54 protein-coding genes are annotated in these 45,885 nt (G+C 33.6%); 37 read left to right on the top strand and 17 right to left on the bottom strand.

Translation table 11 applies throughout. The features are described 5' to 3' along the window. Window positions 1-107 precede the first annotated feature (107 nt). The 5 genes from Q0039_RS05060 to Q0039_RS05040 form a co-directional block, all read right to left on the bottom strand. Complete coding sequence (locus tag Q0039_RS05060; protein WP_297510066.1) at window positions 108-3,647, bottom strand: RHS repeat domain-containing protein; 3,540 nt, start codon at window positions 3,645-3,647, stop codon at window positions 108-110. A 4-nt stretch (window positions 3,648-3,651) separates the two neighbouring features. Continuing rightward, complete coding sequence (locus Q0039_RS05055) at window positions 3,652-5,340, bottom strand: T9SS type A sorting domain-containing protein (protein ID WP_297510061.1); 1,689 nt, start codon at window positions 5,338-5,340, stop codon at window positions 3,652-3,654. A gap of 579 nt (window positions 5,341-5,919) precedes the next feature. Beyond that, the gene (locus tag Q0039_RS05050; RefSeq protein ID WP_297510058.1) at window positions 5,920-6,579 is read right to left on the bottom strand and encodes a response regulator transcription factor; all 660 of its coding nucleotides are present in this window, start codon (window positions 6,577-6,579) and stop codon (window positions 5,920-5,922) included. A gap of 2 nt (window positions 6,580-6,581) precedes the next feature. After that, a complete protein-coding gene (locus Q0039_RS05045) occupies window positions 6,582-7,343 on the bottom strand; it encodes a histidine kinase (RefSeq protein ID WP_297510054.1) in 762 nt (253 codons plus the stop codon). Between the two features lie 677 nt (window positions 7,344-8,020). Next, window positions 8,021-8,332 (bottom strand): hypothetical protein, encoded by a 312-nt coding sequence (locus Q0039_RS05040; protein WP_297510051.1) that lies wholly within the window; start codon window positions 8,330-8,332, stop codon window positions 8,021-8,023. 207 nt (window positions 8,333-8,539) lie between these two features. Here Q0039_RS05040 and Q0039_RS05035 point away from each other — a divergent pair, with 207 nt between their 5' ends. From Q0039_RS05035 to Q0039_RS04875, 33 genes are all read left to right on the top strand, one after another. Continuing rightward, complete coding sequence (locus Q0039_RS05035; protein WP_297510048.1) at window positions 8,540-9,247, top strand: DUF4339 domain-containing protein; 708 nt, start codon at window positions 8,540-8,542, stop codon at window positions 9,245-9,247. Window positions 9,248-9,455: 208 nt separating this feature from the next. Beyond that, complete coding sequence (locus Q0039_RS05030) at window positions 9,456-9,755, top strand: HNH endonuclease signature motif containing protein (protein ID WP_297510044.1); 300 nt, start codon at window positions 9,456-9,458, stop codon at window positions 9,753-9,755. 4 nt (window positions 9,756-9,759) lie between these two features. Next, entirely contained in the window at window positions 9,760-10,089 is a 330-nt protein-coding gene (locus tag Q0039_RS05025) for a hypothetical protein (RefSeq protein WP_297510041.1), read from the top strand. A 6-nt stretch (window positions 10,090-10,095) separates the two neighbouring features. Next, window positions 10,096-10,671 carry an anti-phage protein KwaA gene (kwaA, locus tag Q0039_RS05020; protein ID WP_297510038.1) on the top strand — a complete coding sequence of 192 codons (576 nt, stop codon included), beginning with the start codon at window positions 10,096-10,098 and terminating at the stop codon, window positions 10,669-10,671. After that, window positions 10,671-11,639, top strand: coding sequence for an anti-phage protein KwaB (kwaB, locus tag Q0039_RS05015; protein ID WP_297510035.1), 969 nt, complete (start codon window positions 10,671-10,673; stop codon window positions 11,637-11,639). Before kwaA ends, kwaB begins: the two co-directional genes overlap by 1 nt. Before the next feature lie 132 nt (window positions 11,640-11,771). Continuing rightward, window positions 11,772-12,620, top strand: a complete 849-nt coding sequence (locus Q0039_RS05010) for an RteC domain-containing protein (RefSeq protein ID WP_297510032.1) — start codon at window positions 11,772-11,774, stop codon at window positions 12,618-12,620. 89 nt (window positions 12,621-12,709) lie between these two features. After that, window positions 12,710-12,997: a helix-turn-helix domain-containing protein gene (locus Q0039_RS05005; RefSeq protein WP_297509996.1), complete on the top strand. Its 288-nt coding sequence runs from the start codon at window positions 12,710-12,712 to the stop codon at window positions 12,995-12,997. A 7-nt stretch (window positions 12,998-13,004) separates the two neighbouring features. Continuing rightward, window positions 13,005-13,784 carry a transcriptional regulator gene (locus Q0039_RS05000; RefSeq protein ID WP_297509993.1) on the top strand — a complete coding sequence of 260 codons (780 nt, stop codon included), beginning with the start codon at window positions 13,005-13,007 and terminating at the stop codon, window positions 13,782-13,784. 11 nt (window positions 13,785-13,795) lie between these two features. Beyond that, window positions 13,796-14,407: an AAA family ATPase gene (locus Q0039_RS04995; RefSeq protein ID WP_297509990.1), complete on the top strand. Its 612-nt coding sequence runs from the start codon at window positions 13,796-13,798 to the stop codon at window positions 14,405-14,407. Window positions 14,408-14,980: 573 nt separating this feature from the next. Next, entirely contained in the window at window positions 14,981-15,208 is a 228-nt protein-coding gene (locus tag Q0039_RS04990) for a hypothetical protein (protein ID WP_297509987.1), read from the top strand. A 132-nt stretch (window positions 15,209-15,340) separates the two neighbouring features. Next, window positions 15,341-16,201: a transglutaminase-like domain-containing protein gene (locus Q0039_RS04985; RefSeq protein WP_297509984.1), complete on the top strand. Its 861-nt coding sequence runs from the start codon at window positions 15,341-15,343 to the stop codon at window positions 16,199-16,201. A 10-nt stretch (window positions 16,202-16,211) separates the two neighbouring features. Continuing rightward, window positions 16,212-16,886 carry a hypothetical protein gene (locus tag Q0039_RS04980; RefSeq protein WP_297509982.1) on the top strand — a complete coding sequence of 225 codons (675 nt, stop codon included), beginning with the start codon at window positions 16,212-16,214 and terminating at the stop codon, window positions 16,884-16,886. 87 nt (window positions 16,887-16,973) lie between these two features. Then, the gene (locus Q0039_RS04975; RefSeq protein WP_297509979.1) at window positions 16,974-17,510 is read left to right on the top strand and encodes a hypothetical protein; all 537 of its coding nucleotides are present in this window, start codon (window positions 16,974-16,976) and stop codon (window positions 17,508-17,510) included. A gap of 27 nt (window positions 17,511-17,537) precedes the next feature. Next, entirely contained in the window at window positions 17,538-18,095 is a 558-nt protein-coding gene (locus tag Q0039_RS04970) for a hypothetical protein (protein WP_297509976.1), read from the top strand. A gap of 21 nt (window positions 18,096-18,116) precedes the next feature. Then, window positions 18,117-18,491 (top strand): hypothetical protein, encoded by a 375-nt coding sequence (locus Q0039_RS04965; RefSeq protein WP_297509973.1) that lies wholly within the window; start codon window positions 18,117-18,119, stop codon window positions 18,489-18,491. A 1-nt stretch (window position 18,492) separates the two neighbouring features. Then, entirely contained in the window at window positions 18,493-18,765 is a 273-nt protein-coding gene (locus Q0039_RS04960; RefSeq protein ID WP_297509970.1) for a hypothetical protein, read from the top strand. 3 nt (window positions 18,766-18,768) lie between these two features. Further along, the gene (locus Q0039_RS04955) at window positions 18,769-19,569 is read left to right on the top strand and encodes a hypothetical protein (RefSeq protein WP_297509967.1); all 801 of its coding nucleotides are present in this window, start codon (window positions 18,769-18,771) and stop codon (window positions 19,567-19,569) included. After that, on the top strand, window positions 19,566-19,760 hold the full coding sequence (locus tag Q0039_RS04950) for a hypothetical protein (RefSeq protein WP_297509964.1): 195 nt from the start codon (window positions 19,566-19,568) through the stop codon (window positions 19,758-19,760). The genes Q0039_RS04955 and Q0039_RS04950 overlap by 4 nt, the downstream gene beginning before the upstream one ends. Window positions 19,761-19,913: 153 nt before the next feature. After that, complete coding sequence (locus Q0039_RS04945; RefSeq protein ID WP_297509961.1) at window positions 19,914-20,408, top strand: hypothetical protein; 495 nt, start codon at window positions 19,914-19,916, stop codon at window positions 20,406-20,408. A gap of 2 nt (window positions 20,409-20,410) precedes the next feature. Beyond that, window positions 20,411-20,833 carry a hypothetical protein gene (locus Q0039_RS04940; protein ID WP_297509958.1) on the top strand — a complete coding sequence of 141 codons (423 nt, stop codon included), beginning with the start codon at window positions 20,411-20,413 and terminating at the stop codon, window positions 20,831-20,833. A 2-nt stretch (window positions 20,834-20,835) separates the two neighbouring features. Further along, window positions 20,836-21,546 carry a hypothetical protein gene (locus Q0039_RS04935; RefSeq protein ID WP_297509955.1) on the top strand — a complete coding sequence of 237 codons (711 nt, stop codon included), beginning with the start codon at window positions 20,836-20,838 and terminating at the stop codon, window positions 21,544-21,546. Next, window positions 21,546-21,689: a hypothetical protein gene (locus Q0039_RS04930; protein WP_297509952.1), complete on the top strand. Its 144-nt coding sequence runs from the start codon at window positions 21,546-21,548 to the stop codon at window positions 21,687-21,689. Before Q0039_RS04935 ends, Q0039_RS04930 begins: the two co-directional genes overlap by 1 nt. Then, complete coding sequence (locus Q0039_RS04925) at window positions 21,689-22,393, top strand: glycoside hydrolase family 19 protein (RefSeq protein WP_297509950.1); 705 nt, start codon at window positions 21,689-21,691, stop codon at window positions 22,391-22,393. The genes Q0039_RS04930 and Q0039_RS04925 overlap by 1 nt, the downstream gene beginning before the upstream one ends. Before the next feature lie 20 nt (window positions 22,394-22,413). After that, on the top strand, window positions 22,414-22,713 hold the full coding sequence (locus Q0039_RS04920) for a hypothetical protein (protein ID WP_297509948.1): 300 nt from the start codon (window positions 22,414-22,416) through the stop codon (window positions 22,711-22,713). A 111-nt stretch (window positions 22,714-22,824) separates the two neighbouring features. Further along, complete coding sequence (locus Q0039_RS04915; RefSeq protein WP_297509946.1) at window positions 22,825-23,367, top strand: hypothetical protein; 543 nt, start codon at window positions 22,825-22,827, stop codon at window positions 23,365-23,367. Then, window positions 23,358-23,828, top strand: a complete 471-nt coding sequence (locus Q0039_RS04910) for a hypothetical protein (protein WP_297509944.1) — start codon at window positions 23,358-23,360, stop codon at window positions 23,826-23,828. Before Q0039_RS04915 ends, Q0039_RS04910 begins: the two co-directional genes overlap by 10 nt. A gap of 2 nt (window positions 23,829-23,830) precedes the next feature. After that, complete coding sequence (locus Q0039_RS04905; protein WP_297509942.1) at window positions 23,831-26,011, top strand: zincin-like metallopeptidase domain-containing protein; 2,181 nt, start codon at window positions 23,831-23,833, stop codon at window positions 26,009-26,011. Between the two features lie 16 nt (window positions 26,012-26,027). Next, the gene (locus Q0039_RS04900; protein WP_297509940.1) at window positions 26,028-26,192 is read left to right on the top strand and encodes a hypothetical protein; all 165 of its coding nucleotides are present in this window, start codon (window positions 26,028-26,030) and stop codon (window positions 26,190-26,192) included. A gap of 307 nt (window positions 26,193-26,499) precedes the next feature. Further along, window positions 26,500-27,075 (top strand): DUF6088 family protein, encoded by a 576-nt coding sequence (locus Q0039_RS04895; RefSeq protein ID WP_297509938.1) that lies wholly within the window; start codon window positions 26,500-26,502, stop codon window positions 27,073-27,075. A gap of 1 nt (window position 27,076) precedes the next feature. Next, on the top strand, window positions 27,077-28,027 hold the full coding sequence (locus tag Q0039_RS04890; protein WP_297509936.1) for a nucleotidyl transferase AbiEii/AbiGii toxin family protein: 951 nt from the start codon (window positions 27,077-27,079) through the stop codon (window positions 28,025-28,027). Between the two features lie 383 nt (window positions 28,028-28,410). Then, window positions 28,411-29,226, top strand: a complete 816-nt coding sequence (locus Q0039_RS04885) for an endonuclease/exonuclease/phosphatase family protein (RefSeq protein ID WP_297509933.1) — start codon at window positions 28,411-28,413, stop codon at window positions 29,224-29,226. Window positions 29,227-29,256: 30 nt separating this feature from the next. Further along, on the top strand, window positions 29,257-29,910 hold the full coding sequence (locus Q0039_RS04880; protein ID WP_297509931.1) for a hypothetical protein: 654 nt from the start codon (window positions 29,257-29,259) through the stop codon (window positions 29,908-29,910). Window positions 29,911-29,961: 51 nt separating this feature from the next. Next, window positions 29,962-30,606 carry a hypothetical protein gene (locus Q0039_RS04875; protein WP_297509929.1) on the top strand — a complete coding sequence of 215 codons (645 nt, stop codon included), beginning with the start codon at window positions 29,962-29,964 and terminating at the stop codon, window positions 30,604-30,606. A gap of 104 nt (window positions 30,607-30,710) precedes the next feature. On the opposite strand, the gene ribB is transcribed toward Q0039_RS04875, so the two are convergent. From ribB to Q0039_RS04830, 9 genes are all read right to left on the bottom strand, one after another. Next, complete coding sequence (ribB, locus tag Q0039_RS04870; RefSeq protein WP_297509927.1) at window positions 30,711-31,841, bottom strand: 3,4-dihydroxy-2-butanone-4-phosphate synthase; 1,131 nt, start codon at window positions 31,839-31,841, stop codon at window positions 30,711-30,713. Further along, complete coding sequence (locus Q0039_RS04865) at window positions 31,834-33,648, bottom strand: LptF/LptG family permease (protein ID WP_366520877.1); 1,815 nt, start codon at window positions 33,646-33,648, stop codon at window positions 31,834-31,836. The genes ribB and Q0039_RS04865 overlap by 8 nt, the downstream gene beginning before the upstream one ends. Before the next feature lie 5 nt (window positions 33,649-33,653). Beyond that, window positions 33,654-34,295: an outer membrane lipoprotein carrier protein LolA gene (locus tag Q0039_RS04860; RefSeq protein WP_297509925.1), complete on the bottom strand. Its 642-nt coding sequence runs from the start codon at window positions 34,293-34,295 to the stop codon at window positions 33,654-33,656. A 1-nt stretch (window position 34,296) separates the two neighbouring features. After that, window positions 34,297-36,816 (bottom strand): DNA translocase FtsK, encoded by a 2,520-nt coding sequence (locus tag Q0039_RS04855; RefSeq protein WP_297509922.1) that lies wholly within the window; start codon window positions 36,814-36,816, stop codon window positions 34,297-34,299. Window positions 36,817-36,852: 36 nt separating this feature from the next. Further along, window positions 36,853-37,227 (bottom strand): diacylglycerol kinase family protein, encoded by a 375-nt coding sequence (locus Q0039_RS04850; protein WP_297509920.1) that lies wholly within the window; start codon window positions 37,225-37,227, stop codon window positions 36,853-36,855. 4 nt (window positions 37,228-37,231) lie between these two features. Continuing rightward, window positions 37,232-37,732: a thiol peroxidase gene (gene tpx, locus Q0039_RS04845; protein ID WP_297509918.1), complete on the bottom strand. Its 501-nt coding sequence runs from the start codon at window positions 37,730-37,732 to the stop codon at window positions 37,232-37,234. Window positions 37,733-37,859: 127 nt separating this feature from the next. Continuing rightward, the gene (locus tag Q0039_RS04840) at window positions 37,860-38,117 is read right to left on the bottom strand and encodes a hypothetical protein (protein WP_297509915.1); all 258 of its coding nucleotides are present in this window, start codon (window positions 38,115-38,117) and stop codon (window positions 37,860-37,862) included. A gap of 1 nt (window position 38,118) precedes the next feature. Then, window positions 38,119-38,427 carry a thioredoxin family protein gene (locus Q0039_RS04835; protein WP_297509912.1) on the bottom strand — a complete coding sequence of 103 codons (309 nt, stop codon included), beginning with the start codon at window positions 38,425-38,427 and terminating at the stop codon, window positions 38,119-38,121. A 63-nt stretch (window positions 38,428-38,490) separates the two neighbouring features. Next, a complete protein-coding gene (locus Q0039_RS04830; protein ID WP_297509909.1) occupies window positions 38,491-39,129 on the bottom strand; it encodes a peroxiredoxin in 639 nt (212 codons plus the stop codon). 190 nt (window positions 39,130-39,319) lie between these two features. On the opposite strand from Q0039_RS04830, the gene Q0039_RS04825 reads away from it, so the two are divergent. Then, complete coding sequence (locus Q0039_RS04825; protein ID WP_297509907.1) at window positions 39,320-41,245, top strand: amino acid permease; 1,926 nt, start codon at window positions 39,320-39,322, stop codon at window positions 41,243-41,245. Window positions 41,246-41,304: 59 nt separating this feature from the next. Here Q0039_RS04825 and Q0039_RS04820 read toward each other — a convergent pair whose 3' ends face one another. After that, window positions 41,305-42,522: an aminotransferase class I/II-fold pyridoxal phosphate-dependent enzyme gene (locus tag Q0039_RS04820; RefSeq protein ID WP_297509904.1), complete on the bottom strand. Its 1,218-nt coding sequence runs from the start codon at window positions 42,520-42,522 to the stop codon at window positions 41,305-41,307. Between the two features lie 158 nt (window positions 42,523-42,680). Here Q0039_RS04820 and Q0039_RS04815 point away from each other — a divergent pair, with 158 nt between their 5' ends. Beyond that, on the top strand, window positions 42,681-43,142 hold the full coding sequence (locus Q0039_RS04815; protein WP_297509901.1) for an Lrp/AsnC family transcriptional regulator: 462 nt from the start codon (window positions 42,681-42,683) through the stop codon (window positions 43,140-43,142). Window positions 43,143-43,270: 128 nt separating this feature from the next. Continuing rightward, the gene (gene kdsB / locus Q0039_RS04810) at window positions 43,271-44,008 is read left to right on the top strand and encodes a 3-deoxy-manno-octulosonate cytidylyltransferase (RefSeq protein ID WP_297509898.1); all 738 of its coding nucleotides are present in this window, start codon (window positions 43,271-43,273) and stop codon (window positions 44,006-44,008) included. A 78-nt stretch (window positions 44,009-44,086) separates the two neighbouring features. Here kdsB and Q0039_RS04805 read toward each other — a convergent pair whose 3' ends face one another. Both Q0039_RS04805 and Q0039_RS04800 read right to left on the bottom strand, forming a co-directional pair. Continuing rightward, window positions 44,087-44,794 (bottom strand): potassium channel family protein, encoded by a 708-nt coding sequence (locus Q0039_RS04805; RefSeq protein ID WP_297509896.1) that lies wholly within the window; start codon window positions 44,792-44,794, stop codon window positions 44,087-44,089. Then, window positions 44,794-45,456 carry a fused MFS/spermidine synthase gene (locus Q0039_RS04800; protein ID WP_297509893.1) on the bottom strand — a complete coding sequence of 221 codons (663 nt, stop codon included), beginning with the start codon at window positions 45,454-45,456 and terminating at the stop codon, window positions 44,794-44,796. The genes Q0039_RS04805 and Q0039_RS04800 overlap by 1 nt, the downstream gene beginning before the upstream one ends. Window positions 45,457-45,507: 51 nt before the next feature. Here Q0039_RS04800 and Q0039_RS04795 point away from each other — a divergent pair. Next, window positions 45,508-45,885 (top strand): 1-acyl-sn-glycerol-3-phosphate acyltransferase (locus Q0039_RS04795; RefSeq protein WP_297509889.1); only part of this gene is annotated, 378 nt, incomplete at its 3' end.

Below are 45,885 nucleotides of genomic sequence, written 5' to 3'. Positions count from 1 at the left end.
AGTTGGTTTCTTATAAGTTGTGGTTTTAATGTAATTTTCGGTTGTTGTTTGCCCAAAGATTATCATTGGAAACAAAACTAAGATGTAGAATATTTTTTTCATGGCTGTTAGTTTTTATAATGATATTCGTTTTCTTTGAGGATATTATTATCCTTATCCTTAACCTGAACCAGCCTACCGAGACTATCATAATTATAAGTCGTTTTGTCGCCTTTTGGGTCTGTTATAGTACTCACACCAACTAATGGGATGTATGTGTAAGTAGTTATCATTGCATTGGCTAGTAAATTATCATTTCGCAGTGCTGTCAATGCACTAATAAGACTGGCTTCTGTACCTGTATCTGATGCTATTTGGACTGATGTTATTAGATTACTTGGAATACTAGAGTAGTTTATGTTCTCTAATTTTGCTACAAGTTGAGTTTTATGATACCCCCAGATATAACAAATCTTAGTTCCGTTTTGTTGTTGTAGTTCAAGAGGATTACCAAATTCATCATATTGATTAAAAGAAACTCTTGTTTCAAGAGAGTTATTACCTTTTGAGGTTTGAATGAACTGTGGCAAGAGTACTGTATTTCCCCAATTGTTATAAATTATTTTCTGTTCGGAGATTTTATTTCCAGCTTTAAATGTTTCTATTTTTAGTGGTGTATCGACCATATTATTATTTCTCAACGTTGTTATTTCTGGTTCATAATCAAGTTCAGAATTAATGGCGTAATAGTATTTGTTTTCAATAATTAATCCAGTTGAAGTGGTTGATTTTTGGCTCGCCAACTGCATATTACCGGGGTTATAGGTATACAAAATGCTGTTGCGAAGTTGAGATTGATTCCCACTACTATCATAAAAATAGTCTTTAGATAAGGTATTGATAAGTTTGGCCCAGCCAAATGCTTCTTTCATTGGGTAATAGCTAACAAAGTCAGTGACATATTCTCCGCAGTTTCTGGCATTCCAATTTAATTGACTACCAGCAATTATTTGTAGGCCATTAGATAGATATTGTCCAGTTGGATATGTATTAGGGTCTAAAACACCTACTCTATAATTATTATAATTAGGAAACATTCCGGCATAAGGACAATCTAGGTTTGAGTAGAAGATAGTAAAACCTGTTGTTAGGCTATAATCTTCAAACTCATATTGGTTCTCAGTTTCCTTTAAAACTCTACTGTTTTCATCATATTTTTTTGTTTTTAATAGAAGTCCACGTCTATAGTCGAAATTTGCTGTTGGCGCAAAAGGATAAACAATATTTCTTGAATTCATCTCCTCGGAGTAATCAATAGGAGTGAGATATTCAAACTCTGTTCTTCCATTTCCGTTTTCTCTGACAGTTACATTTTTATACCCGACATCAGAACCCTTTGTAGAGATAAAAGAAAGATTATTATAACTTGAATAAACTTCATAGTTAATTTCACCATTAGATTCATTTGTGTCATAAATATGACAAACAGGTCCGCCTCCGAGTTGGTTAAATACTCGCATCATCTGATATTGCATTACAGGCTTTTGAAAAACTAATGAGCCACTACTTTTTGAAGAGTCATTAAAAAAATTATAACTGTAACTTATTTTTCTTGAATAATTGTTAGGAAAACTTTGTGTGTTTAGTTCTGCAGGATCGTTATCGGTATAATAAATGTTTTTAATACGAATGCCACCTCCATATAACCATTTATTAATTTCTGAATTCTGAATCTTTTCATCTATATTAATTATTGCAACTAAACTATGCGGAGTACTTATCCCCCAATCAAATTTAATTTCGTAATGATATCCTGCCTCAAGTTTTAGTTCAAGGGGACATCCACCAGTATATAATCCTTGCGGGACTATTGTTTCACTAGAGTTTGAAGGATTTGTCTTTTTCAAATATAAAAAACCAAGATTTGTTTCATCAGCACCAGAAAAACTAGTATTAAAAACATATGTTTTATTTTCTGTAAATGTCCCTAAATTGTATGTAATACTTCCGATACTATCATTTGGATTATTACTTAAAACAATAGGGGGGAGGTTAATTGTTGATGTATTGTCGGGATTATCCAAAAAGTTTTCTGAATAATCAACCTGATTATCATTATCAGGAATAGGAGTATCGCCAATATAGGAATATGTATTTGGTTCAAATTCAAAAATGGCAGACCCTTTAGTAGGATAAATAATTTGCTTAAGAACGTCTTTTTTACAAAACACCTTATCAGTATCTCTGTTTCGATTAGTATAGTTTACACAGTCATTTTCGTAAATTCCCAGTTTATAATACCCCCAGTAATCCGAAATGAAATCAGTATAATTTACGTCAAGTTTTTCATATTTGAATTGATACTTTGAATATTGATTAGCAATATCTCCTTCCTTTATATTGTCCAAAAACAATTTATGAGTAAACAAATAATTAAATTTATATTCTTTTACAATAGAGTTGGTATACCAGTTTTTAATAGTTATTTTATCTAAATAAGGACAAGCATTTGGGTTTCTCATATTCACATCAATTCTTTGCCCTTGTTGTGTATCAAATATAATTTTGGCTCTACCAATTACTCTTATCTGACTAATTTTTTTTGTGATTATGTTTACTTCTTTTGTAGTATAAGTGTCTAATGGTAATACCCCATTAGGAATGTAACTTGTTGGGCCCCCTACACAAATTACCTCTTGCTGTTGAGAAAAAACTATAGATTGCAATTCAGGTATTACAGGCACATTGTGTGTTTCACTTCTTATAGTTTGTTCTTCAGTATAAGTATTGTCATAATCGAATGCAACCACTAAGTCTTGATTATAAAAAATCTTTGACAAGTGAAAAGCACTTATAAAATTAGAGTAATCACCTAAAAAATTCTCGCTTACAGAATTGTCTATTTTATAACTAATACTTATAGAATGACTTGTGCTAAGTTCTTTTATATCAAAAACATATCTAAATCCTTTAGTATCTTTAATTTCAAAAGTTTTGTCCGCATGATTATAGTTGATAATTAAATTATTTTTATCCAGTTTTACTACTTCAAAAGTTCCATTTGATTTCTTTTCTATAATGAACCTTCCGGTAAACCCCATAAAATTAAATTGATACAAATCGTGTTTAGTATCAAATTTTTGTTTCTCATTTGCTTCAAACAAAAACCTATTTATAGCTTCATCTTCTCTATCAAAAGAGTAGGTTGACGTTAATAAAGGCAACATATCATAATAATTATTATTATCTCCAGCCAGATTACTGTCATTGTGATAAATGCCTATTTTTTTTGAGGTAAAATTACTTGATTGTACATAGGCATCGTCTGGAATATCTCGTACTGTCCTTGAAATAGTTCCACCAGCAATTAAACTCCATCCTAGCCCTGTATATCCAGCATTTTCTTCCTTTTTAATACTAGAGGGACTATAACTCAAAGCTATATTAATATCCAACCCATGGTTAGTCGTTGTGCTGAATAATGGAATAGAAATATCTGGAATTCCTGTATAATTACTAACAGGTACTTCTTCAAATTTCATCAATGCTGCCACAGTTGGAGAGGGTGGAATTATTGTAGGTAAATCAGCTTTTATTTCGGGCGTATTTTGCCCTGAAACCACAATACTCTGCAAAACCACTATTATAAGCAAACTATAATTTTTCATAATCTTAATTTCTATATCTTGTTTTAATAATTTTTACCCCACTATTCTGAACGTCCGTTTTAATATTCACGATATAAACTCCTTCAGGCAGTCCTTGCAGGTCTATCGGAATAGTTCGTTCAGTAATTTCAAACTGCTGTAAAACATGCCCAGCAATATCAACGAGTGTGGCAGTCCCTTTCGTGAAATCGTAACCAACTATCACATTGGTGTAATCAGACGCGGGGTTAGGTATAGCCTCCACTGGTTTTTTATCATCTTTAGGCTTTTGCTTGTCTTTTAGCTTCACTACCCAAAAATCATTATTGCCGTTACCGCTGCTCTTATTGCCTGTAGCTTTAATGCCTCCGTCAGCATTCAGGATAGTTTTACTTGTTCCTACCATCAAATATCCTCCATCTCTAGTCTCAATTACTTTCTTTAAAATATCTTGCCCATCACTACCGACACTTTTGCGCCATAATTCTTCGCCCTTGTAATTAATCTTTATGGCAACATAATCATCTGTTCCGTTTTTCATTTTAGATTCTTCGTTCATATTATTTGATTTCCTTTTCAATGGCTTTGCCTGTTTTAAAGGCAATTTTCTCTTTTCAATTTCTCCCTGTGCATAGCCACCAAGTAAAATGGTTTTGTCATTATTTTCAATCAAAGAGGTCAAAATATCTATTTTGCCAATGTTATAGCTTTCCTGCCATAGGATTTCCTTGCTGTCTTTTTCAATTTTGATCACCCAAAAATCGGTGCCACTTTTATTATTACTTCGTTTATCATTATCAATCTCCGAATTAGAGTTACCTCCCAAAATAATATTTCCGTCATTTGTTTCAGAGACTACAGCCAATTGATCATCCCCATTTCCACCAATGGTCTTTTGCCATTGTTCTTTTCCCTTTTCATCAATTTTGATAATCCAAAAATCTGATTGACCAATATTTTTTTGCGTTTTATTACCTCCTTCTGGCGAATTAGAACTACCTCCCAAAAGGTAGCCTCCATCTTTTGTTGTGATAATACTTCGTAATTCATCGTTATAAATTCCACCAAATGTATTTTGCCAAACAATTTCTCCTTTGCTATCAATTTTAACAACCCAATAATCCAAACCTCCAAAGTTTTCAGATTTTTTATCCCATGAAATATTGGAACTGGAAGTCCCTGCCAATACAAAGCCGCCATCTATTATTCTTGAAATGCTATTTAATTTATCTTGACCAGAACCTCCAATAGTTTTTTGCCATTCTTCACCCCCTTTTGCGTTAAGTTTTATAATCCAAAAATCACTTTCTCCCCTTTTTTTATCTTTCTTGTCTAACCCTTCATCTGATTCTGAATAGCCTGCCAAAAGAAATCCTCCATCGTTGGTAAGCAATACTTGTTGCAAGATATCTGGTCCCGAGCCTCCCATGGTTTTTTGCCAATCCAATTCTCCTTTTTCATCCATCTTCCAAACCCAATAATCCAAATCACCTTTATTATCTTCGGTTTTAGTTCCTGTTTTTTTAGACAATGAACTTCCTGCCAAAATAAACCCATAGTCAGGTGTAGGAATAACATCGAATAAATAATCGGCATGTTTGCCGCCATAGCTTTTTTCCCAAAGTATGTCTTGAGCAGTTACTTGTTTTGTACCACTAAAAAATACCACAGTACAAATACTGAGGAACTTGAATAATTGAATTTGGTTTTTCATAAAAATGATTTAGTGTTGAGTTATAAATAATATTATTAACTGAAAATATTCTATTATTTGATAGATAGTTTTATAATTCTAAGTTCAACTTATAACAGATCTTGTAACATATTACAAGATAATTTTATACTATAAGTAGTTCTAAGATTGAAGTGAAAATGATTAGCTATAGCAAAATCTGATGCCATACAGTTTTTAAATTTCAGAAATAAATTTTTCTAAAAATAACAGTGGGCATAACAACAAACAATACGTGTAAATACGTATTTTTTAATACAAGAAAGAGAACTGTTGGGTGTAATTAATCAAAATACGTTATTAATGATTTTTTTGATGGCAATTTATATTCAATTTAAGATAAAAATGTAAGTTTTGAGCTTGTAGAATAAATCAAAAAGGATACACTCAATGTGACAAAAAGTGTAAATTAGGTATAAAAAAAATACACCTAACGGGCATAATAAAGGACTAAATTTTTAAGTTTTTTTTAAATAAATTTAAATAAAGCATATAGTTATTTTTTTTTATGAAAACTATGGTTATTTTTTGTAAGTATTATTATGACTATATTGTGTATGATTAAATATCCTCTAGTTCAATAATTTGATTTTTAAGAGCAAATAAAACAACCCCAATAAAATTTTTAGACTCAGTCTTTTCCATAATATGATTGCGGTGTTTTTCCACTGTTCGTGTACTAATATTTAGCACCGCTGCAATCTCCTTACTACATTTTTCCTGAGTTGCCAATTTGACAATCTCTATTTCTTTTGGAGTAAGATATACAGTAGGAGTATCTGAAAAAACAGTACGCTTTTTCTTCCAAAGCATAGCCTCACGTATTACCGAACTCAAAGCCATATCAAAATAGTAATCCCTGTCCATAACATTTCGAATAGCATTTTCAAGCATCTCTGGCGATGAGTTCTTCGTAAAATAGCCATTAGCTCCAATTTCCATGACCTTATGCACTGCTTCCTTTGAAGTCAGTTGAGACAATATAATAACCCTAAGTGACGGAACCATAAGTTTTGCTTGTTTACATACATCAAAACCATGCACCAAAGGCATTTCTAAATCCAACAATAATACATCAATCTCATAATCCTCCAAGTACTTTAAAAAAGCCAAACCATCATGCGTGTCATAATCAACACTAACACCATCAATCGAACCCAACAAAAGAGATAAACTTTTTCTAAATAGCTGATGATCATCAACAAGAGCAACTTTTACCATAATTAATCAGATAAATAAATTATATAATGATTACCCTTTTCAATATTTTTTTGTTCCAGTCGAGCAGCTATACTTTGTAAGCGTGATTTTATGTTTTTAAGCCCCGTTCCTTTAGCGTGTCTATATGCCATCATAAAATCAAAAGGAATACCGTCATCTATAAGCTCAAAACAAACACCCTTTTGGTTATTACTTAATCGAGCAACGCAATAAGTAATTGAACCATGTTTTAACATATTCGAGGCCAATTCCTGAACCACACGAAACAACTCATAAGAAATCTTATCTGAAACCAAATTATCTTCCAGTTGTAATTCAATCTTAAAATCTTTACCTGTCGAAGCACTTAATTGCTCAAAATAATCACATAAAGCCAAATTAAATCCTAATGTTTCAAGTAAAGGAGGCATCAATTGATAAGAAATCAATCGGGTATTCTCTATAGCTTGATTCAATGATGTTTGTATAGTAGACAATAACTCAGGACTAGGACTAACCCTGTTTTTTTTCGAAAATAAATGAATATAATTTCTAATAGCAATCAAATCACTCTGTATAGCATCATGTAAATCCTTAGCAATACGTTTTCGCTCTTTCTTCTCACTTTTCAAGGCAGTTTTCAATAATATCTCTGCCTCTTTCTTCTTTATTTTAGTCAAATGCCTTTGGTAAAACAAAACCAAAAACAACATGCCAAATGCTAAAAATAACATCAAAAACGTTCCAATAAAAAAAATTGATTTTACCTCGTTCGTACCATCCATAAACCAACAACTAAAAGTGTCCGTAAAACAAAATTTAAAAGTATATTCAAAAACCAATATGATTGAAGTGAATGAATGTTTATTTTATAAAAAAAATTACTGAGTAAAAATAAAAATAAGGTACCACAATAGTACAATACAAAACCCGAAATAAAATAAAAGGTGCAGTTGCGTAACAAATTATCAATATAGGATTCGGTAAACAATTTTGTGAACCACAAAATAGAAAACACCAAAATAATTAGAGTTGTGTAAACTTTAATATAACTGTCAATTATAAAAAAATCTTCAAAAGTATAACGTTGGAATAAAAAATATACCAGAACTAAAAAAGATATTAAAAAGAATATATTTAATTTTAAATAACTACTATGTAAAATACTAAAGTAAAAATAGTAAATACAAAAAAAGGATAAAATACTGTAAAATATATACCAATTCGATACATCCCATCCAAAAATAAGTGAACCAAAAAGTTCATATAAGCTTGATATAAATGTCAAGGTGATAAATGGAATTATAGGTTTTAATTCTGTTGTGTTTTTACTGCAAGCAATAAAATAGTAGAATAAAGGAGTGATGCCAAAAATAATTACAAAATATAATAAAAACATAACAGCTATATAGAAGTAAACCTATCTGTAAAAGATAGGTTTACTCAAAATTAATGTTTTTTTTTAAATTAATCCAACTTTAGGACACGCTGGAGGGCAAATAACCATTTGATCATAAATGATACCATTATTCAACATATCTTCTTCCTCTTTGTTAACCCCCACCATAATTAAACTAATTTTTTCTAATTCTTCATTATACCCGTTATATATACGAATACCAATACAACCTTCTTGTTCCAATATATTTTTTACATTATCACCTCCAATAAAAGAGGAAACAGTCTGATTAGGAAACTTTTCGGCAAATAGGGTAATCATTTTTTTTGCCTGTTCTACAGAAATAATACTACCTGTGCTAGGATCTAAAGTCATAATGTTAAATTTTTAAATTAATTATACAAACATAATTAGTGTTTACGACTAGCAAAATACGTATTTATACGTATTTAAAAAGATAAAAATCAAAATTTAGTAAAAGAAAAGGGGGTAATTATAAGTATATAATTTACGTGTAAATACGGATTGTAATTAAATGACAATCTAAGCAATTTTGCTACTAGACAAGTAAAGAATTATAAAGTGAAAAAATACTACCTATTCAACGGGCAGGGAGGCATAGGCCCTTTCACCAAAGAAGAACTCAGAGAACAAAAAATAAATAAAGACACTCTTATTTGGTCAGAAGATTGGGATGAATGGATAAAAGCTGGTGAAATAGACGAGTTGAAAATTATTCTATTAATTATTCCACCTCCACCTAAACATAATTTTAAGAGTCCTCTAATTGTTTCTAAAAAATTCAATTTTATCAAATACTTAGTTATAGCAATAAGTCTATTGGCATTTTTAACCATTGCAAGCAAAGTCATTTCAGAATACAACACCAATTCTGATAATCCAGATCTCGAAAGCGATACCCACAAAATGCAAACAAGAAACAATATTACAAACTTAATCCAAGTTACCACCAACCAATATTCCATTAACACTTTTGGAGGCATATCAAATCTAGACATAATTGTAACCAATAATACTGTTTACAATTTAGATCAAATCACAGTGGCAATTGATTACATCAAACAAAACGACGGAATATACAAAACCGAATACCTAACTTTCAACAATATCCCTGCCCATCAAAACAAATCACTATCAGCACCAGATAGTGATAGAGGACTATCAGTAAAACTCACCAAGCAAACTATAACAGCAGCAGCCATAAATCTGTGCTTTGATAACAATATAACACCAATCATTGGTGACCCAGACCCTTTCAGATGCAATTAAAAAACAATACACTATGAAAAAAACAATCCTAATTTCAGCAATCCTAACAACTATAGGAGTCACGGCCTACTATACCGCTGGCAGAAAATGCACCGGTTCAAAAGACTGCAAGGCCTGTAAAAATTGCAAATACTGCAAATACTGCGCTAAAAATGGGGGAAGTTGTGGGGTGTGTAAATAAAAAAGTTAAACTTTAATATAAATAAACATGGCATTTACAGAAGAAATCATTCAAAAAGTATGGGAAAAAGGAGAAGTAGTTCCAAATAATGACAAAAATAATTGGAGAAAAGACCAATGTGGTGCGTGGATTGGAAGAAAGCAATATGGAAATAGAAATTCAAATTATGGATGGGAAATTGACCATATAACAGCAGTGTCTGATGGAGGAACAGATGAATTATCAAATTTAAGACCAATGCAATGGCAAAACAATGTTCATACTTCTGACGGAAGATTAAAATGTTTAATCATATCTGATGGTAATAAAAATATTGAAAAAAAATAATGCAATGGAAATAGAATACAATTACTGGACTGGTAATTTCAATGATGTAAAAACATCGTTGATAAGAAGTGTTGCACAATACAATGTTTACTATAGTAAAATAAAAATAGGCATAACTAATGACCCTCCTAGAAGACTAATTGAGCATGAAAAAACAAAGTTAGGCTGGAAAAAAATGATTATAAAATACCATACTTTATCCGTCAATTACATTAATGAGATGGAAAAAATTATTATTACCCACCATTGGGATATCGTTGAGAATGAAGTAAATGGTGGAGGTGGTCCAAATGGAAAAACACCTCCATATTATCTTTATGTTTTATTAAAATAAGAATAAATGATAAGAAAAATAGGATTATACTTTTTATCGCTTTGGTTGTTATTCATACTCATATTCATTATAACTGTAAAAATCCCTATTTATCTTAAAAAAGATTGGGTTTTTATTGGTTTAGAAAATCTTCTAAAAATAAATATAATTCCATTTTTATGTTTCATAGCAATTATTATTGGATGGATTTCTTTTTCTGATTTTAAACATAAAGTAAAAGGTTCTACTGAATTACCATTTAAAGTGGAGTCAATTGAAAATATAGATTATGAGCATCTTACTTTTTTAACAACATATATAGTCCCTTTAGTTTGTTTTAATTTTATCAGTATAAGATATCTTATTGTTCTTCTAATACTTCTAATTATTATTGGAATTATTTATATAAGAACAGATTTATTTTACGCTAATCCAACTTTAGCAATTCTGCAATTTAGGATTTATAAAATATCAGGAAATTTTGTTAAAGATGGTATCAGGAACAATATAATATTAATAACTAGAGATAAATTACAAAAAGATGATTTAGTTAAATATATAAAACTAGATAATCGAATTTATTATGCAAAAAAACAAGAATGATGAACAAACAAGAATTAGACGGACTTTTAAATTTTATTAATCAACCCAATATTGATTTAAGTATTAATATTTACGCATTACTCAATGGAGATAAAACCCCAAAAAAATTAGATATACAAGCTATTGATTTAACATCTATTAGAACCATATTCATTGATAGTATTAATAATTTAGTAATTAATGAGAATGAATACGTTCTATTACCAATTTCTTCAGCAGACGAAAGAGGTAAATGTTTTTATGAATATGATTTAGAATTACCTGAAGAATTAAACAATCTTATTGATGTAATTGGAAATGATAATATTCATATTTTCAATTTCAATGATGAACAAATAGTTGAAATAAATTCGCTATTAATTGTTATTGGAAATTATGAACATCAGGTTTCTTTATTTAAAAAATTGTCTCCGATTGAAGTTATTGGTAGAGGTAGTTTCTTTTTAAGAAAAACATCAGAAAGATTCGAAAGATTTTCAAATAATTTATTAAGAATAAGTCCGGGATTTCAGGCGCTATCAATAAATGGTTCTGTTATTATTTTAAATCTTAAGACCATAGAAAAAAGTTTTGGTTTTACAGAAGTTATACAAAGAGAAGCTTTACTAGGTATTGAGGCAATTAGAGAAATGTCAATAGTTAAAAACATTGAAGAACTAGAAAGTTTAATTGATAACATTACGTTTGCAAGAAAACTAATTAAAGTAGCACGAAGTTCACCTGTAATTCTTAATAATATTCCTAATTTACAAATCATTGATTTCACAAAGAATCACCCTGCCTTAAGAGGAAAAATTAGATATAATGAAGATGAATCAATGATTAAATTACACACCAAAAAATCAAAAGATTTATTTGTAAAATTATTAAATGATGATTTTTTGACATCTGAACTAACGAGATTATTTTATGATAGTCTTGCAAAAGATGGAATCGATGAAGAAGATAATAATCAACAAGAAAATTAAATAAAAAAAAATTTTTACACCAAGATCTCCGAAGTCTTATGACTTCGGAGCATTGAACAAAAAACTATGATACCCTACTAGTTTGAATTTTTACTTCGTAATTTTTACTTCAAACGCCTAACAAATAATATCTTGAACCCAAAATTCACCACACTACTTCACAACCTCAACGAACAACTCAACTTCATTGATTTGGAGATAGACGACCAAATAAAGAAGTGCGAGCAAGCCATTACTATTATATTAAAATCTATAAACGAACTCAAAAAAGCAACATCCAAAACCAACTTCAAAACAGAAACCGAAGAAATCCAATTCTTCAAAGAAATAAAACCTCAATTCACCTCAAAACTAATCTACTTCAATAGAGTCTATAAAATAGAAATGAAAAAGCCCAACGGAGGCAATCGGGTACTCAAAAAGTATTACAACAACGAGCTCTTAAAACTAAAAGCTTTTTTTGACAACGAATTAGAGTTCTACCAATACTACCGTTCAGGTAGCACCTACTTAGATTTCAAATACTTCCTAAGAGGAAAATTCGATATCAAACTAGCTCTCGACTCTTATTATTTCGAAACAGACACCTCTTTTGCAACATCACACGATTACAAAGTGTCAACAATCTTAGCAAACGACCTTATTGAGTTGTATATTGAAAACCAATTAATTATGTTGGAAAACAAAGAAAATACAGAAAAATCACAACGCAAACACAACCTAAAAATGACATGGACGGGCTCAAAAGTAGCCTTAGTAGAAATGATGTATGCACTCCACACCGAAGGAGTATTCAATAATGGAGCCGCAGATTTAAAAGAAATAGCCGAATATTTTGAACATATTTTTGAAATTGATTTAGGACAATACCGACGTGTATTCCTTGAAATCAGGGCTAGAAAGAGTGATAAAACAAAATTTATCACAACACTCAACGACCACCTTTTAAAAAGAATGGAAAACTCAGATGAGATAATTTAAATAAAAATCGTTCACAACACGATCTCCGTTGTGAAAGAAAAACTTTCAAACACTTCAAATTTGTACCATAACAATTTAAAATATACGTTATGGCAATCGAAGTTATCACTCGTGAAGACTTAAACGAATTCAGAAGTCTTCTTCTCAATGATTTAAAAGAAATCATTCAATTTAAACCACAACAAGTTAAGCAATGGCTGAAGTCTACTGAAGTACGAAAGTTGCTTAACATTTCTCCTGGAACACTTCAAAATCTCCGAATTAATGGTACTTTGACTTTTACAAAGATTGGGGGTATTATGTATTACAACTATTCAGATATTGAAAAAGTTTTGAATGGTAATACAAGAAAAAATACAATATCAATTTCAAAATAATGTAATTATGAATTACATTAAACACCTCACGGGTTTCTTCAATTGTATTGTCAATGAACAAACCATTTACCCGACCCACATTAGTCTTTATTTAGCATTATTTCAACGTTGGAATGTCAATCGATTTAAGAATCCAATTGCAATTTCAAGGGATGAGATCATGAAATCTAGTAGGATTGCTTCAAAAGCTACCTATCATAAGTGTATAAAAGAATTGCAATTGCTTGGATTTATCGAATATCTGCCATCCTACAATCCTTATTCGGGAACCGAAGTTGTAATGCACAATCTATCGGACGGTAATATCCAAAAAGGCAGTTCAATCAGTGAACGAACCTGTTTATTAATTAACCCGCCTAATAGGCAGGCTAGAGAACAAGTTAATGAACCGCATATATATAATAATAAACAAACATTTAAAAACAATAAAAACATATCTATTGAAAGCAATTTTGAAGATTCAATTCAAGAAGAATTTTTAAAAACTGGTGAGAAAGAAAAAAAAAGTTCCGCGAAAAAAAAAGAAAGTCCAAGTTTGGAATTGGTCATGGAATATTTCAAAAATCAGGAATACTCTGAGATTGAAGCAGAACGATTTTTTAATTATTACACAAGTACAGGTTGGCTTGTTGGTGGTAAGACAAAGATGAAAGATTGGAATGCTGCTGCAAGAAACTGGATGCTTACAACTTCTAAATTCAGTATCAATTTACCATCAACAAAAAAAAAAACAAGAGCCAATAATTTACAAACCAATGTAGACAAGGATTATGCAGAACCTTTATAAAAGAATCAACTATGAATTTACAGTACAATTATCCGGAAATTCTAGCTTGGTTGGAACAGAAAGGCAAACAAGACTTTGGAGAAAAATTTCATTTTAAAGAACAGGACACACTCAACATCACAAAGCTTGTAGCTTATTTTCTGAATGATGAAGCAAAAACGAATCAGTTCGATATCGATTTGACCAAAGGGATTTTATTATCAGGACCGGTAGGCTGTGGTAAAACAACTTTAATGACGTTGATGAAATATGTTACCAAACCAAACAATAGATTTTATTTAAAGACTTGTAGGGATATAAGCTTTGAATTTATTAAAGAAGGCTATGAAATAATTCATCGTTACAGTCGTGGCAGTTATTCCCAAACCGAGTATAAAAATTTTTGCTTTGATGATTTAGGGGTTGAACAAAACTTGAAGTACTTCGGAAATGAATGCAATGTAATGGCTGAAATCATCCTTTCGAGATACGATCTGTTTGTTGCAAGAAAAGTGCAAACGCATTTGACCACAAACCTTTCTGCTTCAGAAATAGAAACAGCTTACGGAAATCGCATCAGGTCAAGACTAAGGGGAATGCTGAACCTCATTTCATTTGATAAAAACACAGCAGATAAACGCTAATTAAAAATACTAAAATGAAAATTACCTTAAAGAAAATTAAGAAAATAGACATTGAGATAATACAATCTGAATTGCTGAAATTCATCCGTTATAAAGTCGACAACATTGCTCATTGCAAGGATTATGAAAAGTATTGCAATGATATTGTAGTGATTGACACGTTGCAAAGCATGTTCTATTTGTTTAGGAAAAAAATTGAAAGTAATAGGACTATCTCCAATATTTCATTAAGCCCAACACAATCGGTCATTTTACTGTATTGCTGCCAATGGGAAAGGATCGAAAGAAGCCGGGAACAGCGAATTACTATGCAATTAATCTCGGATTCCATTCACCAAAAATTAACCAATATTAACTAATGATGAAACTAAAAAACCGCTTCAAAATAATATATCTTAATTTATTTGTTCTTCTAATTTGCTTTACAATAATGATAACTGCACCGTTGCATTTCTTTGATTTTATCATTTTTGGCAAAAACCGAATATTGAAATATTTGGAAGATAAAATCTTTAAAATATTGTTTATGATCAATGACTTGAGAAAAAATGTTTAATCTTAAATAGCCTATAAATGAGTAAGGCAAATAAAAAACCTCTTCCGCATTCAGTAACCAAATCGGAGTTGATTGAAATGTATTGCAACCAATTCAGTGAAGCCAAAATAAGGAATCAAATCAATGAAATTCTAAAGGAAAAGAACATTTCAAAAGACACTAAGATAATCCCACATTTAGAATTTATGGAGTTCGTCGAAACTTACGGATTACCCAAAGGTTATCATTATGAGGACGATGTTTGATGCAATAAAATTGCAATGTTACCTGACAATACTTTACAATACCTAAGAAATCATTACAATACCTTTCAATACCTCTCCATACTTCAAGGCGAGGTTTTTTTATTTCTAATATTTGCTCATGAATGCTAGGAAATGAAAATGACCAAAGATGAAATCAACCTAATTCTAAAGCGAAGGATAAATAACGGAGAAGAATTCAACCATTTGATTGAAAAGCCAAATGGGCAAAAAGTAAAACTGAAATCTGGTAATACTTTTTACTCAGTCAAGATGATGAGAATATGGGTAGAGACTTTCTATAAGCAGGTTGCTAAATTGTCACTTTTACTAAAAGGCAAAACAATAAAAGAAACCTGTGATAAAATTCATTATTTCCTGTATTACGACATTCAATATCAAGCAGATGGAGTAACTCAGAATTTAAGGAGTCCAGCTAATAGTTGGTTTAATCGCAGGGAAGGAATTGACTGTAAAAGCTATTCGATTTTTGCCAGTTCGGTTTTGATGAATTTAGGGATCAAACATTATATCCGGCAAATAAAACAGCCAAAGTTTAACCCCAAGCAGTTTACTCATGTTTATGTGATTGTTCCTGATAATCAAGCAAATGGAAACTTAGATGAAGGGCATTTTATCATTGACGGCACAATACAAAGTAATAAAGAGCCAAGTTATACCGAGAAAAAAGATGTTTTTATGGATCAGAAACTACCCCATATCGGACTGAATTGTCCCATGCCCCAAAAAAGGAACTGGTATGTTACAAAGAAACCTTCTTCAAAAACATATGAGTTATATGACTTTTCTAGGAATGCTGAACAAGCGAAAAACATGTTGGCTTCACTAGAAAATCAAGCAGTTGCCCATAAGTCCACTAGTCAAGGCGGAGCCTATAACATTTATGTAAAAAGTAATAGTGTATTCGGAAGCAAAAGAGGCTTGAAAGGCGCAGCTAAAACAGGGCAAAAAGCAAAAAAAAGATTTCCATTTTAAATACGAAACCATGATAATATTAGAAGAACAAACCGGATTAAATGCAGGCTTGAATCGAGGTTTAAAGATTGGCAAGTTCCTTAAAAAGAATGTACGTCTAAGAAATGTTTCCATTAAAAATGCTATAAAGGTTGGGAAAGCAGTGGCTCCTATTGCATCAGCAGCAATGACATTCGTTCCCGGCGGTGGAGTAGCCAGTAAATTGATGAACAGCAAAGTGGGTAAGATATTCACTAAAGTAAAAAACGGGAAAGTAGTAAAATTTGCTACCAAAGTTGCCAATAGTAAAGTTGGAAAGTTTGCATTAGATAATGTAGTTAAACCAACTGTCAATAATGCTTTTGCCAATAATCAAATGGAAAATTCTGAGCCAGTTGAACTGATGCCAAATGCAACTCCGACACCAGCCCAATTAGAGACAATTGCGCAAACTAAAGGAGTTCCGGCGGAATCCTTAACTACAGGCACACCAACTGGCGAAGGACTTCCAAATGATTCACAGTTAGAAACGCTCGCTAATGTTAAAGACATCCCAGTGGATAATTTAAAAGAGGAAGCTTCAGTGCAACGAGAAGTAAATAAAAATGAAAGTGGATTATCTGAAAAACCAAATTACACCATTCCAATTGTTATCGGTGTTGGGGCCGTTGGAGCAATTCTCTTAGTAACAAGTTCAAAAAAGTAATTAATAAAAACAGACATGAAACAAGAATTAATAACAATCAGTTCAGCGGTTGTTGTAGGTGCACTCTCCAGAGGACTTACAGGAACAATGACTGAAAAATCATCAAACACTGTCAAAGGTGTTGTGAACGGTGTTGTTGCCGTTGGTGCTGGATTTCTAGCCATAAAAGTCAATGGTAACGATACCAAGAGTTCGCTAATGAGAGGTTCAGCAATTGGGGTTTCAATAGCGCATGGATTAGAATTGGTGAAAAACATTTTTTCATCCGAAAAAATTGCTGCTAAACTAAATCCTGAAGCTACAATGGGTAGATTTCTACAAAAAGCAGCCGGTCTCTCAGGAGCTGTAAATGCCTTAAATGGTTATATCGATGCTTATGGAAACTATCATGAGGATGGTTTAGGTGGATATATCGATATCAATGGAAACTATATAGAAAATGGTTTACATGGTTATGATGAGGAAGGTCTTGCGGGCTATATTGATGCAAATGGCAACTATATTGAAAATGGTCTAGGAGGTTCAGAAGAAGGCTTAGCAGGATCAGAAAATGACGGATTGGGTGCATATGAAGATGATGGACTTGGTGCCTACATGGATGAAAACGGAAACTACATTCTCTAATAAAAACAAAATTAAAATTTAAGAAAAATGGAAAATAGAAATCCTCAGTTGCAAAGAGCTATTAAAGTTTTAGGTGCAAGACAACGACAAATCACAAACGTGGTTAGACCTCATGCTACAAAATTGGTCGACAAAACGTTCTACTTGAATGTTCGAGTTGATGGGATGAGCGGGATCAATGAACTTGTTGACGCCAATACAAAAAAAGTAGTTGGGATTACCAATTTAGATGGTAATCAATTAAACTCTGGTCGAGATGTAGTAATTGATGCTATTCGAGTGCAATACACTACAAGAGGTGAAAAGATCGAAAATGCAGATTGGCAAAGCAGAGACACGTTACCGGCGGAGCTTCAAAATGCAGAATTGCGACTGATTCAAACCAATGACATGTTAATTGATTTGCCCCTGACTGATGTGCAGAATTTCAAACAAGACGATTACCGACCAATTGCAACCACCCCGCTTTTGAGAGCCAAAGAAGAATTTAAATTGGAATTGGAATTTCCAAAAGGAGTTACTGTTCCGGCTGGTAAACCTTTATTCTTGAGACTTGAATTCAGAATTACAGAAGCTAAAAAATAATTTCATCTTTAAATTGATGGTATGAGACAAATTCAATATGTAGTAAAGGCAGTTATCAATCCTGGTGAGTTAAACACATCGGTCAATTTTAAACTACCTAGTGGCTTTACAACAGGTGCTGCCCTTTATACCAATGGAGTTGAGAAAAACACAAATGCAATGGCTACCATCGAAATGAAAGATGACAATAGTATTGCAATTGCTCCCTCGGTTCACATTGATAATTGGAGGCAGTCAAATGGTGGTGAGTATGAAAAAAGTTTCAAGCCAATGAATTTCGATACGGGCAATAAGGATTATTCATTGATATTTTCACTAGATGAGAAACTTCAAGGTGATATTCCTTTGAAATTACATGTCGTTTTTCTTTATAACAATAATGTAGAAAAAATGTAGCATGTTCGTAGAGTCTTCATTTATTACAAAAGAATTCAGAGAGGAACAAATTCCAATTCTAGAAAATGTCACTTCACTTTCAGTTCTGAATAATGGCAATAGTATTGCAATTATCAATGGGATTAAAATTTACCCTACTCAAAAGCAGATTTTGATTGTTCCAGATGGGACATTTTCTAGAGTTCAATTAGAAGTTTCCTATATACCTACAGCTACAAAAGTTGACGATAGGTTGGTGAATAAAATACTACTCATTTACAAGAAACTAATGTAAAAAATGAAACGATTTGATGATTTAATAGAAAAGCTCAATAGCGATAAATTTTGTGCTGTTACGATCATCGATAAGAGCAGTTCTAAAACAATCTATCGAAATATTACTCATGAATTAATTAAAAGTGAGTATGGATCCTCGGAAGAATTTTTTGAGAAGATTTATGCTGAAGGCTATACGAAAATAGTCATTCAGGAAAAGCGAAAAAATGGTATAAATGCTTTCAAAATAGAAGGAGAACCTTTTGAAGTAACTTTTGGTGAATCGAAATTGATCGAAGATCAAAATGAACCAATGCAAGAAGTCAAAAAAAAGAAAAAGAAGAAAAAAAGCGGACTGATGGGATTAGGAATTGCTGAAATTTTTGATTTAAAACTTCAAGCACATGATCGTTCAGAACTGGCACGAAAGCTTGAGGAATCAGAAAGAATGAATCGAGAATTACGAGCAAAAAACGAAGAATTAAATGAAGAGCGATTACAACGAAAGTATACAAAAGAAAGCAATGATAGTCTGAACAATATGCTGTTGGGAGTTGTAAAACAAGCACCGCTTATTTTAAAAGGGTTTGGTTTTAATGTTCCCAATGAAAGTAGTGGTTTAGCGATTGCTTCACCTGATGAATTAGATGATGCAAATACCTCTGATATCAAGAAATCATTTATAGAGATTGTGAAAACTCTTGATGATGATACTATTTCATTGCTTTTAGTAATTTATCAAAAAATCAACGAGAAGTCTGAAACGAACCTCTTTTCACAAGAATTATTTGGATTACTTCAAAAATATCAAATGTTAGTATGAGTATAATAACTGTAAAAACTAAAGAATTAAACCCATTCAAAGTTCAGAAAAAGGCAAAGCTTATTCGAGAATTAACTGATTTAGAGAATGAAGTTCTGGAAAAACTAGTAGAACTGAAGAAATCTAAAAAAGCCATTGCAATGGTTACTGATGCTGAAAGTTGGCAAACGATCAAAGAGTTTATTATGTAGATCCAGTTGTAGATGTTGCTCCAACTTAAGAAAGTAAAGTTGAAAACAGTAACGATAAAATTATCCAACTATTGGGTAAACCCTTTAGAAAGCTAAAAATGAAATTCTTGAAATTAACTTAAAATCGGGAGCAATGCTACAGCCAACAGTAATATGAAAGTAAAAGGTTTACATAATCCGGCAATTATAGCTGCTGCATCAACTCCACAAGGGCAAAAAGCAATTGCAAGTACTCTTGAAAATGCTAATACAAGTGTAAATGCAACTTTTTCAATTGTAAAAGGTGTTTTAAAGACTGGTCTTTTTTTGGGTATTGGTTACTATGCCTACAAGAAGATTTTTAATGGTTTTTCACCACTTAAAGAAAATAAAAGAGATCGACCTAGTAATATATCCAGTGGTATGGCCAAGAATAAAGCCGATGCAATTTACAGTGCAATGTATGGAATGGGAAACGGATTTAAGTCGGTGAAACAAAATCTCATGGGAATCAATGCGAATGGTTTTGTTAGAATTCATAATGCTTTCGGACTCAGAAAAGGAATCAACCCTTTATCTAAGAAAATGAACTTAATAGAGTGGTTTAATGATCAGTTTAGTCAAAATGAACTGATGGAATTACGCTTTATCGTTCCCAACTTCTTATAACTATGGATAGTTCAAAATTACTACCTATCTCGGTTGCATTAGCGGGATTAGGAATATTGGTTATTGCTGTTTCTAAAGCAAAGAAAGACAAAAATGGTAACGCATATTTGAATCAAGGGATGATTACTGAAAGCTTTAATGCTAAAGAAATTGCAGCGGTATTATATAATGCTATGAAAGAAGTCAATTTCACTAATACGGAGAAACGTAAAACCATTTTCACAACACTTACTGGAGTAAGTCAAGCACAATTCTCTTGGGTTGTTAAGGCATTTGGAAGTCGGTTTTATAATCCCACTACAGGTAACATCTATTTTGCTTTTTGGCAAACTCCAACAAAGCATCCATTGAAGACCTGGCTTAAAGAAGAACTCAGTGAGAGCGACTATAATTTATTGAAATCGAACTACCCAAAATATTTGTAAAAATGACTACCGAAGATAAAATTTGGATTGGTGGAGGTATTGCTCTAGCTATTGGCGGAGGCATTTACTATTTCATTCAAAAAAAGAAGAATGACGAAGATTTGATGCAAGAACCAGAAGCCGATTTAAGTGAGCTGCCAACACCAAAAAGTCAATCTGTCCCAATTAAGATTCCAAGAGCGGCAACAATACCTATTGTTCCTGTAAAAATTGAGCAACCGAAACCAGAAAGGACAGCTGATACTTTTAATTATAGAATTGGACAGGAAGTTATGGCTTCAGGATTCAATGGAACGAAAACCTATGATGCTCGAAAAATGGCGGATGGAAATTATACTAGTGAAGGCATTCGAAAGGCTACATTTAAAAGAGGAGATAAAATCGGAAAAATCATTTGGGTTGGTAAAAAGCCTGATGGCACTTTTAGATATGTAGTACAACGAGTTGGTAATTTTTTAAATGATAACTATTGGATTGCAGATCATAGTGTAATCAGCCCAATTGGTAAAATCTTGCCAACCACTCTGGCAATTAATGCTCCTTCAGGTAGTGATTTGAATAAAATACTTAAAAAAGAAAGCAAAGGAACTGAAGTAAGGGTATTGCAATCGCTACTCAAAGTGACTGTTGATGGAGACTTTGGCAGAAATACAGAGAATGCTCTTTATACACAAAAAGGAATAAAACAAATCAGACTTAAAGACTGGAGATAATGAATGTAAATACAGGAGTATGGATTGGTTTAGGTGTGTTGGGCGCAATCATTATTGCTTCCATGGGAAATGATGATTCAGCTAAAAGTAAATCTGTAAAAACTAAAGAACCGAAAATTGAACCTAAAAAAGTGCAATTGTAATGGATTTTTTATTGTCAAACAGTGCACCGCTTTTGAAAGCGTTTAAGAAATATGCTATTAACACACCTAAGAGGATTGCTCACTTTTTGGCACAACTTCATGAGGAAACAGGCGGATTCGTAAGACTTTTAGAAAACTTGAATTATTCTCCGGCTGGACTGATGGAAACCTTTGGAGCGAATCAAATTACACCGGCGCAAGCAAACCAATACGGAAGAACGGCAAATCGCAAAGCCAATCAGGAAGCTATAGCCAATATTGTGTATGGTGGTGAATGGGGAAAGAAGAATTTAGGAAATACCCAAGTCGGCGATGGGTGGCGCTTCCGGGGTCGTGGATTGATACAGTTGACAGGAAGGGCAAATTACCAGGCGTATAAAAACTACTCTGGAATAGATGTGGTGAGTAATCCCGATCTAGCCTCAAGACCTGATATTGCAATAGATATTGCAGGTTGGTTTTGGAGTATTCGATACAATTTAAATCCGATTGCTGATAATAATAACATTTCATCCATCACGAAAAAAATTAACGGCGCACTTACCAATTTTTCTAAAAGGATCAAACAACTTAACTACTATTCAAGCTTTGATGTTTTTGGAATATTAAAAAAAAAAGCGAAGCCGAGACGGATCAGCAAACCGAGTGAAACTAATCGTAGCTACTACAACCCTTTTACTCGGTTGCTCCATTTTAATCTATAAACTCAACAAAGCATAACTCTATGATGCCAATTGAAACGTTACTAAACTATTTTCTGGGATCAACAACACTAATTTCAATATATATCGCTTGGCGTTCCCGTAATTCAGAATTAAAAAAGAACGAGGCTTCAGCACTTGAGGCAATAGATTCCATTTACACCAAAATGTCAATTGTAACTGATAAAAAGTTTGAGGAGATGCAAAGAATTATTGATGCCAATACTATTGAGATCCGTAATCTGAAAGAAGAACTTCAGGAATATCGGAAAAAGTGTGCCGGTTGTCACAATAATAAAAATCATGAAAAGACAATTCCTTAATAGAATAATCTTGGCCGCAAGTATTTATTACGGTATCGATTTATTTCAAATTATTGAAGCATCAGAACTCCTTCTATTAAAATTAAAATATCAATTCAAAAAGACTGAACAATGAATAAAATAGTCCGAATCATAACCCTATTTTTCTTTTTCTCACTCGTTTTTACTTCTTGCTCTTCATCCAAAATACTAACTAAGGAAGACACCCTGATAGAAAATGAAATTAATAGAAACGACAGTATAAAAAATACGGTTGTCAATAAGGAAATCAACGATAAATTAATTACGTCTGTGATTCAAAGTCAAACTGGAAATGCTTCATTAGATAGTATAGTAAATACTAAAGTTGATGAAATTTTATCTAAGCTGAATACTTCTAAAAATTCAGGGGATAATAGTTATAATCTTATTTATGACAAGATAAAAAGACAGTTAGAATTCAATGCTAGAATTGCTCAGACTCAAGACGAGAAATTGGCAGTTCACAATAATAGTTCTCGTTTAGTTTTCAGAGACAGGAAAATACCTATTGAAGTTATCAAACCACTCTCCAAAATAGAAAAAGCATTGCTTATTCTCGGAGTATTGGCTCTTATCTACATTGGATTCAGAATTGTATTGTTTTTACGTAAAACCTCAAGCTCATGGGTATAAAAGCAAAATATATTATAATCGGCGGAGCTATTTTAGGTATTGGTGCTTTGTGGTATAACAGTAAAATTAACCGTTGGAAAGAAACCATGACTAAACTAAAAGCATTACCTACTGGACTTCGAAATTTTGATATCAACTTTAAGCGGATGCGATTTAACTTGGATGTTACACTGTATAATCCCACTAATGAAAGTTTTAACCCGGATGGAATCATGGCAGTTGTAAAAAAAATTGTTCTTAAAGACAAATTAGCCAAAAAGTTTGCTACGATTACGGTAAACAGATCTTTTGTCTCACTCCCTGCGAGAGGAAAGTTTGTATTGAAAGATTTGATTGTAGAAATACCCATACTGGAAAACATTTCCAACTGGCAAAACCTATCTGAAATCAAAAGTATCAATGATATTCAGATAGAGACAATTTTAAGTGTAATGGGTAAAGAATATTCAATAATAAAATAGTTATGGATCTAGCAACTGAATTCAACAAACTTGATGGCAGAACCGTAAAAAGATCTGAACTTAGAAGGATTTTGACCAAAGCCAAAAGGCAAAACAACACAAGTATTGTCAACCGTATATCCCAGGTATTAAGACTACATCAAAATAAACTTTTTACCATTGAGCTAACCGATTTAATCGAACCAATGGGGCTTAGTGGTGCAGAGCAAAATATCATTTTGCCTACTCTAGAATATATTTCTGAAGAAGATAGTGAGGGGCTAAATGGAGTTGCCCAAGATGATATCTATGGTTACATCACTGATTTGATCATCAATACTATCGAGAAAGTTGGCCATTTGCCTTGGCAAAAAGATTGGGTTGGTTCCGGTGCTGATGGTGCAGCCAAAAATTATGTTAGTAAAAAGGAATATACTGGGGCTAATTTCCTTTTGAATTTTGATGTCAAATTTGATGATGAAGGCAAGGGTTATTTGGTGCCAATTCAATTCAAACAACCCTATTACTTAACCTTCAATCAGATTAAAGATGAAGGTGCTAGTCTCAGAAAAGACAGTAAAGCCAGACGTGTGATTTACTATACCATGATTTTCAGTTTTGATAACGGGACTTTACAGTTTAAAACCACCGACCGTGAAAAATTTGCAGAATTTGTTAGTTCAAATGGACTTACCAAGGATGATTTGAAAAGATACCTGCAGAAAATACCGGTTATAAAATATTACAATGTTTTTCGAGCAGATGATTGTACCGGTTTAAAATTCCCGGAAGCTGTTGGAAACAAAAAAGTAAATCCGATTGAGCAAGCGCAAAGACTTATAGATGGGTATAAAGAACCACCAACATATACATTTGTTGGAGATAAAGCCTATTATCAACCGGCGACTGATAAACTAAATATGCCCAACATCAAAGCCTTTAAAAAAGAGGCTTCTTACTACTGCACGTTTTTTCATGAGCTAGCACATTCCACTGGAGCTAAAAAGCGTTTAGACCGAGATATGACAGGAGCTTTCGGAAGCAAAAATTATGCTTTTGAAGAATTGGTTGCGGAGCTTGGAGCGGTTTTTCTTTGCTCTGAAGCGGGAATTCTTTTTCAAACCAAAGAAAACTCAGCAAAATACCTCAAAGGATGGAATAAAGTTTTAGTGAACGAATTGGAAAATGATAATAGATTTTTTCTAAAAGCTTCTGCACAATCGCAAAAGGCGGTTAATTATATTTTGAATAGAAATATTTCTGGCGAAAATGAAGATATTGAAGAAAAGAAAGAAGAGCCAACAAAAAAAGTGGCAATTAAAAGGCCTCGTAAAAGACCTTCAAAAAGCAAGGTAAAAACAACTATAAAAGAAGGCGAGCAATTAGCTTTATTTGCCGGATTAGGTGCTAAAGCAAAGACTAAAAAGAGAACTCAAAAAACTCAAAATCATACTCAAACAAAAAGAACAAAGGCTTCAACAGTAAAATCAAAGAGACAAATTAATGTCGATCAAAATAAGAGTATCAATCAACTTCAGAAACTTGGATTTGTTACTGCCGGAGCTGCTCCAGCTGAAGCTAAAGATGTTTTTGTGTTAGGAGGAGAAATTGGGAAATTTTTACAAAAGCAACAGCCACACAAAGCGCTCATTCTGATAAAAGGCAATAAACACAGTTCAAAATCCCAGTTGGCCATGCAGATAGCCAATGCTTTTGGAGAAGAAGAAATACCAGTTGCATACATAGATTATGAGCAAGGCGGTATCGAGAGCAAGGACACTTTAGACAGTATCAATCGAAATACAACCGAAAAAGGAAGAAGCTACATAGCCATAAAAGGTTATTTAGATAAGCCCTTCCAGGAATTACAGGATTTCTGCAAAATAGTCAAAGTCATTATAGCAGATTCCGTTACGGATTTAAAGATTACAGCCGATCAACTCAACTTCCTGAGAACAACCTATCCAAAAGTCATTTGGTGCTTTATTTCCCAAGTAAAAGAAAACGGTGCTATGTATGGAGGTAATAAAATGGCACACAATCCAACTTCAGTAATTCATTGTTCTTCACATCCTGACCCTAGAGAGCGGTTTGCAACGCTGGAGAAAAACCGGGGCAACGACCTTACCTTAAAATATTCAATGTATTTCAAAAAGGTTGTTGGCCAACCCAAAAAGAAAAAGTTATCCTTTAAAGTCAAATAATAAAATTTCAGAAACCATGGTAAATAAAAAAACAAAAAAGAAAGGCAAAAAAAGAATCTCAGCAAAAAGGCTATGCAGTAGCGTTATCAAACGTGAGGGTGTGAAAAAAGACGGAACGTTGAAAAAAGGCTATCGTTATGTCAAAGGCGGAAAAGTTGTAAAAGCAAAAGTAAAAAAATAGGTTTTGATTTGGGTTGATTGGGAAAGCCGTGTTGCAGAAATGTAGCACGGTTTTTTATTTGATTGTTGGTATAAGAATCTAATTTTAGAATACAAACAAGGGTGAAATTTACCTCTATCAAAATAACAGGGGCGTTTTTCTCAATAATTTACTCTTGATTGTTTTTTACCATTTTTTTGGATTAATAACACATTGTGTCTTTAACATTGAGATATTTCAGCTTTATAATAGAGCTTTACAAAACAATATTGCATGAATTTTCAATAAAAATATATGCAATTAAATATTATTTGCTAACTTTGTACTCATGAATAAGTTACAAGAACTAAAAAAGCATTTAAAACGAGGAAAAGTATACCGTAGAGCTGATTTGTCCAAGTGGTCAAAATCTGTTGACCGCCATTTGGATGAGTTGGTACAAGATGGCACTTTGCAAAAGCTGTCACAAGGCTTATACTATTATCCCGAAGTAACTGTCTTTGGAGAGACACCTCCCGAAGAAGAAGTGTTGGTGCGTTCTTTTCTCAAAGACAAACGTTTTCTAGTAACTTCTTTAAATGCATATAATACATTGGGCGTAGGGACTACTCAACTATACAATAGTAAAACAGTTTATAATCATAAACGCCATGGTGATTTTAATCTTGGAGGTATAACTTTTTCATTCAGGGTAAAACCTCATTTTCCTAGCAAAGTAACACCTGAATTTTTATTAGTTGACCTATTGAATAACCTCGATCAATTGGCTGAAGATTCAAAAGAAGTATTTTTAAAAGTGCGTTCCAAAGCAAAAATAATGGATGCTAAAAAACTAAAAAAATCACTTCAAGAATACGGTAGTGTTAAAACTAAAAAAATGCTGGAACCTGTTTTAGCACTATAATATGTCAGACTACTTACACAATCATAAAAATTTCCGTGAACTGCTGCGTATTGTGGGAGCAGAATTTAATATTGAACCTGGTCTTGTCGAAAAGGACTATTGGATTATGCATGTAATCTATGGTCTAAAACAACAAGGATTTCAATTTGAATTAAAAGGAGGGACATCTCTATCTAAAGGTTACGGAATAATACATCGTTTTTCTGAAGACATCGATATCCATATCAAACCACCAGCTGAAATGGGAATCAATGAAAATCCAAAAAATACAAATCCTGGAAATATTCAAAAAAGAAAAGACTTTTACGATGGTTTGGCAAACGATATAAAAATAGATGGCATTATATCAGTAGTAAGGGACGAAGCTTTTGATGAAGAAAGACAATATCGTAGTGGTGGAATACGGTTACATTATGAAAGTAAAACGGATGCCATTGATGGAGTTAAAGAAGGTATATTATTAGAGGTTGGATTTGACACAGTAACACCTAATAATCCACTAACCATTTCTTCTTGGGCGTATGATAAAGCAGTTCAACAAGGTGTAGACATAATTCACAATCGTGCTTTAGATATTGCTTGTTATCATATTGGTTACACTTTTGTGGAAAAATTACAGACTATTGCAACTAAATTTAGACAGGAACAGAAAGACAAAGAAGAACGACAAAATTTAATGCGACAGTATTATGATGTCTATAGCCTATTACAAGATGATGCTGTAAAAGCATTCATAGGAACAGAAGAATATCAAAAACACAAAGAAGCTCGGTTTCCACCCAAAGACTATAAAATACACATTGCTGAAAATGAAGCTTTTTTACTGAGGAATCCAGAACTGAGGGAGCGATTTATAAAACGCTATGAAAAAACGGCAAAATTGTATTATAAAGGGCAACCCGATTTTAATGAGTTAATTGCAGAAATTGGCAAATGGGTTGAAAAATTATAAGCAAAATTGAAGAGATAAACTTTCATGTTCAATGATTGAACATCTATTTTTTAGCCAAATTTTGATAGTAATTTTTAATTCATTATATTTGTTTTGTAAGATTTCAAAATTTGCAACTCAGAAATGAGGGGCAAAAGCGAGACCCTAAAACAGGAAAAAAATATATAATCCTTATATATAAAAGCATTAGAGAAGGAGTACGAATCCCTCTTTCTCCGCGGATGAAAACCCGAAACGAAAGTTTCGGGTTTTTTATTTATAAAAATTAATTAGTTTTTTTTTTTGTTAAATGCAGGTTTCAACTATTCTATTTCATAATGAATTTTGTTTTATTCTTTGGATAAACTCTTCTTTTCGAATGCTTTTTTAGTTAGTTTTGAGTTATGAAAAATACAAAGTTCTTTTTACTTTTCTTTCTTTTGTTGTTGAATACCTGTTTTGCACAGGTATCTATTTGTAGTTGGAATCTCAAAGATTTTGGTCGTTCAAAATCAGATGATGAATTAGAATTTATTGCAACTACTGTTAAAACATTTGATATTATTACGATTCAAGAAGTGGTTGCCGGAAATGGGGGAGCACAAGCGGTGGCGCGTTTGGTAGCAATTTTAAATCGTAAAGGAGCCCAATGGGATTACTCAATTAGCGATCCAACTTCAAGTAGCGAACCTTCTCGCCGTGAACGTTATGCTTATGTTTGGAAACCTTCACGGGTTAAAAAAATAGGTAAGTCGTGGTTGGATCAACATTTTGAAAATAGTATTGAACGCGAACCCTATATGGCTACCTTTTCAGCCAAAGGTGTGCCTTTTACCTTGGTTTCGTTTCATGCGGTACCTAAAAATCGAAATCCGGAGCACGAGATAAAATATTTTAAGTTATTTTCTAGTTATTATCCCACATTAAATCTAATCTTTATGGGTGATTTTAACTGTTCTCCATCGCATACGGTTTTTAATCCTTTACGCGCGGAAGGGTATCGTTGCACGTTGCATAACCAAAAAACAAGTTTAAAACAACGCTGTAAAGGGACTGATTGTTTAGCTTCAGAATATGACGCTATGTTTTTTTTCGCTACTAAATGTAGCTTGAAAAACTCAGGAGTACTTCATTTTTATCGATCATTTACCACTTTAAAAGAAGCCCGAAAAATATCCGACCACCTTCCAATTTGGGGTACTTTTGTATTTTCAAAATAAAACGCTCAAGTATTTTATAATAAAATCGAATTGGAATTATTTGCCCCTATCATGACTGTTTCTTCCCAATTTAAATCAGCAATCACACTCTTTGCAACCAAGATTCATAGCGTATACAAAGCGCATGAAGTTAATTTTGATATGGAAAGCTTTCATGGAAGATTTCACATTATTAGGTGTTTGTTGTTGGCAGATTGTATCTATCGCTTTTATGAACGTAATTCGATAGCAATAGCAATTGAAAAGTCTTTTTATGCCATACTGTTTCATGACGCTATGCGCGAAGATAATGGGACCGATTTATGGGAAAAAGAGAGTGCTGCATTATGCTATACTTATCTAATAAATAATGGGTTTGATGCCGAATTTGCTACGTCTGCATCCACTATTATATTAAAAGCAAATACAAATTGTTTGGAAGAACAGGTTTTGTATGATGTCGATGTTTTAGACTACCATCGTTTCTTTTTTCTACCCGAAGAACGGCACCGATTTAAAGATTATCGATTAAAATTTGCGGGTCCAAATGATTGTTCCGGTTGTTTTGATACTAATTCACGTACACAATTAATTCAGTTAGCGCAAGACTTGGTTATCTTTAGTGAGTCTTTAGTTGTGGAAACAGATACCAATGAATTAATTCAACAATTGGTTAGGTATTATTTAAATGTTAAGCCCTGGTAGTTGTCATAGTTTTCATTTTTAAGCATATATTTTAACATCTATAGTAGCAATATGACACAGATTTTCAATCTTTTTTTACTGCTCCATATTCTTGGTGGGTCATTAGGATTGCTATTCGGTATGTTGGTTATCATTCGTAGAAAAGGAGATAAAACCCATGCACTGCTAGGAAAAGGTTATGCAATCATGATGCTAGTTACTGGAGGGTCAGCCCTTGTACTCGCGGGGTTACATTTGAACTATTTTCTTGGATTAATCGGTATTTTTTCGCTTTACATGGTTGGGTCGGGAATACGGTATAGTATACATCATCAAAAAAGAAGTACGCGCATTAACCTTTCGATTATCGATTGGATGATTACACTTATTATGCTAGTTGCAGGTATTGTATTTGTTTGGATTGGTGCAATTTCTTTAATTCACAGGAATTGGTTTGGATTGGTGTTTTTAACTTTTGGGAGTATCGGACTCCTATTTGTACACCAAGATTTTCAAAATTTCAATGACAAAGCAAGGATTGAAAATTATTGGCTCACTGGTCATCTACAACGGATGATGGGTAGCTATAGTGCAGCAACAACTGCATTTTTGGTTGTCAATGCAAACGATTTACACTTGGGAATTCCCAATTTTATCTATTGGTTATTACCAACCTTTATTTTTACACCGTTAATCATAAAATGGAGTAAACAATAAATGGGATAATTACTTTTTTGATCTCATGTCAATAATAAAAATAGTCCGATTAAGTCTTACCAATTTAAGAGATTACTTTCTAGGGTGGATAAATATATTTAATGTTAGTAAGTTACATACTCCGTTATCTCCAATCCATAACCAATCATCCCTACACGTTTGGCTTGATAGCTATTAGTAATTAGTCGGATTTTTGATATATCAATATCGTGAAGTATTTGTGCACCAATACCAAAATCTTTGGCATCCATTTTTAATTGAGGTGTTTCTAGATTCCCTTCGAGTTGAAGCTGTTTTAATTCGGAAACCCGGTTTAAAAGTTCACTAGGATCGCGCTCACTATTAATAAAAATAACCGCGCCTTTTTGTTCTTTATTGATTAATTGAAAAACATCATCCAATTTTTTATCCCTATAACCGCTTAAGGTATTCAATAGGTCACTATACGCGGGTGAAGATATAATACGGGTTAATATCGCTTCACCGCTATTCCAACTTCCTTTGGTAAGTGTAATGTGAACTTGTTTATTGGTTATTTGTTGATACGCACGTAAGCGGAAAGATCCATATTTGGTTTGTACTTGAAAATCTTCTTTCTTTTGTATAAGGCTATCGTGTTGCATACGATATGCAACTAATGCCTCGATAGAAACTAATTTCAAATCAAAACGTTTAGCAACTTCAACTAATTGAGGTAACCGCGCCATAGTTCCGTCTTCATTCATGATTTCCACAATTACGCCAGCAGGCTTAAAACCAGCTAAGCGCGCAAAATCAATTGCAGCTTCCGTATGCCCCGTTCGGCGTAAGACCCCTCCAGGCTTAGCTGTTAATGGAAATATATGTCCCGGACGTGCAAGGTCAAAAGGTTTGGTATCATCATTTACAAGCGCTAAAATCGTTTTTGCTCGGTCTGCTGCTGATATTCCGGTAGTTACGCCATGTCCCTTTAAATCAACCGAAACAGTAAATGCAGTCTCCATATGGTCGGTATTGTTTTTAACCATGGAATGCAGTTCTAATTCACTACACCTTTTTTCAGTTAAAGGAGCACAAATTAAACCTCGACCGTGTGTTGCCATAAAATTGATCATTTCGGGAGTAACCGTTTCTGCAGCAGCAAGAAAATCTCCTTCATTTTCACGGTCTTCATCATCGACAACGATAATTACGTTACCTTGGCGAATGGCTTCTATCGCTTCTTCAATTGTATTAAGCTGTATTGGTTCAGGCATTATTTTTTGTACTAGAGTTGTTAATTTGATTTTGAATGTACCAATAGTTTAAAGGGAAAAAGGGAAAAGCAGTTAATAAGCTAATCACAATTCCGGGTTCAAACCCTGGAGCATTTTTGTGAATTTCTTGTTGTAATTTATAAACATAAATAAGTAACATAATCAATGCTGCGAATAATCCCACTAAAAGAATAGTAGTATTAATAATGACAGTTAGTATCGCAACAAAAAATACAATTCCATACAAGAGCAGCGCTTTATTGTTCATTTTTATAACCATCTCATAATTTAGATTGGATAAATCGATAGGTTCTATCGTTTTTAAACCATTTCCATTTTCTGAAGCTATTTTATCAGGCGAGGGGGGTAATTGTGTTATGTCTTCTTTTGATTTCTTTTTAAAGAATTTTAAAATGGGTTCCGTTATGACATCAAACGTTACCATACCTCCAATGTCGTTAATTGCCCGATAGGTTAGGAGTAGTGCTAAGGGTAAAAGAATTAGCGAGGAGAGCCATACTCCGAGAAAAGGTGAAATTCCATTTTCTTGTGCTAAGCGTTTTCCAAAGGTATTGATAAAGTGAAAAATTATAAAAATGATTACCGAGAAAACGATAGGCAAACCAATTCCCCCTTTACGTATAATAGCACCCAATGGTGCTCCAATAAAGAACATTAATATACATGAAAATGCTATCATGAATTTATCAAATATCGCAATCCAATGTTTATTGATATTTTTTTGTTTTGCTTCCATTTCAAAAGCAGCACTGTCTAAGTTAAATCCTGCATTTTCAACATTACTGTAGGCAAAACGATAGACTTCTTTTTTTTGATCGGAGGTTAAATAGGCAGTTATATCCTTGGCGGGCATTGTTTTATTAAACTTTTGCATACCTGTATTTGGAGTTATAATTCCTGTTCGGGCATAACTGTTCTCACCATATGATTTTGCTTCTTGCTTATAGTTATTGTTTAACGAGTCTAGCGTATAGCGCAATTCGTTGATGTTTAACATCGTAAATGTATTGCTTAAATCCATCCCGTTTTGACTCTCTTGATTTAGTTTTGATAAATCAATATTAAAAACATCCCGTTTAAATGTTCCTTTCGCAAATGGAATTTTATTTCGATCTTCAAATTTGGTGGCAACATCTTCATAGTACGTACCGTCATGTAAAACCAATTTTAGAGTATTTGAATCTTCACTACTAATCAGTTCACCCGTTTTTGCTTTTATCACTGTTGTATTTCCCCCGCCATTACTATCGGTTCGATGTATTGTGATGTTTTCTAGAAAATTTCCCTTCTCGCCCCGTTTTTTCATCACTTTTATACTGTAATTGCCAATTTCACTAAATTGTCCTTCAGCAATTGCAAGAGCTGGTTTCAATTGGGCTATATTTCTACGAAAATTTATAAACTTATATTCGGCATAGGGAATGACATTGTTTGCAAAAAAGAATGAAACTACTGAAAGAAGTAAAATAAAATACGTTAAATAACGTAACGAACGTTGAAAAGAAATGCCAGAGGATTTCATGGCTGCAAACTCATAATTTTCTGCCAAGCTTCCAAATGTCATAATCGAAGCTAAAAGTACCGAAAGTGGAAGAACCATTGGTACAATGCGCGGCATGGCGAATAACAAGAATTTAATCACCATCAACGTATCCAAGTCTTTGCCAGCTAACTCTGAAATAAAAAGCCAAACGGTTTGAAGGATGAAAATAAAAAAGAGGATTACAAAAACCGAAGTGAATGTAATCCAAAAAGACTTTAATAAATACCGATCGATTATTTTCACCGAAACTAGTCTAATTTATTGATGTAGTATTTTGGGTACTTGTTTGCCACAAACGTAAACTGATTTTTCGAAAGCGGTTGATTGGTTTTAAAACTGGTTACGGTCAAGGTTGTTCGCGTTCCATTTTTTCCAATTTCGATTAAGTTGTAAATTGTTTTTGTTTGGGTATCAATACCAAGTAAGATTTCTTTACGTTGGTCTTTGGTGTTGTTGGGAACTAATTTGACCAATTGTATTTTACGACCATTGATATTTTGTTGAATGTCCCAAGTGTATTTATATCCACTATTGAAGAAGGTGAGCATTTTGTTTGGAGTAACAGCCTTTTCATCATTTTCATTTACATTAGAAATGGTTACTTCTTCATCTTCTGGAACAATGGTATAGGTTTTTCTACCATCAAATATTTTGGTAGCTCCCATGAAATTCAGAACATATTTATTGCCTTGCAACGTAACATTTCCTTTACTTTCTTGGTTGATATTTTCTTTCAAATTATTTAAACTATACTTGAAATCGATGACTATATTGTCAAAACTTTTGATTTTTGCGGTAACTTGATCCAATAACGTCTTGGCCTTTTTATCTTGTGAATGACCAGAAATTGCAATAGTTAGGGTGATAATTACCACTAAAAATTTTTTCATTTTAATTCTCGTTTTGTTCATTGTTAAAAAAATGTTCTAAAGCTACAAGATCAGGAATATTTACCGATCGCGCTTTACTTCCCTCAAAAGGACCAACAATTCCAGCTGCTTCTAATTGATCAATTAGACGTCCAGCACGGTTGTAGCCTAACTTTAACTTACGTTGCAATAATGATGCCGAACCTTGTTGTGCTGTTACAATAATTTCGGCTGCTTCCCGAAACATAGAATCCCGTTCAGAAATGTCAAATTCTAAATTTACATTAGCGCCTTCTTCGCCAACATATTCCGGAAGTAAATATGCTGTTGCATAGGCTTTTTGTGAACCAATAAAATCAACAATTTTATCTACCTCAGGGGTGTCTACAAAAGCACATTGTACCCGCACTAAATCATTACCATTGGTGTAGAGTAAATCACCTCGACCTATTAATTGATCGGCACCTTGGGTATCAAGTATAGTACGTGAATCAATTTTTGACGTTACACGAAAAGCTATTCGTGCGGGGAAATTAGCTTTAATTATACCTGTAATTACATTTACAGAAGGACGTTGTGTAGCGATAATTAAATGTATCCCAATAGCGCGTGCCAACTGGGCCAAACGTGCAATAGGCGTTTCCACTTCCTTACCGGCGGTCATTATTAAGTCGGCAAATTCGTCTACAACCAATACGATATAGGGTAAAAACCGATGTCCATTTTCAGGATTAAGTTTTCGGGACTTAAATTTCTCATTATATTCTTTGATATTACGAACCATGGCATCTTTAAGCAACGAATAACGGTTGTCCATCTCAATACATAATGAATTTAACGTATTGATTACTTTGGTGTTATCAGTAATAATAGCATCTTCAGTATCGGGAAGTTTTGCTAAATAATGCCGTTCAATTTTATTAAATAAGGTTAATTCTACTTTTTTAGGATCAACCAAAACAAATTTTACTTCAGCAGGATGTTTTTTATAGAGTAGCGAAGTCAATACAGCATTCAATCCAACTGATTTTCCTTGACCCGTTGCACCTGCCATTAATAAATGAGGCATTTTAGCCAAATCAACTACAAAGGTTTCATTGGAAATGGTTTTACCAAGTGCAATAGGAAGCTCCATTTCTGCCTCTTGAAACCGTGAAGCCGAAATCACCGTTTTCATTGGCACCATGGTAGGGTTTTTATTTGGAACTTCAATACCTATTGTCCCTTTTCCTGGGATCGGTGCTATAATTCGAATTCCTAATGCGGATAGTGAAAGCGCAATATCATCCTCCAAACTTTTTATTTTAGAAATTCGAATACCCGCTTCGGGTACAATTTCATATAAGGTTACAGAAGGGCCAACTGTTGCTTTGATTTGAGCAATGTCAATTTTGTAATTGCGTAAGGTTTCAACAATACGATTTTTATTTTCCTCTAATTCTTCTTGATTGATTGTGATGCCAACACTAGCATAGTCTTTTAATAAATCAATAGTTGGGAATTTATAATTGGAAAGTTCAAGCGTTGGATCAAATAAACCAAAATCTTCTACCAATTTTGCGGCTAAATTCTCCACAATTACTTCCTCATCTTGCGATTTTTCAATAACAAAAGCTTCATCATTGGTTTTGATGATTTCTTTTTCTGTAGTTGAATGTGGATTTTCAGTCGGTTCGTTTGTAAGCAAAACTGGTTCGATATCCGGTTCATGTATGGGTTCTATGCCCGATTTTGAGGGGGTCAAATCTATTCCAGAATAACTTGAAATCGTGGGTTTTAAATCTTCTTTATTAATTTCAAATTGCGACTTGGTTTGTGTGGTATCCTCAATTTTAAAGTTGGACTCACCCTCGTTTTCTTCAACAGCATATTCTTCTAAATTGTAGGCTGTATCTCCGTTTTCACTCGCGTTCAAGTCGTTTAAGGCGTCTAAATCTGCTTGCATCGCTGCTTTTTTCTTTTCAAAATAAGTTTTTATTCCGTCAGGAGAAAGGCGAATTTTAAAAATCAAATAGATGATTACACAAAAAATCAGCACCAAAAGGGTACCCGTTTTACCTATATAATCTTGGATAAAAGCATTGGATTCATAGCCAATTTTCCCACCCAATTCCGGTATTGCATCTGCAAAAAAGCCCAGCAATAGGGAAAGAACGATTAATGCATAAAGGTCCCAAAACCAAGTGTTTTTCAACCGTTTTAAGGGAATGTCAATTGCCAAATAGACTCCTGTTGTGAAGAATAATTTAACAAATAAAAAGGAGGCTATACCGAAACCATCAAAGATAAATACTTCTGCAATCCATGCCCCGAGTTTTCCTAACCAATTTTGTGCTTCCTTACTACGGTCAATAAATGCATTGGCTATGCTTTGGTCTTCTTGTCCGTTAACAAAATAGGATACAAATGCTACCATTAAGGCCACAGAGAAAAGAAGCAATAGGCAACCTAAAATAAATTTATATTGCCTAGTTGTTTTAATTTTTTTTAGGGTATCGTTATCCGTTTCAGTACGGTTATCTACAGTTGATTTCTTGGCCATTATTTAGCTAAATTTGTATAAAAGTAGCAAAAAAAATTATAAGATTTTAGGGAGATAGATCATTGCTCCGATGGCAACTCCTGTAAGCGCTGCAAAAAGAACTGCACCAGCAGCAATATCTTTTATAAATCCAATTTTATCGTGGTATTCGGGGTGAATAAAATCGGCAATTTTTTCTGAGGCTGTATTCAACCCTTCAATCGAAATGATTAAACCTATGGCAAATGTTTGCAACATCCATTCGGTCATTGAGATATTAAAGTAAAATCCAGCAAATGTCATTACAGTTCCTATTGCTAACTGAACCATTACACTATGTTCGGTTGTAGCAAGCTTGTAAGCACCTAAAAAAGCATATTTAAAACTTTTTAATCGTCCAGTAAAGAACGATCGATCGCGTTGAAATTCCATATTTTTATTTTAGAGCTTCTAAAGCAGCATCATAATTAGGCTCATTGGCAATTTCTGTTACCAATTCCGCATGTTTTACAGTTCCATTTTCGTCGATTACAATCACTGCTCTTGCATGCAATCCAGCTAAAACACTATCGGTAATTTCTAAACCATAATTTTTACCAAAAGCTCCCGACTTAAAATCAGATAAATTAATTACGTTTTCTAAGCCTTCAACACCACAAAAACGTTTTTGAGCAAAAGGTAAATCACGAGAAATACAAAGTACTTTAGTGTTTTCTAGGGCCGAAGCTTTAGCGTTAAATGTGCGAACTGAAGTAGCGCATGTTGGGGTGTCGATACTTGGGAAAATATTTAATACTACTTTAGTTCCTGCAAAATCGGCTAGAGTAGTGGTTGATAAATCTAATTTTACTAGTTCAAATTCAGGAGCTTTTGAACCTATTTCAGGTAAACTTCCTGAAGTGTGAACGGGGTTTCCGCCTAATGTGATTTGTGCCATAATTATAAATAAAATACGTACTGCAAAAATACTATTTTATCACAAACAAATCACCTCAATTTTTTAAATTTTAGTAGTAATTCTTGAAATGTAAAATAAAAAAGCGCCCCAATTGGAGCGCATTGCTTTATTTGTCTATCGATCCTAAAACCCGCTGCATAAAATCATTGAGCGCTGTTTTTTTATCTTTGCCATCCTTTATCATTTTGTGAACTTCTAAAGCTCCATAAAGATTGGAAATCAACTCACCTAAAACGTCCAACTCTTCGTCTTTTAACGTCTCTATTTCCGTTAGGTGCTCTAAGACTTCAATCGTTTCGATGATATAATCTTGATCGTTATCTTCGATAAATTGTGTTAAATGCTTGATTACCGGTAGTTTCATCTTAAAGGACTTCTTGAACCAATGCCGTTAAAACTTCTGCTTTATTGGTTTGGGTTTGGTTGATTAAAGCACCGTTTTTAAAGGTAGCAAATGTGGGTAAATTATCAACTTTAGCTAATTGTCGTGAATTAGGAAATTGCTCTGCATCCACAATTAAGAAAGGAATTCCTTCATTTTGTGCGGCCAACATTTTAAACTTCGGTTTCATGATACGACAATTCCCGCACCACGAAGCGGCATATTGTACAATTACCGTTTCGTTATTGGCAATAATTTCTGCTAAATTATCGTGTTCTAATTCTTGAAACATGGTTATGAGTTTACGGATTAAAGGTATCCCAATTGCTAAAATTAGGATACCAATAACTTGTGATTAATGATTAGATAAATAGGATGCAGTACTTGAACGATCGGCATTCATTGCGTCTTTTCCTTTTTCCCAATTGGCAGGACAAACTTCACCTTTCGTTTGAACATGGGTATACGCGTCAATTAATCGCAAATATTCGTGAACATTACGACCAAGTGGCATATCGTTAACACTTTCATGAAAAATTTTACCCGTTTCATCAATTAAATAGGTAGCGCGATAGGTTACATTAGAACCTTCTAACAAAATAGAATCGGTATCTTCATTGTATTCACCCGCTTCAATATCTAAAATACCTAAAGTTGACGATAAATTACGTGTCGTATCTGCCAATAAAGGGTAGGTTACACCCTCTATACCTCCATTGTTTTTGGCCGTATTTAGCCAAGCAAAGTGAACTTCGTTTGTATCGCAAGACGCACCTATAACCATCGTATTACGCGATTCAAATTCTTCAAGAGCAGCTTGAAATGCATGCAATTCGGTAGGACAAACAAAAGTGAAATCTTTTGGATACCAAAAAAGCAAAACTTTTTTATTGTTTTTTACCGCCTCGTCTAAAACGTTAATGCGCAAATTATCACCCATGAACGAAATCGCGTCTACGGTGATGTTTGGGAATTTTTTTCCAACTAATGACATGTGTATTGAGTTTAATTATTAATAAATTTCTACATTACAAAGGTAGGTAAACCTTTAGGTAATAATATTAGTTTTTATTATAAGTTCTTATTATTGAATAGATTTTGATTATTGTGTTTGATTGTATGAAAGATTTCCAATCAAATAAAAGTTTATATTTGTTTTTTCCAATAATAAGGCAATTATATCTATGAAATTTTCAAACTTATTTCGAAAGAAATCCGTACATGACATCTTAAATCAAGTGGCTAAAAATGAAGCTGATGGACACCAATCTTTAGGCAAGCATCTTTCAGCTAGGGATTTAACCTCGTTTGGAATTGCAGCAATAATTGGAGCTGGAATCTTTAGTACTATTGGAAAAGCAAGCGCCGATGGCGGACCTGCAGTTATCTTTTTATTCTTATTTACAGCAGTTGCCTGTAGTTTTGCAGCGTTTGCCTATGCCGAATTTGCTTCAATGGTTCCTGTGTCAGGGAGTGCTTATACCTATTCGTATGTTGCTTTTGGCGAAATTGTAGCTTGGATCATTGGTTGGGCATTAATCATGGAATATGCTATCGGGAATATCACGGTTGCTATTTCTTGGAGTGATTATTTTACCGGACTTTTAGAAAGTGGTGGTATTCATTTACCCCAATGGATTCAAATGGATTACCTTACGGCTTCCAATGGTTTTAAGGAAGCTACAACGCTAATGCAAAGTGGAAAAACTTTTGAAAATTTAAGTGAAAGTTTGCAGGCATCCTACATCGCGTGGACTTCTGCACCTTCGGTTGGAGGAATTCATTTGGTTGCTGATTTACCGGCCTTGTTGATCATTGTTGGGATTACTTTTTTGGTTTATCGTGGAATGAAAGAGTCGCGTAATGCCAGCAATTTAATGGTAGTGGTAAAATTATGTATTATTTTACTGGTTATTGCAGTTGGTATATTTTATGTGGATACGGATAATTGGAGTCCATTTGCCCCCAATGGAGTAACGGGCGTTTTAAAAGGTGTTTCGGCAGTGTTTTTTGCCTACATCGGTTTTGATGCAATTTCTACTACCGCAGAGGAATGTAAAGATCCACAACGCGATTTGCCCAAAGGGATGATGTGGGCAATTATTATTTGTACTATTCTCTATATTGTTATTGCCTTAGTGCTTACAGGTATGGTTTCATATGAAAGTTTAAACGTGGGTGATCCGCTTGCTTTTGTATTTGAGAAATTAAATTTAAAATGGATGTCTGGTATCATTGCGGTAAGTGCAGTAGTTGCTATGGCAAGTGTATTACTGGTCTTTCAAATGGGGCAACCGCGGATTTGGATGAGTATGAGTCGAGATGGATTATTGCCCAAACGGTATGCCAAAGTACATCCCAAATACAAAACGCCTTCTTATGCTACTATAGTAACAGGATTTGTGGTCGCGATTCCCGCATTGTTTTTAAACCTCACGATGGTAACGGATTTGTGTAGCATTGGAACCTTATTTGCTTTTGTTTTGGTTTGTGCAGGTGTTTTGGTGCTCCAAAATAAACCCGATGTACCTCGCGGTAAATTCAAAACCCCTTACATCAACGCTAAATTTATTTTTCCATCAATGTTGTTGCTTGGTTTTGTTTGTGCACTGCAATTTTTCAATCAAGAAGTGGCCAATTTTGTAACCAACGCCCCCAAATTAAATGATGCACATACTTTGGTTACTTCGTTAAACAGCAACCAAGCGAAAGAGGTCACCAACCATCTGTATGATTTAAAGTTAATTAAAAATAAAGAAGTTGATTTAGAAGCTACGTTAAGTAATTTTGAACAAGATGCCAAAGCCTACCATTCTCTAGTAGATTCGCTACCTATCGCTCAAGAATTGAAATACGAATCGGGATTTTCGTTGTTTAAACACAAAATACCCATGTGGATTTTTCTAATTACGTTAGTTGCATTAGCCGCTTGGGCTTACCAAAAGAATTTATCGTTAATTCCATTGTTGGGATTAGTGAGTTGTTTATATATGATGGCCGAATTGAGTGTATGGAACTGGATTTACTTTTCAATCTGGTTGTTAATAGGTTTAACTATTTATTTCGGATTTAGTTACAAAAACAGTAAGTTGAATAATTCCGTTGTTTAAGTTTATAAAAAAATCTGCCTAACTGTAGGCAGATTCTTTATGATGTTGATTGAAGTTGATTAGATTATATCGAGCTGTCGCATACAATCGATCATTTTTTCATATGTTCGTTCGATATCATTATCCAATCCGATTGAAAAACGAATTAAACCATCGGTTAATCCCATTTCTTTTTGTTCATCTAATGGAATTTCACTCGAAGTTGACGTTCCAGGTGCGCTAAATAACGTTTTGTAAAAACCTAGACTTACGGCAAGGTAACCCAAGTTATTGTGTTGCATTAATTCCATTAAAGCATTGGCTTGATCTAAAGTTCCTACATCGAGCGTCATCATTCCGCCATAGCCATATTCATGATTCATTTGTTGGGACAATATCGTGTGACTCGGATGGCTATTTAATCCAGGGTAAACTACTTTTAGACCGTCTTGTTCAAATTTTTTTGCTAGAAAAGTGGCATTATAACTGTGTTGCTTCATACGGATATGCAACGTTCGTAGGTTTTTCAAAATTGAAGCCGAACGGAAACTGTCCATGGTCGGCCCCAAGAGCATACATGCACCATCATTGACATTGCGTAAATCATCAATAAATTGTTGAGTACCACAAATAACACCCCCAACGGTATCGCTACTGCCGTTTATAAATTTTGTCAAACTATGAATCACCACATCTGCTCCGAGTTTAACGGGTGCAACTTGTAACGGTGAAAAGGTATTGTCGACCACTAATTTAATATTGTGTTTTTTTGCAAGTGCAGCCAAACTTTTGATATCTGCAACTTCCAATAATGGATTACTCACCGTTTCGCAATATAGTACTTTCGTATTTGAAGTGATGGCCGCCTCTACAAGATCGAGTTTGGTAATATCAACAAATTTTGTTTGGATTTGCCATTTTGGCAACATATTTTTCATAAATGCATAAGTTCCTCCATAGATTGTGCGACTGGATACTATAGCGTCACCACTTGCGCATAATTGCATTAATACAGAGGTAATTGCACCCATTCCAGAAGCCGTTACATTGGCTGCTTCTGTACCTTCCAAAGCGGCAAGTGCCTTTCCTAAGTAAAGGTTCATTGGTGAGGAGTGACGGGAATATAAATAGCATCCTTCGGCATTTCCCTCAAAGGTGTCAAACATGGTTTTTGCCGATAGAAAAGTATAGGTAGATGAATCAGAAATAGAAGGATTGACACCTCCAAATTCGCCAAAATACTGTAAATCTTGAATGTTATCTGCCGGTTTAAATTCAGAAAAGTGTTCGTTTTGCATCGTGAATATGTTTTTAAATTATTTCAAAATTGAACAATTCTTTAGTAATATTCAATTAAAATTTTGATAACTAGAAAATAAAACTATAAAAATTGATTAATTAAGAAAAAAAATCTAAATTTGAAATTGAAAATATCATCGTGTAGAAAACCTTTCCAATGGATGTTATAGATAAAAAAATACTGCGATTAGTACAGCAAGATGCCCGCATGACCAATAAAGAAATGGCATTAAAACTTCAAATGTCTGTTACAGCGGTCTATGAACGTATTCGTAAATTGGAGCGAGAAGGGGTTGTGAAAAAGTATGTTGCGTTGTTGGATCGTACTAAAATTGATAAAGCATTTGTGGTGTTTTGCCATGTGAAACTGATCCAACATGCCAAAGATTATTTAATGCGATTTGAATCAGAAGTGATCAAATTACCTGAAGTTTTAGAATGCTTTCATGTGAGTGGTGATTATGATTATATATTAAAAATTGCCGTTAAGGATATGGAAACCTATCGCGATTTTATGGTTACTAAATTAACCGGATTGCAACATATTGGGAGTACCCATAGTTCATTTATGATTGGTGAAATTAAGAACAGTACGGCATTTGAAATGGAATCGAACTAAGTTGATTAAAAAAAACAATTATTTATCATTCAATCGCTTCTGTTTGTAGGTGACTATTTTTAATTTGGGTTTCAATTTAATACTTTCAAAAACAAGATTTTCTATCTTTACACACAAATTCCTGTACTATGAAAGTTATTGCGGTTATTCCAGCTCGCTATGCATCCACCCGTTTTCCGGCTAAATTGATGCAAGATTTGTGTGGTGCTCCAGTAATTGTTCGTACGTATCAATCAGCTGTGCAAACGCAATTATTTGATGAAGTTTTTGTGGTAACTGATTCACAAGAAATTTATGATGTCATTTTTCACCATGGAGGAAAGGCGATTCGGAGCCAAGGTGTTCATGAGAGTGGCAGTGATCGAATTGCTGAAGCAGTTGCCGATTTAGAGGCCGATATTGTTGTCAATATACAAGGGGATGAGCCCTTTGTAGATCGTGAACCATTAGCACAAGTTATAGCCGTTTTTGAAAATGACCTAAATCAATCCATCGATTTAGCGTCACTAATGTTTGAAATTACCGATCCAAATGAAATAAACAACCCCAACAATGTTAAAGTCGTTGTTGATGATCAGGGTTTTGCGCTCTATTTTTCGCGTTCTGTGATTCCCTATCCCCGAGAAATTAATGTTGGTTTTCGGTATATGAAACATGTAGGGGTTTATGCCTTTCGAAAGCAAGCATTATTGGCTTTTGCGCAATTGCCTATGCGACCACTTGAAGCTTCAGAGAAATTAGAACAGCTTCGATATCTTGAATATGGCAAACGCATCCGAATGGTTGAAACTACCCATGTTGGAATTGGTATTGATACCCCAGAAGATTTAGAAAAGGCAAGATTACTTTGGTCAAAACCGAATTGAAATAGCTTTTAGAGTAATTTCATTCTTCGATCTTTACGATTGTTCTAATTTTCTGTACAAAATTTAATTCAATAGCTACTATACAATCTCTTCATTATCAAAATAGCCTTTACTTTTAATCTTTGTCGAGAAGAAATTTAAAAAAAGTAGAACAAACGATAAGAAAAACATTGCTTGTACACTTACGAGTACTTTGCCATAGGTTGTAATAGGATAATAATCTCCAAATCCTATTGAATTGGCACTTACCATGCTAAAGTAGACCGAGTCAAACCAGTGAACAAAAGGTCTATTCATTTGATTTCCAAGGGTATATAATACGGCAAACGAGACCACAATTTCAAGATAATTAAATAGTAAAAGTAACATCGATCTTTTGTACGATCGGGGTCGTAAAAATAAGTCGGAAGCAAAAATAAGTGTGGGAATATATAGTACCGTCTCCAGCAAAAGAAATACCATAGTGTAAATCACCCAATTTTCCGATTGTAGTTCATAAATTAAAATAAACCAAGGGAAAGCCATTTTAAGTAAAATATAAAGATCCATCGACAAATCTTGGTATTCGTAACCTAATCGACAACAGAAATGTTTGATGTAAACCCCTGGGAAAAGTAATTGAGTAGCGGATAAAAAAAGTCTTACGATCTTTTCAATTCCATTATCGTATTCATGATCATTATTCCAAATCGCCCGAATATTAAGAATCCGTCGTTGAATAGGATTAAAACGAGGACGGTTACGGTGTGTAAATTTTCCAACGAGTAATTTTTTAATAAATGTCATTAACGTAGCTTTTTAATGGTAAATAATTCATTGTGGTCTTCGACTTTAGGATACATGCGTAAAGAATAATTTTCAGTAAACTTTTTACGATAATCCAAATTCCGTGCGCGATCTTTATCACTAATAACCATAGTGTTGAATAGGATAAACCCATCGGGATGTAAGAGTGAATTGATACGCTGAATAAAAAAATCTTGAAATAGAAAATTGGGCATTTTTGTATCTTGAAAAATGTCAATGATAATTAAGTTATAGTTTTCTTTTGTTTTTAGAACAAATTCAAAAGCATCATCAGTTATCAATTGCAAATTAGAATACCGTCCAATATTAAAATACTCTTGCGCAATTTGGAGTATCTCAGGGTCGATTTCTACCCCCGTAATTTGACCTTTAAATTTAACTTCATTAACCAAAGTCTCAATAACGCTCCCTCCTGCAACACCTAATATAAGTATGGATTGAAATGAACGAATGCGATCAAAGCCTATGTATTTTAATCCTTTACGTAAAATACGTTGAAGGCTACCAAAGGAATAATTGGTATTTTTGCTATCCAATACCAACTGCCCATTGTTCCAACTTACTTCAAGGGTTTTGCTCAAATCCGATTTTTTCTTGACCACATTAATAGGGAAAAAGAAGCTTAGGTATTTGGCCAACATTGCATTAGGTCATTTAAGGTTTAAGTTCTAAATTTACACAAAATTTATGGGATGAAAAAACGGCTCTACGAATTTATTTTTTACAAACTTTTGGGGTGGAAACTCATAGGAAATTTTGATCCAGAAGTTAAGAAATGTGTTATTGCTGTTCTTCCGCATACCTCAAACTTAGATTTTTTTATAGGACTTTTGGTTCGAGGAATTGTAAATCAGCAAATGAATTTTGTGGGAAAAAAAGAGTTGTTTATGTTCCCGTTAGGTTATTACTTTCGGGCTATTGGGGGAGCTCCATTAGATCGTAGTGGCGGTAAAAATCGTGTTGATGCGATTGTAGAAGTTTTTAATTCGCGGGAGATTTTTCGTTTGGGAATTGCTCCCGAAGGTACCCGAAAGCACGTAACTGAAATTAGAACCGGCTTTTATTTTATT

Origin of the sequence: Flavobacterium sp. (assembly GCF_027484945.1) — a bacterium.
GTDB lineage: Bacteria > Bacteroidota > Bacteroidia > Flavobacteriales > Flavobacteriaceae > Flavobacterium.
The sequence above is the reverse complement of the archived record's forward strand: the minus strand, read 5'-3'. Positions and strand labels throughout refer to the sequence as shown.

What these genes read in the sequence shown, in the direction of transcription:
- Q0039_RS05060 (WP_297510066.1), bottom strand. Translation starts at nt 3,647, where the DNA reads ATGAAAAATTATAGTTTGCTTATAATAGTGGTTTTGCAGAGTATTGTG.
- Q0039_RS05055 (WP_297510061.1), bottom strand. Translation starts at nt 5,340, where the DNA reads ATGAAAAACCAAATTCAATTATTCAAGTTCCTCAGTATTTGTACTGTG.
- Q0039_RS05050 (WP_297510058.1), bottom strand. Translation starts at nt 6,579, where the DNA reads ATGGTAAAAGTTGCTCTTGTTGATGATCATCAGCTATTTAGAAAAAGT.
- Q0039_RS05045 (WP_297510054.1), bottom strand. Translation starts at nt 7,343, where the DNA reads ATGGATGGTACGAACGAGGTAAAATCAATTTTTTTTATTGGAACGTTT.
- Q0039_RS05040 (WP_297510051.1), bottom strand. Translation starts at nt 8,332, where the DNA reads ATGACTTTAGATCCTAGCACAGGTAGTATTATTTCTGTAGAACAGGCA.
- Q0039_RS05030 (WP_297510044.1), top strand. Translation starts at nt 9,456, where the DNA reads ATGGCATTTACAGAAGAAATCATTCAAAAAGTATGGGAAAAAGGAGAA.
- Q0039_RS05025 (WP_297510041.1), top strand. Translation starts at nt 9,760, where the DNA reads ATGGAAATAGAATACAATTACTGGACTGGTAATTTCAATGATGTAAAA.
- kwaA (WP_297510038.1), top strand. Translation starts at nt 10,096, where the DNA reads ATGATAAGAAAAATAGGATTATACTTTTTATCGCTTTGGTTGTTATTC.
- kwaB (WP_297510035.1), top strand. Translation starts at nt 10,671, where the DNA reads ATGAACAAACAAGAATTAGACGGACTTTTAAATTTTATTAATCAACCC.
- Q0039_RS05005 (WP_297509996.1), top strand. Translation starts at nt 12,710, where the DNA reads ATGGCAATCGAAGTTATCACTCGTGAAGACTTAAACGAATTCAGAAGT.
- Q0039_RS05000 (WP_297509993.1), top strand. Translation starts at nt 13,005, where the DNA reads ATGAATTACATTAAACACCTCACGGGTTTCTTCAATTGTATTGTCAAT.
- Q0039_RS04995 (WP_297509990.1), top strand. Translation starts at nt 13,796, where the DNA reads ATGAATTTACAGTACAATTATCCGGAAATTCTAGCTTGGTTGGAACAG.
- Q0039_RS04990 (WP_297509987.1), top strand. Translation starts at nt 14,981, where the DNA reads ATGAGTAAGGCAAATAAAAAACCTCTTCCGCATTCAGTAACCAAATCG.
- Q0039_RS04985 (WP_297509984.1), top strand. Translation starts at nt 15,341, where the DNA reads ATGAAAATGACCAAAGATGAAATCAACCTAATTCTAAAGCGAAGGATA.
- Q0039_RS04980 (WP_297509982.1), top strand. Translation starts at nt 16,212, where the DNA reads ATGATAATATTAGAAGAACAAACCGGATTAAATGCAGGCTTGAATCGA.
- Q0039_RS04975 (WP_297509979.1), top strand. Translation starts at nt 16,974, where the DNA reads ATGACTGAAAAATCATCAAACACTGTCAAAGGTGTTGTGAACGGTGTT.
- Q0039_RS04970 (WP_297509976.1), top strand. Translation starts at nt 17,538, where the DNA reads ATGGAAAATAGAAATCCTCAGTTGCAAAGAGCTATTAAAGTTTTAGGT.
- Q0039_RS04965 (WP_297509973.1), top strand. Translation starts at nt 18,117, where the DNA reads ATGAGACAAATTCAATATGTAGTAAAGGCAGTTATCAATCCTGGTGAG.
- Q0039_RS04960 (WP_297509970.1), top strand. Translation starts at nt 18,493, where the DNA reads ATGTTCGTAGAGTCTTCATTTATTACAAAAGAATTCAGAGAGGAACAA.
- Q0039_RS04955 (WP_297509967.1), top strand. Translation starts at nt 18,769, where the DNA reads ATGAAACGATTTGATGATTTAATAGAAAAGCTCAATAGCGATAAATTT.
- Q0039_RS04950 (WP_297509964.1), top strand. Translation starts at nt 19,566, where the DNA reads ATGAGTATAATAACTGTAAAAACTAAAGAATTAAACCCATTCAAAGTT.
- Q0039_RS04945 (WP_297509961.1), top strand. Translation starts at nt 19,914, where the DNA reads ATGAAAGTAAAAGGTTTACATAATCCGGCAATTATAGCTGCTGCATCA.
- Q0039_RS04940 (WP_297509958.1), top strand. Translation starts at nt 20,411, where the DNA reads ATGGATAGTTCAAAATTACTACCTATCTCGGTTGCATTAGCGGGATTA.
- Q0039_RS04935 (WP_297509955.1), top strand. Translation starts at nt 20,836, where the DNA reads ATGACTACCGAAGATAAAATTTGGATTGGTGGAGGTATTGCTCTAGCT.
- Q0039_RS04930 (WP_297509952.1), top strand. Translation starts at nt 21,546, where the DNA reads ATGAATGTAAATACAGGAGTATGGATTGGTTTAGGTGTGTTGGGCGCA.
- Q0039_RS04925 (WP_297509950.1), top strand. Translation starts at nt 21,689, where the DNA reads ATGGATTTTTTATTGTCAAACAGTGCACCGCTTTTGAAAGCGTTTAAG.
- Q0039_RS04920 (WP_297509948.1), top strand. Translation starts at nt 22,414, where the DNA reads ATGATGCCAATTGAAACGTTACTAAACTATTTTCTGGGATCAACAACA.
- Q0039_RS04915 (WP_297509946.1), top strand. Translation starts at nt 22,825, where the DNA reads ATGAATAAAATAGTCCGAATCATAACCCTATTTTTCTTTTTCTCACTC.
- Q0039_RS04910 (WP_297509944.1), top strand. Translation starts at nt 23,358, where the DNA reads ATGGGTATAAAAGCAAAATATATTATAATCGGCGGAGCTATTTTAGGT.
- Q0039_RS04905 (WP_297509942.1), top strand. Translation starts at nt 23,831, where the DNA reads ATGGATCTAGCAACTGAATTCAACAAACTTGATGGCAGAACCGTAAAA.
- Q0039_RS04900 (WP_297509940.1), top strand. Translation starts at nt 26,028, where the DNA reads ATGGTAAATAAAAAAACAAAAAAGAAAGGCAAAAAAAGAATCTCAGCA.
- Q0039_RS04895 (WP_297509938.1), top strand. Translation starts at nt 26,500, where the DNA reads ATGAATAAGTTACAAGAACTAAAAAAGCATTTAAAACGAGGAAAAGTA.
- Q0039_RS04890 (WP_297509936.1), top strand. Translation starts at nt 27,077, where the DNA reads ATGTCAGACTACTTACACAATCATAAAAATTTCCGTGAACTGCTGCGT.
- Q0039_RS04885 (WP_297509933.1), top strand. Translation starts at nt 28,411, where the DNA reads ATGAAAAATACAAAGTTCTTTTTACTTTTCTTTCTTTTGTTGTTGAAT.
- Q0039_RS04875 (WP_297509929.1), top strand. Translation starts at nt 29,962, where the DNA reads ATGACACAGATTTTCAATCTTTTTTTACTGCTCCATATTCTTGGTGGG.
- ribB (WP_297509927.1), bottom strand. Translation starts at nt 31,841, where the DNA reads ATGCCTGAACCAATACAGCTTAATACAATTGAAGAAGCGATAGAAGCC.
- Q0039_RS04860 (WP_297509925.1), bottom strand. Translation starts at nt 34,295, where the DNA reads ATGAAAAAATTTTTAGTGGTAATTATCACCCTAACTATTGCAATTTCT.
- Q0039_RS04855 (WP_297509922.1), bottom strand. Translation starts at nt 36,816, where the DNA reads ATGGCCAAGAAATCAACTGTAGATAACCGTACTGAAACGGATAACGAT.
- Q0039_RS04850 (WP_297509920.1), bottom strand. Translation starts at nt 37,227, where the DNA reads ATGGAATTTCAACGCGATCGATCGTTCTTTACTGGACGATTAAAAAGT.
- tpx (WP_297509918.1), bottom strand. Translation starts at nt 37,732, where the DNA reads ATGGCACAAATCACATTAGGCGGAAACCCCGTTCACACTTCAGGAAGT.
- Q0039_RS04840 (WP_297509915.1), bottom strand. Translation starts at nt 38,117, where the DNA reads ATGAAACTACCGGTAATCAAGCATTTAACACAATTTATCGAAGATAAC.
- Q0039_RS04835 (WP_297509912.1), bottom strand. Translation starts at nt 38,427, where the DNA reads ATGTTTCAAGAATTAGAACACGATAATTTAGCAGAAATTATTGCCAAT.
- Q0039_RS04830 (WP_297509909.1), bottom strand. Translation starts at nt 39,129, where the DNA reads ATGTCATTAGTTGGAAAAAAATTCCCAAACATCACCGTAGACGCGATT.
- Q0039_RS04825 (WP_297509907.1), top strand. Translation starts at nt 39,320, where the DNA reads ATGAAATTTTCAAACTTATTTCGAAAGAAATCCGTACATGACATCTTA.
- Q0039_RS04820 (WP_297509904.1), bottom strand. Translation starts at nt 42,522, where the DNA reads ATGCAAAACGAACACTTTTCTGAATTTAAACCGGCAGATAACATTCAA.
- Q0039_RS04815 (WP_297509901.1), top strand. Translation starts at nt 42,681, where the DNA reads ATGGATGTTATAGATAAAAAAATACTGCGATTAGTACAGCAAGATGCC.
- kdsB (WP_297509898.1), top strand. Translation starts at nt 43,271, where the DNA reads ATGAAAGTTATTGCGGTTATTCCAGCTCGCTATGCATCCACCCGTTTT.
- Q0039_RS04805 (WP_297509896.1), bottom strand. Translation starts at nt 44,794, where the DNA reads ATGACATTTATTAAAAAATTACTCGTTGGAAAATTTACACACCGTAAC.
- Q0039_RS04800 (WP_297509893.1), bottom strand. Translation starts at nt 45,456, where the DNA reads ATGTTGGCCAAATACCTAAGCTTCTTTTTCCCTATTAATGTGGTCAAG.